General features: G+C 48.8%; 58 protein-coding genes and 1 pseudogene (1 of these 59 only partly in view). 21 read left to right on the top strand and 38 right to left on the bottom strand.

From position 1 onward, the window contains the following. Positions 1–235 precede the first annotated feature (235 nt). From HUK38_RS06915 to HUK38_RS06835, 16 genes and pseudogenes are all read right to left on the bottom strand, one after another. Entirely contained in the window at positions 236–475 is a 240-nt protein-coding gene (locus HUK38_RS06915; RefSeq protein WP_105073781.1) for a DUF2442 domain-containing protein, read from the bottom strand. Then, a complete protein-coding gene (locus HUK38_RS06910; protein WP_182583587.1) occupies positions 456–686 on the bottom strand; it encodes a DUF4160 domain-containing protein in 231 nt (76 codons plus the stop codon). Before HUK38_RS06910 ends, HUK38_RS06915 begins: the two co-directional genes overlap by 20 nt. A gap of 172 nt (positions 687–858) precedes the next feature. Beyond that, positions 859–1,821, bottom strand: a complete 963-nt coding sequence (locus HUK38_RS15100) for a hypothetical protein (protein ID WP_238787510.1) — start codon at positions 1,819–1,821, stop codon at positions 859–861. A gap of 440 nt (positions 1,822–2,261) precedes the next feature. Then, positions 2,262–2,504: a DUF2442 domain-containing protein gene (locus HUK38_RS06895; RefSeq protein WP_182583585.1), complete on the bottom strand. Its 243-nt coding sequence runs from the start codon at positions 2,502–2,504 to the stop codon at positions 2,262–2,264. A 344-nt stretch (positions 2,505–2,848) separates the two neighbouring features. Next, positions 2,849–2,998, bottom strand: a pseudogene (locus HUK38_RS15095) (DUF4160 domain-containing protein); the annotation flags it as partial. 411 nt (positions 2,999–3,409) lie between these two features. Further along, the gene (locus HUK38_RS06885; RefSeq protein ID WP_182583584.1) at positions 3,410–3,634 is read right to left on the bottom strand and encodes a type II toxin-antitoxin system HicB family antitoxin; all 225 of its coding nucleotides are present in this window, start codon (positions 3,632–3,634) and stop codon (positions 3,410–3,412) included. Continuing rightward, complete coding sequence (locus HUK38_RS06880; protein ID WP_182583583.1) at positions 3,606–3,863, bottom strand: type II toxin-antitoxin system HicA family toxin; 258 nt, start codon at positions 3,861–3,863, stop codon at positions 3,606–3,608. The genes HUK38_RS06885 and HUK38_RS06880 overlap by 29 nt, the downstream gene beginning before the upstream one ends. Positions 3,864–4,179: 316 nt before the next feature. Further along, complete coding sequence (locus HUK38_RS14895) at positions 4,180–4,404, bottom strand: type II toxin-antitoxin system HicB family antitoxin (RefSeq protein ID WP_202985519.1); 225 nt, start codon at positions 4,402–4,404, stop codon at positions 4,180–4,182. 207 nt (positions 4,405–4,611) lie between these two features. Beyond that, on the bottom strand, positions 4,612–4,860 hold the full coding sequence (locus tag HUK38_RS06870) for a DUF2442 domain-containing protein (RefSeq protein ID WP_182583582.1): 249 nt from the start codon (positions 4,858–4,860) through the stop codon (positions 4,612–4,614). A gap of 8 nt (positions 4,861–4,868) precedes the next feature. Continuing rightward, positions 4,869–5,138, bottom strand: coding sequence for a DUF4160 domain-containing protein (locus HUK38_RS06865; RefSeq protein WP_182583581.1), 270 nt, complete (start codon positions 5,136–5,138; stop codon positions 4,869–4,871). A gap of 351 nt (positions 5,139–5,489) precedes the next feature. Continuing rightward, positions 5,490–5,828, bottom strand: a complete 339-nt coding sequence (locus HUK38_RS06860) for a type II toxin-antitoxin system PemK/MazF family toxin (protein ID WP_182583580.1) — start codon at positions 5,826–5,828, stop codon at positions 5,490–5,492. Then, the gene (locus HUK38_RS06855) at positions 5,819–6,028 is read right to left on the bottom strand and encodes a hypothetical protein (protein ID WP_182583579.1); all 210 of its coding nucleotides are present in this window, start codon (positions 6,026–6,028) and stop codon (positions 5,819–5,821) included. The genes HUK38_RS06860 and HUK38_RS06855 overlap by 10 nt, the downstream gene beginning before the upstream one ends. 14 nt (positions 6,029–6,042) lie before the next feature. Beyond that, a complete protein-coding gene (locus tag HUK38_RS15090; RefSeq protein ID WP_238787509.1) occupies positions 6,043–6,225 on the bottom strand; it encodes a hypothetical protein in 183 nt (60 codons plus the stop codon). A gap of 433 nt (positions 6,226–6,658) precedes the next feature. After that, positions 6,659–6,889: a DUF2442 domain-containing protein gene (locus tag HUK38_RS06845; protein WP_182583572.1), complete on the bottom strand. Its 231-nt coding sequence runs from the start codon at positions 6,887–6,889 to the stop codon at positions 6,659–6,661. 12 nt (positions 6,890–6,901) lie between these two features. Further along, positions 6,902–7,123: a DUF4160 domain-containing protein gene (locus HUK38_RS06840; RefSeq protein WP_338065372.1), complete on the bottom strand. Its 222-nt coding sequence runs from the start codon at positions 7,121–7,123 to the stop codon at positions 6,902–6,904. A 228-nt stretch (positions 7,124–7,351) separates the two neighbouring features. After that, positions 7,352–7,492: a hypothetical protein gene (locus tag HUK38_RS06835; protein WP_182583577.1), complete on the bottom strand. Its 141-nt coding sequence runs from the start codon at positions 7,490–7,492 to the stop codon at positions 7,352–7,354. A 307-nt stretch (positions 7,493–7,799) separates the two neighbouring features. On the opposite strand from HUK38_RS06835, the gene HUK38_RS06830 reads away from it, so the two are divergent. Then, positions 7,800–8,636, top strand: coding sequence for a phage antirepressor N-terminal domain-containing protein (locus tag HUK38_RS06830; RefSeq protein WP_182583576.1), 837 nt, complete (start codon positions 7,800–7,802; stop codon positions 8,634–8,636). Positions 8,637–8,851: 215 nt separating this feature from the next. Here the strand turns inward: HUK38_RS06830 and HUK38_RS06825 are convergent, their stop codons facing one another. The 19 genes from HUK38_RS06825 to HUK38_RS06735 form a co-directional block, all read right to left on the bottom strand. Next, the gene (locus tag HUK38_RS06825) at positions 8,852–9,085 is read right to left on the bottom strand and encodes a BrnA antitoxin family protein (RefSeq protein WP_182583575.1); all 234 of its coding nucleotides are present in this window, start codon (positions 9,083–9,085) and stop codon (positions 8,852–8,854) included. Continuing rightward, the gene (locus HUK38_RS06820) at positions 9,069–9,344 is read right to left on the bottom strand and encodes a BrnT family toxin (protein WP_182583574.1); all 276 of its coding nucleotides are present in this window, start codon (positions 9,342–9,344) and stop codon (positions 9,069–9,071) included. The genes HUK38_RS06825 and HUK38_RS06820 overlap by 17 nt, the downstream gene beginning before the upstream one ends. Continuing rightward, positions 9,328–9,552 (bottom strand): hypothetical protein, encoded by a 225-nt coding sequence (locus HUK38_RS06815; protein WP_182583573.1) that lies wholly within the window; start codon positions 9,550–9,552, stop codon positions 9,328–9,330. Before HUK38_RS06815 ends, HUK38_RS06820 begins: the two co-directional genes overlap by 17 nt. Before the next feature lie 124 nt (positions 9,553–9,676). After that, positions 9,677–9,907 carry a DUF2442 domain-containing protein gene (locus HUK38_RS06810; protein ID WP_182583572.1) on the bottom strand — a complete coding sequence of 77 codons (231 nt, stop codon included), beginning with the start codon at positions 9,905–9,907 and terminating at the stop codon, positions 9,677–9,679. Positions 9,908–9,919: 12 nt separating this feature from the next. Further along, positions 9,920–10,189 (bottom strand): DUF4160 domain-containing protein, encoded by a 270-nt coding sequence (locus HUK38_RS06805; RefSeq protein WP_182583571.1) that lies wholly within the window; start codon positions 10,187–10,189, stop codon positions 9,920–9,922. A gap of 166 nt (positions 10,190–10,355) precedes the next feature. After that, on the bottom strand, positions 10,356–10,565 hold the full coding sequence (locus HUK38_RS06800; protein WP_182583570.1) for a type II toxin-antitoxin system HicB family antitoxin: 210 nt from the start codon (positions 10,563–10,565) through the stop codon (positions 10,356–10,358). Between the two features lie 3 nt (positions 10,566–10,568). Further along, complete coding sequence (locus HUK38_RS06795) at positions 10,569–10,733, bottom strand: addiction module toxin, HicA family (RefSeq protein WP_238787508.1); 165 nt, start codon at positions 10,731–10,733, stop codon at positions 10,569–10,571. Between the two features lie 106 nt (positions 10,734–10,839). Further along, the gene (locus HUK38_RS06790) at positions 10,840–11,070 is read right to left on the bottom strand and encodes a hypothetical protein (RefSeq protein WP_182583568.1); all 231 of its coding nucleotides are present in this window, start codon (positions 11,068–11,070) and stop codon (positions 10,840–10,842) included. Beyond that, complete coding sequence (locus HUK38_RS06785; RefSeq protein ID WP_182583567.1) at positions 11,045–11,326, bottom strand: BrnT family toxin; 282 nt, start codon at positions 11,324–11,326, stop codon at positions 11,045–11,047. The genes HUK38_RS06790 and HUK38_RS06785 overlap by 26 nt, the downstream gene beginning before the upstream one ends. 466 nt (positions 11,327–11,792) lie before the next feature. Beyond that, a complete protein-coding gene (locus tag HUK38_RS06780) occupies positions 11,793–12,020 on the bottom strand; it encodes a type II toxin-antitoxin system HicA family toxin (protein WP_182583566.1) in 228 nt (75 codons plus the stop codon). A gap of 4 nt (positions 12,021–12,024) precedes the next feature. Then, positions 12,025–12,231: a type II toxin-antitoxin system HicB family antitoxin gene (locus HUK38_RS06775; protein WP_182583565.1), complete on the bottom strand. Its 207-nt coding sequence runs from the start codon at positions 12,229–12,231 to the stop codon at positions 12,025–12,027. 151 nt (positions 12,232–12,382) lie between these two features. Further along, positions 12,383–12,763 carry a clan AA aspartic protease gene (locus HUK38_RS06770; RefSeq protein WP_182583564.1) on the bottom strand — a complete coding sequence of 127 codons (381 nt, stop codon included), beginning with the start codon at positions 12,761–12,763 and terminating at the stop codon, positions 12,383–12,385. A 124-nt stretch (positions 12,764–12,887) separates the two neighbouring features. Further along, positions 12,888–13,151: a hypothetical protein gene (locus tag HUK38_RS06765; RefSeq protein ID WP_182583563.1), complete on the bottom strand. Its 264-nt coding sequence runs from the start codon at positions 13,149–13,151 to the stop codon at positions 12,888–12,890. A 236-nt stretch (positions 13,152–13,387) separates the two neighbouring features. Beyond that, a complete protein-coding gene (locus tag HUK38_RS06760) occupies positions 13,388–17,650 on the bottom strand; it encodes a beta strand repeat-containing protein (RefSeq protein ID WP_182583562.1) in 4,263 nt (1,420 codons plus the stop codon). An 89-nt stretch (positions 17,651–17,739) separates the two neighbouring features. Then, on the bottom strand, positions 17,740–18,882 hold the full coding sequence (locus HUK38_RS06755) for a hypothetical protein (protein WP_182583561.1): 1,143 nt from the start codon (positions 18,880–18,882) through the stop codon (positions 17,740–17,742). A 424-nt stretch (positions 18,883–19,306) separates the two neighbouring features. After that, the gene (locus HUK38_RS06750; RefSeq protein WP_182583560.1) at positions 19,307–21,436 is read right to left on the bottom strand and encodes a cadherin repeat domain-containing protein; all 2,130 of its coding nucleotides are present in this window, start codon (positions 21,434–21,436) and stop codon (positions 19,307–19,309) included. 72 nt (positions 21,437–21,508) lie between these two features. After that, positions 21,509–22,609, bottom strand: coding sequence for a hypothetical protein (locus HUK38_RS06745; protein ID WP_182583559.1), 1,101 nt, complete (start codon positions 22,607–22,609; stop codon positions 21,509–21,511). 148 nt (positions 22,610–22,757) lie between these two features. Then, positions 22,758–27,725, bottom strand: a complete 4,968-nt coding sequence (locus HUK38_RS06740) for a beta strand repeat-containing protein (RefSeq protein WP_182583558.1) — start codon at positions 27,723–27,725, stop codon at positions 22,758–22,760. 443 nt (positions 27,726–28,168) lie between these two features. Further along, entirely contained in the window at positions 28,169–29,014 is an 846-nt protein-coding gene (locus tag HUK38_RS06735) for a replication initiation protein (protein WP_182583557.1), read from the bottom strand. Between the two features lie 704 nt (positions 29,015–29,718). Between HUK38_RS06735 and HUK38_RS06730 the strand changes: the two genes are divergently transcribed. After that, the gene (locus HUK38_RS06730; RefSeq protein ID WP_182583556.1) at positions 29,719–30,432 is read left to right on the top strand and encodes a hypothetical protein; all 714 of its coding nucleotides are present in this window, start codon (positions 29,719–29,721) and stop codon (positions 30,430–30,432) included. Between the two features lie 84 nt (positions 30,433–30,516). Here the strand turns inward: HUK38_RS06730 and HUK38_RS06725 are convergent, their stop codons facing one another. Then, entirely contained in the window at positions 30,517–31,302 is a 786-nt protein-coding gene (locus tag HUK38_RS06725; protein WP_182583555.1) for a spermidine synthase, read from the bottom strand. A 127-nt stretch (positions 31,303–31,429) separates the two neighbouring features. Continuing rightward, complete coding sequence (locus tag HUK38_RS06720; protein WP_182583554.1) at positions 31,430–32,287, bottom strand: lytic transglycosylase domain-containing protein; 858 nt, start codon at positions 32,285–32,287, stop codon at positions 31,430–31,432. A gap of 253 nt (positions 32,288–32,540) precedes the next feature. Between HUK38_RS06720 and HUK38_RS06715 the strand changes: the two genes are divergently transcribed. From HUK38_RS06715 to HUK38_RS06690, 6 genes are all read left to right on the top strand, one after another. Next, on the top strand, positions 32,541–33,530 hold the full coding sequence (locus tag HUK38_RS06715) for a D-2-hydroxyacid dehydrogenase (protein ID WP_238787507.1): 990 nt from the start codon (positions 32,541–32,543) through the stop codon (positions 33,528–33,530). Positions 33,531–33,606: 76 nt separating this feature from the next. Continuing rightward, complete coding sequence (locus tag HUK38_RS06710; protein ID WP_182583552.1) at positions 33,607–33,861, top strand: HypC/HybG/HupF family hydrogenase formation chaperone; 255 nt, start codon at positions 33,607–33,609, stop codon at positions 33,859–33,861. Further along, positions 33,858–34,994 carry a hydrogenase formation protein HypD gene (gene hypD, locus HUK38_RS06705; RefSeq protein WP_182583551.1) on the top strand — a complete coding sequence of 379 codons (1,137 nt, stop codon included), beginning with the start codon at positions 33,858–33,860 and terminating at the stop codon, positions 34,992–34,994. The genes HUK38_RS06710 and hypD overlap by 4 nt, the downstream gene beginning before the upstream one ends. 94 nt (positions 34,995–35,088) lie before the next feature. Further along, positions 35,089–37,044, top strand: a complete 1,956-nt coding sequence (locus HUK38_RS06700; protein WP_182583550.1) for a hypothetical protein — start codon at positions 35,089–35,091, stop codon at positions 37,042–37,044. A 44-nt stretch (positions 37,045–37,088) separates the two neighbouring features. Continuing rightward, positions 37,089–37,781 carry a glycine-rich domain-containing protein gene (locus HUK38_RS06695; protein WP_182583549.1) on the top strand — a complete coding sequence of 231 codons (693 nt, stop codon included), beginning with the start codon at positions 37,089–37,091 and terminating at the stop codon, positions 37,779–37,781. A 10-nt stretch (positions 37,782–37,791) separates the two neighbouring features. Continuing rightward, positions 37,792–38,292, top strand: a complete 501-nt coding sequence (locus HUK38_RS06690) for a type II toxin-antitoxin system RatA family toxin (protein ID WP_338065371.1) — start codon at positions 37,792–37,794, stop codon at positions 38,290–38,292. 36 nt (positions 38,293–38,328) lie between these two features. Here HUK38_RS06690 and HUK38_RS06685 read toward each other — a convergent pair whose 3' ends face one another. Continuing rightward, positions 38,329–38,793: an outer membrane protein assembly factor BamE gene (locus HUK38_RS06685; protein WP_238787506.1), complete on the bottom strand. Its 465-nt coding sequence runs from the start codon at positions 38,791–38,793 to the stop codon at positions 38,329–38,331. Between the two features lie 143 nt (positions 38,794–38,936). Here HUK38_RS06685 and fur point away from each other — a divergent pair, with 143 nt between their 5' ends. From fur to bchB, 13 genes are all read left to right on the top strand, one after another. Beyond that, complete coding sequence (fur, locus tag HUK38_RS06680; RefSeq protein ID WP_182583547.1) at positions 38,937–39,362, top strand: ferric iron uptake transcriptional regulator; 426 nt, start codon at positions 38,937–38,939, stop codon at positions 39,360–39,362. Between the two features lie 10 nt (positions 39,363–39,372). After that, positions 39,373–40,971, top strand: coding sequence for a class I adenylate-forming enzyme family protein (locus HUK38_RS06675; RefSeq protein WP_182583546.1), 1,599 nt, complete (start codon positions 39,373–39,375; stop codon positions 40,969–40,971). A gap of 128 nt (positions 40,972–41,099) precedes the next feature. Further along, the gene (locus HUK38_RS06670) at positions 41,100–41,249 is read left to right on the top strand and encodes a hypothetical protein (protein ID WP_182583545.1); all 150 of its coding nucleotides are present in this window, start codon (positions 41,100–41,102) and stop codon (positions 41,247–41,249) included. Positions 41,250–41,577: 328 nt separating this feature from the next. After that, the gene (locus tag HUK38_RS06665) at positions 41,578–41,817 is read left to right on the top strand and encodes a hypothetical protein (protein ID WP_182583544.1); all 240 of its coding nucleotides are present in this window, start codon (positions 41,578–41,580) and stop codon (positions 41,815–41,817) included. A gap of 39 nt (positions 41,818–41,856) precedes the next feature. Next, positions 41,857–42,114, top strand: coding sequence for a DUF4160 domain-containing protein (locus HUK38_RS06660; RefSeq protein ID WP_182583543.1), 258 nt, complete (start codon positions 41,857–41,859; stop codon positions 42,112–42,114). Positions 42,115–42,116: 2 nt separating this feature from the next. After that, positions 42,117–42,347, top strand: coding sequence for a DUF2442 domain-containing protein (locus HUK38_RS06655; RefSeq protein WP_182583542.1), 231 nt, complete (start codon positions 42,117–42,119; stop codon positions 42,345–42,347). Beyond that, positions 42,331–42,462, top strand: coding sequence for a hypothetical protein (locus tag HUK38_RS15360; RefSeq protein ID WP_275285006.1), 132 nt, complete (start codon positions 42,331–42,333; stop codon positions 42,460–42,462). Before HUK38_RS06655 ends, HUK38_RS15360 begins: the two co-directional genes overlap by 17 nt. A 24-nt stretch (positions 42,463–42,486) precedes the next feature. Beyond that, entirely contained in the window at positions 42,487–42,699 is a 213-nt protein-coding gene (locus HUK38_RS06650) for a type II toxin-antitoxin system HicB family antitoxin (RefSeq protein ID WP_182583541.1), read from the top strand. Then, a complete protein-coding gene (locus HUK38_RS06645) occupies positions 42,696–42,884 on the top strand; it encodes a type II toxin-antitoxin system HicA family toxin (protein WP_182583540.1) in 189 nt (62 codons plus the stop codon). The genes HUK38_RS06650 and HUK38_RS06645 overlap by 4 nt, the downstream gene beginning before the upstream one ends. A 101-nt stretch (positions 42,885–42,985) precedes the next feature. Then, entirely contained in the window at positions 42,986–43,192 is a 207-nt protein-coding gene (locus tag HUK38_RS06640) for a hypothetical protein (RefSeq protein ID WP_182583539.1), read from the top strand. A gap of 81 nt (positions 43,193–43,273) precedes the next feature. Further along, complete coding sequence (locus HUK38_RS06635) at positions 43,274–43,483, top strand: antitoxin family protein (RefSeq protein WP_182583538.1); 210 nt, start codon at positions 43,274–43,276, stop codon at positions 43,481–43,483. A gap of 166 nt (positions 43,484–43,649) precedes the next feature. Next, positions 43,650–44,531: an HNH endonuclease gene (locus HUK38_RS14890; RefSeq protein WP_202985518.1), complete on the top strand. Its 882-nt coding sequence runs from the start codon at positions 43,650–43,652 to the stop codon at positions 44,529–44,531. 69 nt (positions 44,532–44,600) lie between these two features. Then, on the top strand, positions 44,601–45,320 hold the start of the coding sequence (gene bchB, locus HUK38_RS06625; protein ID WP_182583537.1) for a ferredoxin:protochlorophyllide reductase (ATP-dependent) subunit B. The gene runs 855 nt beyond the window's last position; only the first 720 of its 1,575 coding nucleotides appear in the window; it begins with the start codon at positions 44,601–44,603; the stop codon falls past the right edge of the window.

Here is a 45,320-nt window from a genome sequence, read left to right as displayed (position 1 = left end):
TAATAGACGTTCAGCTTCAGTGGCATGATTGCGCAATTCTCGTGCTAATAGCTTATTTTCTTTACGATAAGGTAGCATTGAAAAAGCCCTATTTGATTAAATCCCCCCCAACCCCCCTTTGCAAAAAGGGGGGAGGGGGGATTTCTTCGGGGGAAATGTTGGGTTGTGTGCCGTTGGGGTTGGTCATTATTCACCAATCCCGCGCATGGCACACAACCCAACCGACGCAGCTAACCTACGCCGCCTGTTCTACTGAAATCTGCAGCATGGCTTCAATGCTGAGATGATAATCTAGTTCGTCCCATTCAATTCCAGTGGCATTGCAAATAAAACGATACCGATTGAGTGTTTTAATTGATGTTTGTTCAAGCTCCGGATACCAACACAACGGTGTTGAAATAATGCGTCCGTCAGCGAGTTCAACATGAAGATGTTGGTTGTCAAAGCGAACCGCTTTACCGGCTAAACCAGTCATTCCAAACCTCCAGAAATGTGTGCTGATGTTGTTTGACCAATGCCACCGCCATTTTCTCATCTTTTGGTTTAAGCGTTGAGGTGATCACTTGTGCGGTACGCATTTCAATTTTAGCCCATGTATCGCCTTTTAAAACATGAACATGGGGTGGCGGATGTTCATTGGCATAGAAAATAAATTTAAACCCATTTTGATTTAATAGTGTTGGCATTGCTTATCTGCTCACTCAATAACCTTGACTGAGTATAAACCCAATTCCTCCCCCAACAAAAAACCCGCCGCCCAATTCAAAATCAAGCAACGGGCATTTTCATTCAGTCAGGTTGAAGCGGTGGGTGAGCAGTTGGGTCGCCAAACAGCGGCAACCCAACCTTTGCTGCTATTTACCATTGATGTGGAATAAACTCGGTTGGGTTTTGAATTGATGCGGAATTGCCCGTCGCACGAATACTAAATAAGCCACGCTTTTCGAGCATTTGTTCAGCGCCCGCATCCGCAGTGAGCCATGCCATTGCACCATAAATCTGATTATGTGCATAACGCGGAATCCAACCTTTTAATTGATTGAGACGCTCAATAAAATCTTTAACATCCTGCGGTCTTAATGTCGTTTTCACTTCGACCACAACCACTTCAGCGCCATTATGCGCAATGATGTCGAATTCGTAATTGCCGCCGTCTGGAGATTTACCTTTGAGCCGCATCGTGGTATCGGCAATGAGAATACCGCGATTTTTTAATAAGGCAACTAAATCGCCTTCAACCAGCGATTCCATCAATTTGCCCCATTGACTGGTAAACAGTTTTTCCAGTTGATTGAGTTTGCGGTCGGTGTCCTGAAACTTGCGCTCCGTTTCTTTTTGCGCTTCGGCAACTTCCCGAAATAAGTTGAGAATCTCTTCATAGGTGACGGACATGATAAGCAGTCCCGGTGGTTGGTCTTTGCGTTGTTGATCGTTTATTAATGCGTATGACAATAATTGTGGTAGTTCTTCTTCACTGACAGTAATGACATTTTGTCCACCAAAACGGTGTTCAATCATCGCATCCATGTAACGCTGTTCTCGTACTGACAAATCATCATAACGATAATAGTTTGCTTTCTCTGCCGTGCAATCTTGAAACGCAACGTAATATGGCGAATGAGATGTTTTCAAAATAACTGGTTTCCAACGATTTGCCACTACACCTAATTGGTTGGCAAATTTTTCACAAGCTGCTTGAATGATGTGCCTTTCTTCTGGTAACACATCGTCACCATCATTAAAGGCATATTTGCTTAATAAGTCAAATAGGTTAAATTTGTTGCGGATTTTTATTTGCATGACTGGAGTCGTGTTGCTCATTCTGCACCTGTTCTATTGTTTGCAGTAGCAACTTCCCGAAATAGACCGAGAATTTCTTCATAAGTCATTGACATAGTGGATCACTCCAGTTGGTGGCGATTGTTGCGATGAGTATAAACCCAATTCCTCCACCCACAAAAAACCCGCCGCTCAATTCAACATCAAGCAACGGGCTTGTTTTGATTAAATCCCCCCACTCGCTCCGCTCGTGACCCCCTTTGTTAAAGGGGGGCTTTACTCTTACCCCCCTTTTCCAAAGGGGGGCTCACAAAAAACCCGCCGCCCGATTTTTCAATCAAGCGGCGGGCATTTTCTATTTGATTAAATCCCCCCACTCGTGACCCCCTTTGTTAAAGGGGGTTTTGATTTCCCCCCTTTGCAAAAGGGGGGTAGGGGGATTTAACGGGTCACGCCTCGCGGCACCACCCAACCTACGCAGCTCAAAGTGGAATAGAGCGTTCATACAGCGTTTCGGGCGCAATATCAATATCGCCCGGCCAAACGACCGTCCCGTAATCAATTGACGCACAAGCAAACAGCGATGATTGCTTCAATTGAATAAAGGGTTTTCTATCCATGTAAGCAGACATATCGAAGAGGCGACGCTCGCCATTTTCAAATTCGAGTTCGAGATGATAATTTGGTTTTACCTGAACACCGGTCACATCAAGTAGCGTATTCATAGCGTCTCATCACTGAAGGGGGGCGATCTTAAAGATTGCCATATAGTATTCAATAAATTGTGTTTTACTGAACATAGTTGAGGAATGCTCATCTACAGACAAGGACTTTGACAGTACAAAAATCCGTCGTTATCCTGAGACTGGGTAGCATGTATTTTATGGCGATAACCAAGCCCGTGCTGCTCAATCACGCTCTTTAACAAGTTCGAGTACGCGGTTGCCAGCACGAGTTGCTGGCGTAAAACTTGAAACGCATCAAAGAGTGACGCGCTGCAAATGCTGTTGCAGCCTTGGTAGATACACCCCAGTCTGCGGACTGGCAGTTAAGCGTTGCTTAGTAATGCTTAAGAAAAATGTATCGGTTCACCTTGAACAGCCAATTCCCAATCCGCCAATAATTCATCGCGGTGGATTTCCACCCAGGCTTGGACTAAGCGTAGTTGTTTCCGTGGAAACTCTCCAGCAAGCACACGTCCGTCTTCAATGGCGATGGACGCTTTGTTGCCTTAATAGCGGACATGAATATGTGGCAAATGATGACGGTCGTCATCTTCAAACAGGATGTTGACAAGAATCCCATAAAACATGCTAATCGTCGGCATTCATCAATTCCGTTGCGGCACTTGCTGTGACTTGAGTATAAACCAATCACCCATAAAAAACCCGCCGCCCGATTTTTCAATCAAGCGGCAGGCTTGCTTTGATTAAATCCCCCCAACCCCCCTTTGTCAAAGGGGGGCTTGACTCTTACCCCCCTTTGCAAAAAGGGGGGCTTGACTCTTACCCCCCTTTGCAAAAAGGGGGGCTTGACTCTTACCCCCCTTTGCAAAAAAGGGGGGGGTAGGGGGGATTTAACGGGTCACGCCTCGCGGCGCAACCCAACCTTTGCTGCTAACCAATGTGTTTTAAGCGGCAATTTGTTGGGGTTTCGCTGTGGCATCTGGATAGGGTCGGTTCATATTTTTACAGGCTTCTAACCAAGATGCCATCGCGTGTTCCATTTCTTTAGCCGCGTTTTGCGGTGTATCACCAAAGGCCGAGCAGCCCGGTAAATCAGGCGCAATGGCGATAAATCCTTCATCTTCATCACTCCAAAAAATTTCAATGAGGTATTGATAACGACGCTCCATATTTATTCACCATATTAATGAGTTGACGCGCTTGATAGGGTTTAATATAACCATCGTGGTTTTGAAAATTGAGTAGCAACGGTTCATTTTGATAACCATACGTTCGATGAGAACCTCTGCCGCCTTGAGCATGAAAGCCAAGCGCCTCTGCAATTCGACAAGCATCTTCAAAACGTACCGCTTTGGGATTTGCAAATAGCACATTAATGCGTTTGTCGTGTTTAGACATTGAATAATTTTTCTCACTTAAATTATTTCATTATCTAACAAAAAAACCCCCGCCGATCAATTCAACATCAATCGGCGGGGGTTGCCACATAGTATTCAATAAACTGTGTTTTGATTAGCATGATTGAGGAATGCTGAGTCCGTTAGCATATTTCTACAGAGAACGACTTTGACAGTGCAAAAATCCGTCGTTATCCTAAGACTAGGTAGCATGTATTTTATGGCGATAACCAAGCGCGTGCTACTCAATCACGCTCTTTAACAAGTTCGAGTATGCGGTTGCCAGCACAAGTTGCTGGCGTAAAACTTGAAACGCATCAAAGAGTTCGCGCTGTAAAAACATCTGTTTTTGCAGCCTTGGTAGATACACCCCAATCTTCGGATTGGCAGTTAAGCGTTACTGAGCATTGCTCACTAATGCTTAAGAAAAATGTATCGGCTTCTGCACGGGTATCGCCTTCACTAATACAACCGGGCAGTGCGGGGACAAATGCGGTGAATCCACCTTCATCACTTGCTTCAAGGATAATTTTCAGATTCATGGCGTGATCTGCGTCAATTGCTGTGACTTAATTATAAACCACTCCCCCAACAAAAACCCGCCGCCCGATTTTTCAATCAAGCGGCGGGCATTTTCTATTTGATTAAATCCCCCCACTCGCTGCGCTCGCGCCCCCCTTTTTCAAAGAGGGGATCGGGGGGATTTTCTCAAGTCAGGTTGCCAAACAGCGGCAACCCAACGAACGCTGCTACCCGGCGCATTGGATTAAGACAGAATCGTCATAAAGCGTCTCCGGAGCAATATCAATCTCGCCCGGCCAGACCACGGTGCCATAATCCACGCGAACGCGGTCAAATCGTCCGGGCAGTGTCAGGCAACTCCAAGGTTTCATCTGCAATAATGGACGCATATCAAAACGCCGCCACTCGCCGTTTTCAAATTCCAGCTCAAGATGAAAATCAGGACAAGGGTAAACCGTTTTTACATTGATCAACATGATGCACCTCACTGGAGTGGAGCAATACGAAAAGGCTCTTCGCCATTGACGGCCAATTCCCAATTCAACAGCAATTCTTCTTTGTGAATCTCAATCCAAGCCTGAATCATTTTTAATTGCTTACGCGGCAACGACCCATCGAAAACCACGCCATCATCAATTGTCAACGCCGCTTCTTCACCCTGATAACGCACATGGATATGTGGCAGATGATGACGACGATCATCGCGAAAATACATCAAAACCAATATCCCATAAAACATGCTAATCGTCGGCATTCGTCAACTCCGTTGCATCAATTGCTGTGATTTAAATTATAAACCACTCCCCAACAAAAAACCCGCCGCTCAATTCAACACCAAGCGGTGGGTATTATTAAACCACATCGGATTGTAGATTGTAGGTTGGGTTGCCCGCGCACCGCGTCCCGCCAATCCACCGCCATCAATCGGGCAACCCAACATTCCCCGTTTTTGATTAAATCCCCCCAACCCCCCTTTGCCAAAAGGGGGGGAATAAAAAACCCGCCGCCCGATTTTTCAATCAAGCGGCGGGCATTTTCATTCAGTCAGGTTGAAGCGGTGGGTGAGAAGTTGGGTTGCCAACAGCGGCAACTCAACCTTTGCTGCTCAATTGCATCCAAAGTAGCGACAAAAGACCTGTTGCAAGCGTTGCTGACTCTGCGGTGTGAGGCAGTCATATTGTTTGATCACAACCTGCTTGGAGATCACAAACGTTTTTCTAACCATGACCTTGGACGTTTTGGGCAACTGACCCTGCATAAAGTCGGCCTGTTCAATTAAGTATTCATCTTCGTGCAGTTGTTGAACTTGGCTGCTCACAGGAATACCAACAAAATCATCAAAGGGCAGGTTATTTTTGAAGACTAACACCGGACGCCGTTTGCTTTGTTTGGTGTCTGAAAAATAGAACTCACAGAGCACAAGGTCGCCGGTTTTCAAGTCCATACGTCATCCTCTGCTGTCCCTTGCCATTCTGCTATTTGACTTGCTGTGTGGTTGGCAAATAGGCAGATTTCGTTGCGTTCTGGTTGATCTTGTTCAATGAGTACGATCACCCGTACCTGCTGACGCTCGAGTTGTTTGAGTTCTTCAGGGATGGGCAGCCGTCCATTTTCGACAGCAGCACAGAATTCGATGGCTTGCATGGGAAATACCTCAGTCAATGGCTGGCGTGATTATCGCACAGCAGCCACTGGCACTCCGTAAAAAACAAAAAACCCGCCGCCCAATTCAAAATCAAGCGGCGGGTATTATTAAACCACATCGGATTGTAGATTGTAGGTTGGGTTGCCCGCGCACCGCGTCCCGCCAATCCACCGCCATCAATCGGGCAACCCAACATTCCCCGTTTTTGATTAAATCCCCCCAACCCCCCTTTGCCAAAGGGGGGGAATAAAAAAACCGCCCCCGATTGCGCGGCTGCGGTTGGTTCATGTCAATTCCAATTCAAGCAACGGTGAATTGAATTTTTCCCTTTTGATTAAATCCCCCCAACCCCCCTTTGTTAAAGGGGGGCTTTACTCTTACCCCCCTTTGCAAAAGGGGGGGAGGGGGGATTTCTTCGGGGGAAATGTTGGGTTGTGTGCCGTTCGGGTTTGGTCATTATTCACCAATCCCGCGCATGGCACACAACCGCTTGCTTTGATTAAATCCCCCCAACCCCCCTTTGCCAAAGGGGGGGGAATAAAAAACCCGCCGCCCAATTCTCCAATCAAGCGGCGGGCATTTTCATTCTCATCTCACCCAGTCAGGTCGCCAAACAGCAGCAACCCAACCTACGCGGCTAATAAATAAAGCGTATCAGGAGAAAGATCGATTTCATCGTTCCAAGTGATGACGCCATGAACAATGAATGCTTTCATAAATAAATTATCATCAGCGAGTGGCGCGAATGCGGGATATGAAAGATACGGCTTCATATCAAAAACGCGATGTTCGCCTGTTGCGAAATCAACTTCAAGACGAAAATCAGGTAATGGTTTGACCTGAATAGCATCTGGTGTCATTTCCAAATCTCCTTAACGTAATGGATCTATTTTAAATGGAGTTTGCCCGCTGGACGCTAAAAACCAATCTGCCATCAACTCATCCTGATGCAATTCAATCCATGCTTGCAACAATTTCATTTGGCGGTTCGGCAATTGACCTTCCAGTATCTCACCATTAGGAATTGCCAACACGATTTTATATTCATTGTATCTCACATGAATATGAGGCAGATGATGTTTTTGAGTATCCAATACATAGACACCAATATCCCATAAAACATGCTAATCGTCGGCATTCGTCAACTCCGTTGCGGCAATTGCTGTGACTTGAGTATAAACCAATCACGCACAAAAAACCCGCCGCCCGATTCTCCAATCAAGCGGCGGGCATTTTCATTCCTCTTACCCCCCTTTGCAAAAGGGGGGGAGGGGGGATTTCTTCGGGGGAAATGTCAGGTTGTGTGCCGTTCGGGTTGGTCATTATTCACCAATCCCGCGCATAGCACACAACCCAACCGACGCGGCTAGGTTTAATGGCATTTGCGGCGCAATTTCAATTAAAAAAGCCGTGCCAACGTCGCGCAATTCATTCAGTATTGTCTCATCATGCAGTCGGTTCATAGGATGATCTCTTTAATGAAATCAGGTGAACTGCCCAGTTGACATGACCGTTGCGTTGTGCTTACCTAGTGTCGCTGCCGTCTGGCAGTCGGGAATAATCACACCCGCATCGTACAACGACGCACAGCATCAACTCGCGTAACGGTGCATTTTTTATGCGCGTTATCGTCTAGTCAATGGTGGATTGTTTGAGGGAGCCGCAAGGTTCGCCGTTCCGTTGTACGGTTGTGATTACCTCACGCAGTCCGCCACCCTTCTGATAATCACCAGAGCGGCGGACTCCTGTTAATTAACAACGGAGTCAGTCATGTCAAGTTTAATTCCTGTTCCCTTCCGCGCTACGACTCTCTTTTTAATTGATGTTGACGGTACGCCGTATGTCCCGATGAAACCGGTCGTTGAGGGCATGGGGTTGGACTGGGCAGGCCAGTTCACTAAATTAAAAGAAAATCAAAGATTTACAGCCTGCATTGAGGAAATCTCAATGCAGCTACCTAGCGATATTCAGCGTCGCTCCGTATGCTGCCTCGCCCTGCGCAAACTCCCCGGCTGGTTAATGACCATTTACCCAAATAAAGTTAAACCCGAAATCCGCGACAACATCATTGCCTATCAAAACGAATGCGATGATGTGTTGTGGGAGTATTGGTCAAAAGGTCACGCCACTAATCCGCGTACAGAGCAAACGCCGGAGCCACCATCAACACCAACCATGACCAATTATGAATACGCCGCCAATCTGGTGCTGGTATTCATTCGTGCGGCGAAAGCGTTTGGATTGCGGGGCAATCAAGCGCGGCTATCTGCTAATCGTGCCATTCGGCATTTCACAGGTGTGAATTTATTAGAAGCGATGGGTCACATTTATCTTGAGGCACCCGATCAAGAAGTGTTATTAGCGGTCTCTGATCTGGCATTACGTTTGAATTGTACTGTACATTCAGTGAATCCCAAAATAACGAATGCTGGATTACAAACCGAGCAGCGTGATCATAAAGATAAACTGTATTATGAATTGACTGCGCTAGGGCATCGTTTTGGTGTGTATCTGGACACCAATAAAAAACACAGTGATGGAACGCCAATCAGACAGATCAAATGGCGTGCCAGTGTTATTGAGTGTTTGCAGAATAGCGAGCGTTAAGGCGTTTTCTATTTGATTAAATCCCGCCAATCCACCGCCGTCAATCGGGCAACCCAACATTCCCCGTTTTTGATTAAATCCCCCCAACCCCCCTTTGCCAAAGGGGGGGAATAAAAAACCCGCCGCCCAATTTTTCAATCAAGCAACGGGCATGTTCATTCAGTCAGGTTGAAGCGGTGGGTGAGAAGTTGGGTTGCCAACAGCGGCAACTCAACCTACGCGGCTCGTATCAGTATTTCATTGATCAGCGTTTTATAATGGCAGCCATTTATTTCGGCACGCAATTTGAGGGCAGCCAATACCTCATTTTCTAATAGCAACGTCACATAGGTTTTGCCAACCGTTTCTGCTTGTAACTGTGCTAATGCAGGCACTGCCGCGACGGGTTGTGCATCGGCAAAATCCATCTCGGCATAGCGTACAAAGAGAGGATCAGAATTGTTGCTCATAGCGCCTCCGTTGGGGTTGATTGGCTTTCCACGCCGAAATCAAGCGAATACGCTCGCCGCGTAATGTCCATACAACGACCAAAATACGCGATTTGGCACCCATGCCGAGTGTGATAAATCGCTGCTCTTGTTCGGTATCGCTATCTTCACGAGTCAGCGCATACGGATCAAATAATGCCTGACTTGCTTCTTCAAACGTCACTCCTTCATGGTTGATAGGATTCGCAGCGGCTTTTTCAGGATCAAATTCGATTTCCATACCAAATGATAGCCCAACTTACACCCATAAAAAACCCGCCGCCCGATTTTTCAATCAAGCGGCGGGCATTATTAAACCACATCGGATTGTAGGTTGGGTTGCCCGTCCACCACACCGTCACCAATCCACCGCCGTCAATCGGGCAACCCAACATTCCCCGCCCGCAATAAAAAAACCGCCCCCGATTGCGCGGCGGCGGTTGGTTCATGTCAATTCCAATTCAAGCAACGGTTAATTCAATTGAATTGGGTTGAATGGGCGGGAAATGTTGGGTTGTGTGCCGTTGGGTTTGGTCATTATTCACCAATCCCGCGCATGGCACACAACCCAACCTACGCGGCTAATAAATAAAGCGTATCAGGAGAAAGATCGATTTCATCGTTCCAAGTGATGACGCCATGAACAATGAATGCTTTCATAAATAAATTATCATCAGCGAGTGGCGCGAATGCGGGATATGAAAGATACGGCTTCATATCAAAAACGCGATGTTCGCCTGTTGCGAAATCAACTTCAAGACGAAAATCAGGTAATGGTTTGACCTGAATAGCATCTGGTGTCATTTCCAAATCTCCTTAACGTAATGGATCTATTTTAAATGGAGTTTGCCCGCTGGACGCTAAAAACCAATCTGCCATCAACTCATCCTGATGCAATTCAATCCATGCTTGCAACAATTTCATTTGGCGGTTCGGCAATTGACCTTCCAGTATCTCACCATTAGGAATTGCCAACACGATTTTATATTCATTGTATCTAACATGAATATGAGGCAGATGATGTTTTTGAGTATCCAATGTATACATAGACACCAATATCCCATAAAACATGCTAATCGTCGGCATTCGTCAACTCCGTTGCGTCAATTGCTGTGGCTTAATTATAAACCACTCCACCCATAAAAAACCCGCCGCCCGATTCAAAATCAAGCAACGGGCATTTTCATTCAGTCAGGTTGAAGCGGTGGGTGAGAAGTCAGGTCGCCAAACAGCGGCAACCCAACCTTTGCTGTTACGCAGCAACGCGATCTGGCACTTCGATGATGGTCATTATTGATTCTGCGTCAAATTCAATTGGTGTTGCCAACATGTCCTCAGCACCAATGCGCAACGATTGCAAACACGCTTCGCGTGTTTTCTCTTGCGCATTCACCCCCGGTAAATCAATTAAACGCCCAATCCACCAACCATCACTTTGTTTCAAAATTGCTCGGTAGTGCATTATTCACCTCACAAATGGTAATCCCAAATCTTTGCAGATTTGTCGTGCCAGTTCATCAACGATTTCACGATGTCGTGGGATTTGCGATTTCAACATGTCTTTGCCAACAATCGTATGACGACGCCCTTCACGAATCAGCGTAACCCCATGTTGTTGCAAATGACGCATTAACTCAGTTCGGCGCATGATAGTCAGTTTTATACATCATTAGCGATTGAAAGGATAAACAAAAACCCGCCGCCCGATTCTCCAATCAAGCAACGGGCATTTTCATTCAGTCAGGTTGAAGCGGTGGGTGAGCAGTTGGGTTGCCAACAGCGGCAACCCGACCGATACGGCTACGGCGAGCGAATTTGGCTGCATCCTGCATGGCGTTTGCTTCGTCGGTCGCCGCCTGTTTGGCAAGCTCGGCTTCGGTTGTGGCATCTACTCGCGCCGGGTCAATTCGTCCAGATGCCAGCGATGTTGGGATAGCAGGATCAATCTTGATGCGTACTGTTTTCATAATGCTTGACCTCTCGTTGGTTGGCTTTGCGTGCTGAGATGATGCGGGTGCTGTCATGTCTCATTGTATAAACCACCACAAATAGGCGCTGTTCAATTTTGCCCAGCAGTTGGTAGCGATCTTCGCCGTAATCGTACCTGGTATCAGCTTGGATCAGACGGTCTGGGTCAAAGAAAGCTCTGGCCGCATACGCAAAATCAAAACCGCGCTGAACAAAGCAGGCATCGCTTTTGGTGTCGTCCCATTCAAAATTCATTGTGCAATGTAGCACCTCTCAATAAAAAAACCGCCCCCAGTTTCCCGAGGGCGGTTGAAATCAAGCATCAAGCGTTGGCAGGAAGGTTGGGTTGCCAACAGCGGCAACCCAACCTACGCTGCTACACGGTTGATTGCGGTGGTAGTTGATTTAACATTTGCAGATTGTGTTCGTGCCAAATTTTTTGAGCGTCTACGTTGAGCTTAGACAACTCCAGATCAAAATTTGACTTCTGTTCAATAAGTGTTCAGTAAGTCTGAATAAATTCATTATTGTTCGGATTATTAAGTATGCAATGCTCTAAAAATTGCTTGCATTGTGAAAAAGCCCAATCATTCATCACAATCACTCCTCATTAAAAGAAACCTCGCCGCCCAATTCAAAATCAAGCGGCGGGCATTTTCATTCTCGTCTCACCCAGTCAGGTCGCCAAACAGCGGCAACCCAACCGACGCTGCTAAAGATTTTAAGCATTTAATAACCGCAAAAAATCATCCACAGTGATCCCAGCGTTGCGAATTAACGCACGTAGTGTACCAACTGATAATTCGTGATGTTGTGGAATTGAAAGGTTCACACGCATCATCCCTTTAGTCATCACAACATGACTGCCCACTTGTCCTACAACAGACCAACCTGCTTTCTGAAAAGCACTGACTGCCATTTTGCCAGAAACACCATTTAAGCGTCCCATCTTGTTACACCGCAACTAAAATGGGCGTTTTCGTCACGCATTGAGCGAGTGCTTTTTGATCTTCAGCCCATAACCATGCTTCGATTGCTTCTCTGATATTGCTCATTGCTTCCTGTTCGTCTTGTCCTTGTGAAACGCATCCAGGGAGGGCAGGACATTCGGCCACGACCCAACCATCTTCGGCGTGTTCGAGCAGAATATGAAACATCATGGTTTAGCTCCATTAGTTACCAAAAAATATGATTCTAATTTCAATGCAGCCATCAAAAACCCGCCGCCCAATTCTCCAATCCAGCGGCGGGCATTTTCATTCTCATCTCACCCCGTCAGGTCGCCAAACAGCGGCAACCCAACCTTTGCTGCTACTTCACCCGTGCATGAGGGATATTCGGGCTGGCGGGATTGACCACCACAGTTTGTCGGCTGGGCGATAACAGTAAGTCCATATCTTCCATTGGTACCGCGCCGAGTAACACTTCATCGCCCATCACGAGCGCCCCAACAAAGCACAGCCGATCTTCAAACATCACTTTAACGGGACCAACATAGGGGATTTTGATTGCACGTCCATCAGCAACGGTCACTTCGCGCACTGATTCCGTTTGCAAATCCAATTGCACCGCAACGTGCTCTGGGATGCACAACATCAATGCCCCCGTATCAACTAACGCTTTGACGACCAGCGGTTTAAGCTCTGGGCGACGCGGATTGCTCAAGCCAATTTCAGCAAACAGATGTCCCACGTTTTATTCTCCAATAGCACCACAAAAAACCCGCCGCCCAATTCAAAATCAAGCGGCGGGCATTTTCATTCAGTCAGGTTGAAGCGGTGGGTGAAAAGTTGGGTTGCCAACAGCGGCAACCCAACTACTCGTCAATAGGGATGTTCTGAACTATTTCCCGCAGTCTGACCAGATCATGTTCGACGCGCTTCCGCATATCCGGTGCGAGTCTGGCTGCTTCACCCACGAACAGTGTCATCCAGAGGCGGATAGCACCGTCGGCGCGCAATGCTGCCTCCTTTTTCTTGTAGCCATGAGTGGTATCGGCAGCAACGGCAGTACACTCTTGAACATATTCATCGAGCTTACAGGTAATTTCTTCGTAAGAGGTAGTTAGTGGAATCGGCATGAAGAGCCTCGCAAGTAGTGTGATGATTAAGTAGTTCGTAGGTTGGGTTACGCATGTAGCCCAGCATCCACCGCAAAACAAATCAATTGGTTATGGTTTTTTGGTTGCTCATTAAAAACAAAACCCGCCGCCCGATTCAAAATCAAGCGGCGGGCATTTTCATTCAGTCAGGTTGAAGCGGTGGGTGAGAAGTTGGGTTGCCAACAGCGGCAACCCAACCTACACGGATGCCAGATTTAAGCAATCATGTCGCCAGCCGCAATTCCCGCGTCGGTAATCCCAACCAAAACAACTACCTCGTCAGCAGTGCCACTTGAATCACGGTCAATGAACAAGTAGCCATTCGTTGCATCCCATTGGAAGTCATAACCAATAGTTGCAGTCGTTTCAGCAACGTTGGTGGCAGCCAAAGCAATGTTCGCAGCAGCTAGAGCCGCTGCGAAATCAGCAACTACTGCCACAGCTTCAGTGTAGTTTTCAGTGGTAGCAGCAGTGCCAGTAGCAACGCCAGCAACGCCCGTTTTCAACTGATCTGAAGTTGTTGCAAAGCCCGTAATTGCATCGGCGGTCGCAACAGTAATGCCGGTATCACCAGTAGCGAAGACCACAACATCCGCCGCCGCCGCCGACTCTGTCAGATTGATCGTGTCCGCACCCTCGCCGCCAGTAATGACATCTACCGCGTCGCCACCCACGATGGTGTCATTCCCACTACCACCGATGATCGTATCCAAACCAATCGTACCGGTCAGCACATCGTTTCCGGTGTCGCCAGTCACCGAGAACTTATCTGCCGCTGCCCAACCCAACCACGACCAGTTGCTCGTGTTGAGTACACCCGAACCGGCGACTGTCGTGATGTTCAGGGTTTGCACTTTCGTGGAAACATCGGTGATGGTCACGATGTCGGTCGCACCAGCCGCCCAAGTTAAGATGGTTGTAACATCAGCAGTAGTGTCAGCAAAGGTAATTGCCTCTACCCCTGACACTGTCGCCGTCGGTCCGTTGGCAGCAGCAGATGAAATATACAGCGTATCCGTCCCTAAACCGCCCGCAATTGTCACCAAGTCGGTATTGGCAGCAGCAATTGCTGTATAGCTGAACTTATCGTTGCCCGCCTCGCCGTTGAGGATCAGCTTGTCAACACCAGCGCCAGTAAGAACAACTTCATTTACACCAGCAGTAGTTCCTGAAACAAAGGTGATGTTGTCGTCACCCGTGCCCAGATTGAAGGTCTGCGTGAACACCGTTGCAGTGTCACCCATACTGGTCGTCGTCAACGTATCCGCGCCCGCTGCACCAGTAACGCTGGCATTGCCGGTATCGCCGATGGTTGTATTCAGAGTGCCGGCTACGCCGCCGAAGTTGTAAGTATCGGTGGTAGTATCCAAACCGCCCGTGATATTGACAGTTCCCAATGTCAAATTGGCTGCACCCGACGCCGTGAACGAACCCGCCACCGTTGACGCCACCGTCTGGGTGATGGTGCCGGTCGTGACATTCGTCCAATCGGCCGTCGTCAGCGTCAGGCTTTCGATCTGATTCGCGGCGATGTTGCCAGCCGTGTAAGTGCCGGTGTTCGCCGTACCGCCGTTATCCACCGCAATCGTCAACGTATCCGTCGCCACCGTCGTTGCACTCACTGGCGTATAAGCAAGCGTGCCGGTGGTCAAACTTGTGCTGGTGGTGAGCGCCGCACCATTGGGCTGATAGCTGCCGGACAGATGGATGGTGTTGGTCGTTGCCGCCGCATTGGTAAACGCCGCACTGGTCAAGCCAGTCGCCACGCCCAATTTAGTCGCACCAGTCACAGTTGCCAGACTCAGCGTTGAGTTCGCCGCACCTGCTACCACCGTTTCAAAGCCGGAAATCGTACCGGTTGGAATCGTGTTCAGCGTCAACACATCCGCTGTGCCGGTGCCGCCGGTAGCCGTCAACGTGCTGGAGTTTGTCGTCAGCTTCACTGCGCCCGAATTCGCACCTGCGTTGATGATGGTCACGGTGGTTGGCAACGCATTCGTGATCGTCAAGCCCTGATTACCGCTCACATTCAACGTTGTAAACGTCGAACCAGCATCCAAACCTTTCAGCGTTGACGCAGCGGTTTCGGTGGTCACATTGACCGTCACAAAACCATTGTTCACGACGTCATCGAGTGTCACGGTGCCGGTGCTGCCACCGCTGGTGACCAACTTCATGGAATCTGCGGTTGATGCCGTGCCCGCGTTATCAAACTTCACATTCAACAAACTAGAATTGTTGGAGACTTCTGCTGCTGCCGTCGCCACCGCATTAGTGATGGTGAAGGTATCGCTGTTGGTCGTCCCGTTGATTGTGCTGCCGCTGACCGCCAATTTCGCCGCGCCGCTCAAGCCCGACGCATCAATCGTCGCACCAGTAGCAGTAGCACTATCGTTGTTATCGATGTAGCGGAAATTGAAGTTTTCAATCAGCGTGGTAGTCAGACCGGCATAGGAGTCAGTCGTAGCGTTAGCAGTGTTACCCAGCACGATGGCATTCAGCGCATCGGATGCAGCCGCAGTACCAGAAATGGTATCGGAGACATGCCAAGTGCGATTGGTCGCCGGAGCAACGGTATCCAACACACCATTGACGATGGTTTTATTGAGCACGCTATCGGTGGCGAGTGTTGTCAGCGTACCGGTATCACCGAGTACCGTTTTGCTGGTGTCATTCACTGCCGTCGTGATTGTGCTGGGACGTCCGGCTGCAACGGTGGTACCGGCGGGCAGCGTGCCGAGCGTCATAATGATGTTTTCTGCGGTGGCTTCCGTCAGGCTATCGGCGGTCACTTTCAGCGTTAAGGAAGCGGAACTCGCGCCTGCTGCCATCACAAGATTGCCAGTCGCGGCGCTGCCGGTGTAATCCGTCCCGTTGGTTGCCTCACCGGTCAACGCATAAGGAATGGTCAAGGTTGAACCCGTCGCCACCGCCGAACCGCGTGTCACCGTATAAACCAGATCGCCGCCTTCATCGACCGTTGCCGCACCGGTCAGCGCGATTTCTGCTGCACCCAGAGCCTTACTGGTATCGTTAATGGTCGTCTCAACATACCCCGGGCTCACCACCGTCCCGAAACTCGGCGACCCCAGCGTCACCTTCATCGTCTCCAGCGACTCCGTCGCATTATCCGCCACCGTATTCAGAATCAGGCTACCCGTCTTACTGCCGGCCGCAATCGTAATCGTGCCACCCGTCGCCGTCCCGCCGGTATAATCCGTGCCAGTCGTCGCCGTTCCCGCCAGGGTATAGGGCACAGAAATACCACCCGTCGGCGCCGTCATATCCGACGTCACGGTATAGACAACACTCCCGCCCTCATCCACCGCCGACTTATCCTGCGTCAAAACCAGCGACGGCAACGCATCCGTAATCGTGCCAGTGGTCGTGGCCAACGCCGCATAACTGGTATCCAACAACTGCGCCTGATACGCCTCAGTGCCTTCCGTTGAACCATCCGCCACCACCGTCACGGTCGTCACTTTCGGGCCGGTATCACCCGCCTTAAACGTCACCGTCGCCGAACTGGGCGAAAAATCTGCCGCATCCGCTTGTTTCGTAATCGCACCCAACGTCGTGCCAGTCAGATTCAACGTCATCGTCGTATCGGTCGGCACCGTACTCGCCGGCGTAATCGTAAAGGTCAGCGTCTTACCTTCCTGCGTTGACGTCCCAGCAGTTGCATCCGACACCATCGTATAAGTGGTCGGGCCTGGATCTTGCAGCGCCGTCGTCACCGACGACGTCCCCAGCACCATACCCGTGCTAGGATTGGACAAGGTCAACGCCACCGTCTCACCGGTTTCGGTCAAACCATCAAACGGCACCGGCACCGTGATTTTGGCCGACGTCGCGCCAGCAGCAAACGTCAGCGTCGAACCCGCCGTCGTGACACCAGTCCCCGTGACCGTCACCGTGCCAAGATCAGTGCTAGACGCCCCACCACCCAACGCAGTGGCAAAATTCACCGTAGTCGCACTGCCTTGTGGCGCACTCAGCGACACCGTGTACTCAGCACTCCCGCCTTCAATCACACTCCCCGGCCCAGCAATGCTAAACGTCGGCAGCGTCGGTGGCAGCGTCGCCCCAGTCGTGACACCCGCATCAACCGTCGCCGGCGCCACCACACCCGCCGCCGCACTCGGCACATCCGTACCACCGAGCGTCATCACACCACCGGACAACTTCGCCACCACACTACCCGCCGTCGTGACAATCTGCGTCCCGTCAGCATCACCCTGCAACGGAATAGTGGCCACCAACGTCGTGCCGGAAAACACCTTCAACTGATTACCCGCTTGCTGATAGGTGAAGGTGCTAAAGTCACCCGCCAAATCAACGCGCTCGACGTTCTGATCCAACACCACACCGGTCACGCCGGTATTCACGATGACTTTTTCTGATCCGGTTGAACCGTACACTTTCGCGCCACTGGCCAACGTAAAGTTGTCACCTGGTTCTAAAAATACACTTGCCATACAAACCTCTCCACACGCAATGAATTTAGGTTAAAAATCAATCACTGTGTCTCAACGCACCCGCCGCCGAGACCACTGAAGAACATGACTTAGATGATCGTCCCGGCGCCAAAGACCGTGTTAAAATCCGCAACCGAATTCAGCAACATGTCTTCACCAGCCGCCAACCCTGTCAAATGAATAGTCGTCACATTACCCATTGACGCCCACACCACATCAACCGCGTTATCATTAAAGTCGCCATTGTTGACGGTCGGTGCGTTGCCGTCTGGGAAATCCAACGTATCACCTGCCGCAAAACCACTGATGTTATAAGTGTAGGTACCGCCGGCATTGATCTGGAACAGCATATCAGCGGCGGCCGCATCAAACGGCGTGGTGTTACCCCCCGCCACCCATTCCGCCGTCTGCCCACCCGCCGGCGTCAAACTCGTGTCATTCAACTGCGTCGTCACAGATAACGCACTCGCCGCCTGATAGCCCTGCGGCAAAATCAGATTGACCGAAATGGTCTCCGCCGTCGTACTTTCAGTCGTGGTATCCGCCTCCGCCGTCAAGGTCAAACTGCCTGACAAGTCGCCCGCCGCCACTGTGATACTGCCCGTGCCGGTACTGCCGGTATAATCCGCACCCGCCTCAGCCGTACCCAACAACACATACGGAATGGTCACATCAGCCGCGGCCGCCTCACTCAGCGTAGCGGTATAGGTCACACTGGTTGGATGTGCGCTGCCATCCTCATCAATCATGCCATCCGTTGGCGTTTGTGACAGCGTCACTGTTGGCACGGCCGGCGTTGAACTGCCCGTCTCAAACACGGAATCAGAGGTATCCGCCGCATCCAGTTGTGTCGGGTCTAATGCTGCCGCCGTTGCGTCAACCACTTGCGTACCCAGCACCACCCCAGTAGTACCGACCATCAAGCCAACACTGCCATCACCAAACTTCAGTGTTTGCTCAGTCGCCGTGGCTGGAATGCGAATCTCTTGTCCATTCGCCCCGGTCAAAATCAACGTACTACCACTGCGCATCACCGTGAAGGACGTCGAATCCGCCTGAATGTTGATGATATTTGCACCAGAGGCACCGGAGATTTCAACCGAGGCGCCGTTAGCAATATTGACAGTCTGATCACCGGCAGAATCAGTAATTCTGGCAGCAGCACCAGTTGGCATGGTCATTGCTGGGGTAGTGCCAGTGTAAGTGACATAGACGTTCGGATTAATAGCCATGTAGATTTCCTCTCTCAAGGGTGAAGTGTTGTGTTGCTACTGGAAACAGAGGGCGACGGGGCATTTGACGTAAGATACTAAAACATGCCGCACTTAAAATACAGTGACAGCGGTTGCATTAGTCACTCGACAAAACTCACATTCGCCTCGTCGGGTTATTTTAAAGACAAATAAGTGTTGCAGGAAGACAACAGGATGCGTATCTATTTTACACAAGTTGTCGCAACGAGTGTGCAAAATTCTGTTGTTGATAAATAGAGAGTTATCACCTTTAAGCAAGGTGACAACGGATACTAGAAGATAGGCGCGCTGTGTCGAAATTGCAACCGTACTCTAAATGCCACACCTGTCGCCTGGGCTGACCAAACGACAGATGCGAATGCGCATACCCACTCAGTGCGCGGCCGCAGTCAACTGGCTGGCACTACGCGAAAATCGTTGCACCGGTGTACGACTCCAGACTGGCAACGTCATAAATTGATCCCGCCGCAAGACCTGTCGCAACGCCCACCAAAGAGACTTGCGAAGATATGCCGTTGGAATTCTCAAAAAACATCTCAACGTCATCACCGTACTGATAAACATTGACCGACGACACTGAATATAGCTCCAGTGTGTCACCCCACCCCAGCCCGCTAATGGACGTCCAACTGCCTTCGTAGCTGTTGTCATCATAGGTGTCGTAGAAGTAATAATCTGCTGAACTAGCATCAAAATAAGCGGGTGAACTATAGTAATTACCACCTAATGCTTCCAAATCAATGTACTGCTGTGAACTGCCACCCCAAACATCGATAACCGCGCCGGAATACAACCCCAAAGTGTACTCATCGTAGATTGCGTTGGCAGGCAATCCGGCTGCTATGCCCGGCAGGGATACTTGAGAATATACACCGTAGGAATTCTCAAAATACACCTCAACGTCACTGCCGTACTGATAAACAATGACTGGCGACACTGAATACAACTCTAACGTGTCATCCCACCCCAGCCCGCTAATGGACGTCCAACTGCCTTCGTAGGCATTATCATCCCAAGTATCGGAAAGGTAAAAACTCCCGGCTGCTGCATCAAAATAAGCGGGTGAACTATAGTAATTACCGCCCAATGCCTCAAGGTCAATGTAACCGCTCCCTTGGGCAGTCACATCAACTGTCACGACACCGCTGCCCACGCCACCCGCATTATCCGTCGCCTGCACCGTCAAAGTGAAAGGATCATTTACGCCGCCATCAAGTAAATCGCCCGGATCAGCAACCGTCAAACTGCCCCAACTATCAATCGCAAAAGCCTTGGTGCCATTCAAATTAACATCCGTATTACCTTGCGTGATCGCATAATTCACGACCGTACCATCCGCATCGGTGGCCCAAACGTCGCCAATCCAATCACCAGTCCAGGCATCCTCTGAAACGGCAAAACTGGCCGGTGAAACAACCGGCAGTTGATTAGTGGGCGTGGTCGCCGCCGTCACCTTCACAGTGACCGTCCCCGTATCAGTCGCGCCACCATTATCCGTCGCCTGCACCGTCAGCGTGAACGGATCATTAGCGCCACCATCCACCAAATCCTGCGTATCAGCGACCGTCAGCGTCCCTTTGGTATCAATCGCAAACGCTTTCGTGCCATCCAAATCAACATCCACATTGCCCGTCAAAATCGCGTACCCAGCGATGCTGCCATCAGCATCCGTTGCTGCTACCTGACCAACGGCTGTGCCAACCGTCGCCCCCGCCGCAACGCTCAGAGTCTGGTTATTCAACACCGGCGCACTGTTGGTCGTTCCACCACTGCCAATCAGCGTAATATCACCAACCGACAGCGCGTTAAAACTGGTCAGATCGTACACCAGACTACCCGCTGGCACCACGCCCGCCAACGTCACCTGTGACACCGTCCCATTGCTATTGATAGTCACCACCGCATCAGTGCCGTTACTACTGATACCCAGCAAATTGGTTGCCGTCGTTAGTTGCAGCTTGTCATCTGCACCAAAATTCGTCACCCGCACCACATCCGGCGTGGTAGCAGTATCAGTCAGTAAATACGCACCGGTGCCAGCATCAAAACTTGCCGGCAACTGTTGAGTACCACCAAGCGCATCGAGACTTTTAGTGGTTTGATTAGAGGAAGAAAAAAATGATGCTGACGTATCCGCAGCGTTCAATGCTGTGGTAATGGCCGTTGCAGTGCCATCTACCGTTTGGGTACCAAACTTCACGGCACCCTCAATAACCAGCGTTGCACTGCCATCCGCAAACCGAATCGTTTGCACTGAGGTCGTGGCGGGCAATTCGATGCGTTGCCCTGTCGCCTCATCCGTCAACGTAACCGTACTGCCCGTGCGGGAAATCTTGAATGCACTAGATTCACCCTGGATATTAAAATCATTTGTTCCCTTGCAACTGGAAAGACTCAGGGAAGCGCCACTCGCAATATTAATTGTCTGCGCCCCGTCAGCATCAATAATGTTTGCCTGCATATCAGCCGGGAGCGTAAACGGCGGCGTAGATGTAGTAAAAGTAAAGTATACATTTGGATTAGACAGTGCCATGGTGCAACTCCTCGTTAAAAATAACGCACGAATATGATTTAGTTTAGATAGACAGATGCGCCCGACAGCACCCTAAACAAAGCTAATGTTACCCACAGGTAAGGCATCAAAACTATTAACGTCAAAAACCAAACTACTTGCTGTCGTCACTCCAATCAAATTCAATTGAGAAATCACGCCACTTTGATTAATAGTCATTGTCACGTTAGTCTCCCACGAACTGATCGACAATAAAGATTGGCTTGCACTCTCAAACTGGATAACGTCGTCCGCTCCAAAATTACTCACATCAACGAAATTTGGCGCCGCCGCCGTGTCCTTTAATGAAAACGCCCCGGACCCGGCATCGAAAGCGGCTGGCGCAGTCGCGGTACCTAAATTGTCAACATCCTTGGTGGTTGCTGGCGCGCTATTGCTGGCCAACAGAATATCGCCCACCGGCAAGGCATTAAAACTTTCTAAATTGTAAACAATGTCATTATTCGTTAATATCTCAGCCAATGTAATTTGCGAAACAATTCCATTATCATTAATAGTCACAATGGCATCAGTATTGCTGCTCTCAATGCTCAACAATTCAGCAGTGGCGGTTAATTTAAGCTGGTCATCCGCACCGAAATCAGTGACGCGCACAACATTGGGAACAGAAGCGGCATCAGTTAATAGATAAGCCCCATCCCCTGTATCAAAACTTGACGGCACCTGCTGAGTCCCGCCCAGTGTATCAAGATTCTTCGTGATTTGATTAGAGAAGAAGCTGGCTGATGAATCATCAGCATTCAATGATGCTGAAATTGCTAATGCTGTTTCGGTCAATGCTTGACTACCAAGTTTGACCGCACCACTACTAATCACCAGTTTAACGCTACCATCGCCAAACCGAATGGTTTGCTCAGAGGTCGTGGCCGGTATTTCAATTTGTTGACCACTATTATTATCCAACAACGTCACCGTCGCTCCCGAACGGGAAACCACAAATGCCGTCGAATCCGCTTGAATATTAAAGCTATTTGTTCCCTTGCTGCTACTCAGCGCGAGTGATGCCCCGTTAGCAATGTTAATTGACTGTCCACCATCAGCATCAATAATGATTGCCCGCATTTGCTCGGGCAACGTGAACGTGGGGGTTGTTGAAGTCAAGGTGCCGTATAGGTTCGGATTTAAAAGTGCCATAAGAACCTCGTCTCATTTCAAAGGAAGTGTGTCGGGATTATGCGAAGTAACCCCGCCAAAATAAGCGGCTTTGCCGTTTATCTTAGCAGGGTATTTTACTCACCACCAATCTCCGCTACCTGTCAGCAGCGGAAGGTGAAATGAAGGATCACAACGGGAAGGTGATGTCACCTACTGGAAGAAGATTAAACGACTCGACATCGAAAATGAGGTCATTAGGCGTTGCCACACCCAACAAGGTAATCTGAGAGACAGTACCATTGTTGTTAAGTATTAAGGTGACATCATTTCCGGCATTGGACACTGTCAACAGACTTTCACTCGTAATTTCATAATGTAGCTCATCGTCAGTTCCAAAATTACTCACGTCGACAAAATTTTGCGTTGCCGCAAGATCAGTCAATACCAGTGCACCTGTATCCGCGTCAAAGCTCGCCGGCGCCAGCTGTGTACCACCAATATCGTCCATACTTACTTCAGTGTCACCGCCACCACCGGCTGTGCTGGTATCGGTAATGGTCAGCGCCGCTGTATTACCGACCTGCGCACCAACACTGGTCAGCGTGATCGTCGCAGTTTCATTGCCCTCAGTTGCCACGTCCGCCATCGGCGTCAATGTCAAGGTCGCTGCATTGCTATTCACCATCACCGTACCAGTCAGCGGGATCGTCGTGTCCGCCGTCGTGATACCGGTACCAGTGATGGCATAATTCAACTGCGTCCCATCCACCACATTGGTCGTGGCTAAAGTAAAGAGTTGCGCAGTGCCTTCATTCACCGTCGCCGTCGCGGGTGTCAACGTATAGGTTGGATTCACGCCACCTGCTGTCACATTCACCGTCACCTGAGCAGTGTCACTCTTGCCAAGAGAATCTGTTGCGCGAATGAACAGGTTCGAGACACTGCCGGCAGCCAAGTCACTACCATCAGTTACGCTCAACTGCCCTGTGGCAGCATTGATCGTAAAGGGTGCAATCCCATTCTTATTAACGTCAATATTGCCAGCAGCCTCAATCCCATAAGTCACAACGCCTGCTTCGGGATCAACAGCAACAACATTCCCTACCACCGTACCTGCCGCCGCATTCGTAACGACAGTGAAAGGTCCGGGGGGATTGAAAACAGGGGCTTGATTGACAGCAGCAACTGCTTCCAAAGTGTCAAAGGTGAATGAGTCCGTTGTGGCATTGTAGGTCACACCCGTCGTCTTGGTGTTATCCACAATCACCTGCCAATCAGTATTGGCATCAAAAGCGCCATTGCCACTCAAGTCAATTCGCAATGCGCTATCAAACGTACCGTTATTGTTCAAGTCTTGGCCAGTGAGATAAGCAACATTGCTGTTGGCATCAATCGTGGTGGTTAATGCCACGTTTGCACTCGCCGCCCCCAGGTTAGTGGTGGCTGATTTCAGCACCGCTTCGACGCCCGCCGCCAAATTAATTTGGAGATCATTCGCCGCTTCAGCACCAGATACAGTAATGGTATTGCCGGCCTTCATGTCACCCGAGCCGAGCGTTGCCGTCGTGAACTGCAAGTTACTGGCTTGTCCGGAATCCAAAGTCACGTTATCGGAGCCACCGTTACCATAAAAGGTCAGCGCCGTTCCATTCTTGCTGGCGATAACGGTATCCGCATCAGCCGTCCCTTTGACTTCCAATTTGGCCGCCGAGCCATCACTGGCATCCAACGTCAAACCGTAAGTGCCCGGCGTTGTTCCCGTCAGCCCACTGCCATCCACCGATGTCAACGCGGTCGTGCTAACACCAGTTCCCAAATGGAATGACTGATCGCCGCTGATGGTGATGCTTGTTAGGCTTGGGGCAAGCAGTTCAGCAATCGAATTCCCTTCGCCCGCCGCTGGGGTACCGTCACTAGTAGAGGTGAAGGACAGTCTATCCACATCGGTAAAGTCGAGGGTACCGACGTCAATACCATCTTCGCCCGCGATATTTTTGAGTTGAAGCGTTGCCGTGTCAGAAGTACCACCAGGCAAGAATCCCTTACCCGTTAATGTAACATTATCAAGAACATCATCATCGGACAGCTCGAACTTGATATTGCTCGTGGCACCCGCATTGATGTTGTTGACCGTAAATGTCTGCCCGCCGACACCATTGCCGCCCGACAGGGTGACGCCAGTGAGTGCATTGCTGGCAATGATATTGTCAACATTGTAAACCTCATTAGTGCCTACGGTTGCGCGGACTTCTAACACTTCAAAGCCCTTGACGTTAGAGGCATTCACCACCGACATCATGTCGCCATCAGCGATGCGCAACGTATCAGTACCAGTGCCGCCTTCGAGATTGTCGCTACCTGTCAATCCTACAGCCTGCACATCCACACGATCGTTACCTGATCCACCGGTGAATTTGACATTCGCTGCATCATCAATCACCACCTGCACACCGCCAGAGTTGTTAGTCGCGTCGTAAGTAGAGACACGTTCCAACTCACTTGTGACAGTCAACTGCTTGTCACCAGTGAAGGTAATAGACGCCAAATTACTGAGATTGACCACCTCGGCAGCATCGTCATAGTCGGTATCAGCATTCAGGTCAGTCAACACCGCAAAATCATTGATCGTGCTGCTGGCCGTGCCCGTTGTAGCAATCTCATAGGTCGCAAAACCATCCGTGAGATCGAGTGTATCCAGTGCTACTCCCGACAGCGCAATTTTCGCAGTGCCGGTATTGACGCTATTTTGATAGGTGACTTTGAAGTCATCTGTCTCAACTGTCTCCACATCGCCGCCAACTACACTGATTGCAGCATTGTTGGCAACATTAGTGACAGTCAGGGTTTCACTGCTGTTGTTATTGGTCAGAGTAGTCATGCCGGCCACATTGACAGCATTGAACACTACATTCTTATCAACACTAGCATTCTGTAGCTTGAAAACCTCGACTTCACGCGAAGTGAGAATATAAGTGGCATCAAGATTGGGTGCGAATGTAAAACGCGCCGTATCCGTACCATCATTCCCATCAATCACATCAGCGGGGTTGACGCTCGTTTGATCGCCAATGAAAGTGTCATTACCACCAGCACCTTCCAACGCATCGGTTTGGCTAGTCAGTGACAACTCAAGCGGCTGTTCAGCATCATCGGCTGGATTGTTAGTCACGTTAATCACGACATTTTCAGTCGCCGAGTTACCTGCCACATCCGTTGCTTTAATCGCCAGCGTAAAGCTGTTCGGCGTCGTTTCATAATCATTGGCCGCGCCTGTTAAACCCGCCGCAGTCAAGGTGATATTACCCTTGCCGTCAATCGCAAAGAAGCCATCAGTATTACCTGATTCAATACCGAAACTGGCAATGCTGGAATCGGCATCAGTCGCCTGCACCTTATAGACGAGGTCAGTGACATCATCATTCGCGCCTTCGATGTAACTGATTGTCTGACCGGCGGTAATTACTGGCGCGGTGGTATCCACAACTACCGCTTGATTCGCAAAGGCTAATACGTCATTGCCAGCGACATCTTGCAGCGTGTTAGCGCCAGGCGTGTAAGCCAACTTAAATGTTTCACCCGCCGCCGCCGCACTCGCCAGCGTCAAGACCACTGCAGCACTTTCAACCATAACACCGACGACATTATTCACGCCGGCGCCGCCCGTTGCGGAAGTCACGGTCACTTGAAAATCGCCCGCAAGTGGTGAAGCGACAGTAGTATTAAGTGCCTCACCAAAATTGAGTGTGACCTTATTGCCCACAATGACAGCGGACGTGACTGCTGGCGGAGTATCGTCTAAGTCTTCCACTTCGAGCATGACGTCAACAGCGTCGGAGACGTTACCAGCCGCATCGGTGGCGGTCACTGTCACCTTAAAGCCATTCGGCGCAGTTTCAAAATCATTGGTCGGCGCAGATGTCGTTGCCGGCACCGTTTCAGTCGCCGCTGCCGCTGCTGCCGCACCTGCCGCCGTCAAACTCAACTTGCCTGTCGCATCAATCGCAAAATAATTGGCATAGTTGACAGGCGTCGCTGCCGGCGTGGTCGTATTTTCCACCGCAGACACAATGCTAAAGCCAGAAATTGCGACCCGGTCATCAGTTGCCACAACTGTGGCAATAGTGGCGCCCGCAACCTGGTTTTCGTTGTAATTAAAGGTCTGATCAGCTGCCACTACCGGCTTGATGTCATCCCCCGTCGAGGTATCAACCAACAAGGTTGTCACCGACCCGATCGTCGCTGCCGCGCCATCAGTCACGGTCACGGTGAACTGCTCGGTGAACTCCGCGCCATCACCAGTCTTGGCACCCACACTAAATGTACCGGTATTGGAACCAGCGGCGATGGTCACAGTGCCAGCGGTCGCGGTGGAAAAATCATCCGCAGTCGCCGGATTATCACCCGAGCCAGTCAACGAGTAGTTGAGCGTCACATCTTCTGTCACTGGCACATTTGATGTGATTGTATACTCAATCGTACCACCTTCAGACAGGGAGGTCGCCGCGCCCTCAACCGTGTAGGCCAGTGGTGTAATAGCGTTACTCGCAGCATCCACAGCTGCTTGAATTTCTTCTGGTGTGGTTTGAGACGTAATGCCACTGACCAAATTGGCCGCCGTCGCCAAAAACGCCTGCTGCTCAACCGGCGTCATTTCCGAATAGCCGCCCAGATCATTTTCAGTCTGGTAATCATAAAAATCAGAACACGCCGTCACCCAATTCTGGTACATCATCTGCGTAGTTTCAGTCGTGGCCGCACTCGCCCACATACCGTCAATCATCTGCATGACCAACGCACCCACACCGGCACTGTTGTAATCGGTAATGCCCGCCGCCGACATCGCCGCCTGCCAGTAAGCAAAGCCTTCCGCATCCGGCGCATCCACCATGAACACGTTCTGATACAACGCGGTCAAAAACGCATCACCCGTTAGCGGCGCGCCCGCTTCATCCTCGTACTTGGCTTGGACTAGTTCCTGATCGAAAAAGCCATTTACCAAATTGACATAAGGTTGATACGCATCTTCGGGCGTCGTCCAGGCTTCAACTTGTTGAACCCAATAATTCGCACCCTCAGCGTCGGCAGCAGCGCTCCAGACGCCAGCGTAGATTTCTAAAACTTTTTCCAAAGTACCGTAAGTAGTTGGTCGTGACATGACAGAAAAACTCCGTATGAGTGTTGTGACAAAAAAAACTAAAAGGTCAGCGTGAATGATTTAGGTAACAAGTCCTAGATTATCACGACTGATGATAAATTCTAAAGCGTAGGTCACACCAGAGGGCGCAACCGTATTGCAAATCACGACGCAACCGGCGCCGTTAGCGGGTAAATGCGGGATAAAAGGTGGCACATCAATTGGTCAACATACAGAACCGCCCACAGCGTTAAATGGCATCCTGCATGGGTCAATTTCAACGTTAGAATTGGCATGTACCTGTCGGTGTTGTTTTTTGCATATGTGGCAAGATCACCAACAATCGCCTGCAAGCCTAACCGCTTAAACGTGATTCGTCAACAGGATTGATGCAGCAACTCCCGTTTTTTTACCACATTGGCGCCGTTGCGGTCGTTGTTTTAATGCCACAGAAGGCGGAATGCTCAGACACTGGTACTCAGTAAGCGTTGCAAGCGCTCAGTCGCCGCCGCCCAAGATTCGCCGGGGCGCGCATGTTTCTCGATATAAGCACGAGTCAAGGTCGGTTTTGCGGGCGGTGTAGCCGGCGGCGCCGTGTGCGCGGCTGGCTGTTTCGCCTTCACCTTCGAGCGAATCAAAAACTTAAACGCCACAATCCGCCGCCCCGCTTTAATCTGCTCATACGCCACATGAATCGGCGTTTGCGCGTTAATATCTTTAATCGCCGGGTCAATAATCCATTTCTTCAGATCAGCAATGGCCGGATATTTATCATCCAAGATCAAAATATGCCGCAACTCTTCAACGTCAATTTCACGCTCGCCTTTACTGAGGTATTGCATCATCAGTTCATACAACCGAATGGAATAGGCCGAATCAAACTTACTAATATCGGCTAAAGCATAACGGGTGAATTCCTTTTGTAATTCGGAAATGTACGGCAGGATGTCTTTACTAAATCTCAAATAAATATCACCACCCTCTTCATAAGCGACAGTCTGCACCCAGCGCGTGACTAACGTCCGTTTATGCTTGCCGCCACCATTCGGCAATTGCGTAATCCAAATTTCCCGCCGACTCAAGCGTAGCGCCGCTTCTTTTAATTCCTCGTGAATACTATTTCTGTCAGTCTCTGCTAATGCCGCAATGTGCGCGGCTGTGACCTTATACATCACCGCATCCGTGATTGGCTCGCGTGGAGTCACCTGCGCAATACAGCCCAGCAAGATGCGCTGTTCGGCGACAGTGAGACGGTAGGTAGCACTGACGAGCGCGTTAGACTTCGTCACAATTTCGGGTTTATCAGTCATATAATTACAGTGTGATTGGTGAACAAGTGGCGCCGAGTATACTAAAAAATGAGAACTTAAACCTTCTCACATGTCATCCCGAATCCCTCCACATATCATCCCGAATCCCTCCACATATCATCCCGAATCCCTCCACATATCGTCCCGAATCCCTCCACATATCATCCCGAATCCCTCCACATATAGAGACATTTTCCACCGTCAAAATCAAACACTTACGCCGTCCGAAAATCTTAAAAGATAAAAATTTAAAAACTAAAAAGCGCAAACCACACGGTGGGCGCACAACCGACACCACACCCAACCGCCCCACCCATTCGTCAACCTCGTCTGTCCATGTATCGCCCTGAATTTGTCCACATATCATCCCGAATCTGTCCATGTATCGCCCTGAATCTGTCCACAGATCGAGATATTTTTACCTTAAAAATCAAAAAGTTACGCTGTTAAAGGCTTACCAACCCACCAAAACCTCAGCTACTCCAATCGGGCAAGCCAACATCCCCAGCATCAACAAAAAAACCGCCCCGATCTCACGGTAGCGGTTAATTGATTTCAATTCCAATTCAATCCAAGATCACGCAAATTGAATAAATAAGAGTGAATAGGCAAACACTACGTCACCCGGAATAACAAGCGATGCGGTGGAGTGTGTTGGATGTATACTCTACAGTGAATCCAATAACCAACACAGGAAACGCGACATGTCCACCACCTATGAAGAAATTCTCAATTTATTTCGAGAAACTGACCGCAAATTTCAGGAAACTGACCGCAAATTTCAAGAACTCGCGGCATCGCACAAAGAAACTGACCATACACTTCAAGAACTCGCGGCATCGCACAAAGAAACTGACCGTACACTTCAGGAACTCGCGGCATCGCACAAGGAAACTGACCGTATACTTCAGGAACTCGCGGCATCGCACAAAGAAACCGAACGCTTCCTGAACGAATCCGCCCAACGGATGGAAAAGAAAACGAAAGCGCTTGAAGAGCTTTTTGTCGGTCAATGGGGAAAATTGATGGAATCGCTGGTAGAAGGCGATTTGGTTGCGCTATTACGCCAGCGCGACATTCTCATTGCAGATACCAGCACCCGACTCAAGGGCCGCACCCCCAATGGTGGCAATTATGAATTCGACATCCTCGCGCACAATGGCGATGAAGTAGTGGTCGTCGAAGTCAAAACCACATTACGCCCAAAAGATGTCACTCATTTTATTGCCAAACTCGATTGCATAAAAGAATGGGTGCCGCGCTATGCAAATAATCGCATGTATGGCGCAGTCGCTTGGCTAACAGCGAATGCCGGCGCCGAAGAAATGGCAATCAAACGCGGCCTATTAAGTATTCGCGCCACCGGCAATTCAGCATCCATTCAAAACCCAATTGAATTTATGCCACGTCAATGGTAAGGCAATAGTGCCTGACTGGGGATTTAATCGTTCCCACGCACCAGCGCGGGAACAGCCGCGACCTTTTAACAACTCACTCAAACATTAAATATCCGCATAATCTTCAATACGGCAACCCAACGCTTTCAATAACAATGCACTCACCAAACCACCAATTAACCCCCCCATCAACCCCGCCGGCACATCATTGACAAAACTCAAAATCCGTTCTTTAGTCGGCAAATCAAGATTCGCCCCCGAACCAACCATAATCCACACACTAATCCCCACCACCGCCGCCGTTAAACCCGCCACCAACGGCGCCCCAAATAACGTGGCCAATCGCCCACGACTCATATCAATTAACCACGCCTGATTAAACTCAAATAACGTCCCAACCAACGCCACAATCCCCGCCGCAATCACCGCCGGCGCAATTGGTTGAGGCGATAATGACAACAGAATAGCCATCGCCAATCCAGCGCTCGTACCAGCTAATAAACCTGTTAATGTCACACCCAATGCCCGCGCATTATGATGCGGCCCCAACTTGAATAACGCCCCCGAAATAACCCCCATACCAACCGTTAAACCAGCCAACATCGGTAATTCCACCTGCTGCCCAGCACCCACCAAATAACCAATTGACGCCAATACCCCCGCCCCCGCCCCAACTAATGCCACCGTCATCGCACTGTACAACGCCGATGTCGTCATAGCCGCAATACAGGTGCCGACAATTAACGGCTGCCAACCCGTGAAATGAAACGCAATTAACACCTGTTGCACGGCAACAAAAATAGCGCCAAAAACTGCGCCCGCTAATCCCCAAACCACCAATGCCAAAGCCATTGTCGTGGCGCGATCTCGCGCTGATTCTTGCGCTGCCATAGGTTATCCCTCCTCAATTCAAGCTGCAAATAATGGTGATGTCATGATGAATGTCGTAAATGCCATAAACGCAATTAACTAAATCGGCACACATTCACCGCTGGCGGCATATTCAACCGAATGCCGTTTAATCATCTGCCAACCGCGACTCTAATACAAACATCGGCTGACTTTCAGGACCAACCCGGTGCATCGAGGGATCAAGCGCCTGTTTAGATAATGGACTCTCTAATGACAATGGGCGCAACCGTAATGATAATTTGGAAATATCCAGTCGTGTCACCTTGCGAATATTTGGCCGGCCAACCGCAAGCACCCCAGGCCCATCCATTGGCAATTGGGCGCGCATACTCAGCGCCGCAGTTGGCAATGAATTGAGTGCCAATCCCACTAATTTCTGCGCCTCGGGTGAATCAACTTTTAATCCTTTACTACGCAAATATTGCCGCAATACCCGCTGCGTGTATTGCTGGGTTTCAGGATAAGTCACGACACCATTCGAGCGTTCTAATGCCCCTTCACCCGCATTATACGCCATCACTGTTTGACCAATACTATACAATGATAACAACCGTTTTAAATGTCGCACACCAGTGCGGGCATTAATTGCCGGATCAAATAAAGCCTCAATCGAAGTCACGCCATAATCACCGGCCGTTTCCGGCATCACCTGCATTAACCCAATTGCCCCAGCCGGTGAAATTGCATTGGGATTATAATTCGATTCCGCCCGCACAATCGCATGAACTAAATCACGATCCACACCATAACGCAGCGCCGCCGCATCAATGATTTTCATTAATGTTTTACGCGGTGGCGTTGGGCGAATGATTGGTAAAGGCGCCGGCGTAGCCGCAGTTGTTTCCAATTGCGCCTGCGGCGTTGCTGACAATAAACTGACCGCCGGCGGTGCCGTCGCCACCTCAGCGGCCTGTAATGGTGCAATGATACTCATCAATAAAAAGAAGATTAAACGCTTTGACATTGGCAGCCTCATCAAGGTTGGTTAAAAAGTGAAATGCATTTGATAAAAATAAAGAATAGCTACATTGCAGATGACTGCAAAAAATAATGGTTATGCCGCCCCGCGAGCAGCTACAGTTAAAATACACCGAATCACCATACCCCGCCACACAATCATTATCGCATTAAATACCAGTGGGCAATTAATTTCATGGTTCACAGCGCGTTCAGTCTGTTAAACTAAGCGCCATTCAGCACCTAAATTGAGCAACGCCATGATGACAAGCACATCCCCCGTTTCAATCCCCATCACCAACGGCGTAATACTTGATTTAGCCAGTATTGACACCGGCGACCTCAGTTTAACAACATTAATGAACACCGGGCTACAGTGGACAACTTATTCACACACCGCCCCCGACGTTATTGCCGAGCGTATTGCCAATGCACAGGTTGTAGTCACTAATAAAGTGCCATTCAATCGCGCCGTATTAACCGCCGCCCCGCAATTAAAGTTAATTTGCATTGCCGCCACTGGCACCAATAACGTTGATCTTGCTGCTGCCCGCGAACTCGGCATCGCCGTCACCAATGTCCCCGGCTACGCCACGCCCGCCGTCGTGCAACACGTTTTCGCCGGAATTCTAGCCTTTGCCACCCAATTATGGTCTCAAAATCAATCAGTTACACGCGGTGACTGGTGCCGCAGCGACAGCTTTTGCCTACTCGACGGGCGCATTTATGAACTCGCCGGGCGCTGTATTGGCATTGTCGGTTACGGCGCCCTCGGTCGCAGTGTAGCGCAAGTTGCTGAAGCATTTGGGATGCGCGTATTAATTGCCGCTCGCACGGGCGAAATCATTCCGCCCGGACGACTTGCATTAACCGCCCTCCTGCCGCAAGTTGACATATTAACCTTGCATTGCCCATTAACCCCAACCACCCGCTGGTTAATTGGCACTCACGAATTAAAGTTAATGCGGCCAACTGCGCTATTAATCAATACAGCGCGAGGCGGCATTGTAGATGAATGTGCATTAGCCACCGCGCTACAGGAACACTGGATCGGTGGTGCTTTAATTGACGTTTTAACGGAAGAACCACCTCCGCTCACGCATCCATTACTCGCGCCAGATATTCCCAATTTAATTGTCACACCTCATGCGGCCTGGTCAAGCCACGAAGCCCGCCAGCGATTATTAAATGCCGTTGCTGACAACATCACGGCATTTATAAACGGCACCTCAGTCAATCGGGTTGTTTAAATAAACCGCCGTTAAATTGATCGGTTGATGATTGGCAAAGTTAATCAACATTACTCACGCTTTGGAAATAACCACCATGTGTCTTGCAATTCCGGTGCGCGTCACACAAGTCATCACCGATCCGCCCAGCGCCGCAGTGACTATTGCAGGTGTTAATCAAGTTATTTCACTCGCTTTATTAGATGATGATGTGGTTATTGGCGATTATGTTTTAGTGCATGTCGGGTACGCATTAGCCAAAATCAGCCCCGCCGATGCCGAAGAAACGCTGACGTTAATGCGTGATGCCGGACTCATTGCTATTCATCATAATACAGACTTGCCGCAGTGAAATACCTTGATGAATTCCGCGATGGTCAATTAGCGCGCCAATTAGCCGACCGCATTGCCGCCGAAGTCAATCCCAATCGCTATTACCGTTTAATGGAGTTTTGCGGCGGTCATACCCATGCAATTTTCCGCTATGGTATTCAAGATTTAATGCCGCCAAATGTGCACTTTATTCACGGTCCGGGCTGCCCCGTGTGTGTCTTGCCAATGGCACGAATAGATCAAGCTATTGCAATGGCGCAGCAGTATTCAATCACGCTGGCGACCTATGGTGATTTAATGCGGGTGCCCGCCAGTCATCGTCAAACTTTATTCAGTGCTAAAGCGGCGGGGGCGGATATTCGTATCATAACATCCACGCAAGACGCATTAACCTTTGCGCGGCAAACATCCACCCGTCCCGTCGTGTTATTTGCCATTGGTTTTGAAACCACCACGCCGCCAACCGCCGTTGCATTAATCACTGCCCAGCAAGAACGCCTGCATAATTTTTCAGTCTTTTGCAATCATGTTTTGACCCCGCCCGCATTACAAGCAATTCTCACTGACACCGCACATCAATCCGCATCAATTGATGGGATTTTAGGCCCATCGCATGTCAGCACCATTATTGGCAGCGCCGCCTATCAATTTGTTACCCAAGCATTTAATAAACCCATTGTCATTGCCGGCTTTGAACCGCTCGATGTCATGCAAAGTACCCTGATGTTAATTCGCCAAATCAATGATGGGCGCTGTGTATTAGAAAATCAATATCAGCGCGTGGTGACAACAGCGGGCAATTGTAAAGCGCAAGCGTTAATGAAGATGACATTAAAACTGCGCCCACAATTTGAATGGCGCGGGCTGGGTTGGTTGGCAAATAGTGCTTTACAAATAGCGGATGAATACGCCGAGTTTGATGCCGAACAGCGGTTTGCCGTGACGATTAAACCAAGTGAAGAACAGCGCGGTTGTCAATGTCCAAGTGTCTTGCGCGGGCAATTAGAACCGACGGATTGTCCATTATTCGGGCGGGTATGCAACCCAGAGAATCCATTAGGCGCGTGCATGGTATCATCCGAAGGCGCCTGTGCCGCCTATTGGAATTATGGCCGCCGCGCAAATATCAACCCATCCATTGCTGTTTTGTGAATAAGATTTTCAAGCGTTTCATTTTGATCTAGTGCGTATTGCATTGATTACAGTCAATGCACATTTTTTATTACTCTAACAACGGAGAATAACAATGACAGACTTGACCATCCCAGAAAACTACACCGAACTATATGATGAAAACGGCATTCTCATTGGCTATTCTGTGACTGATGGCAGTCAAGACACCTTGTATGATTTAGCGTGGAATATTACGGGCTATCGCATCATTAATAGCTATGATGATGGCGCTGGCTTTACGTTCAGCACAGTTAAAGAATACGATGCGGATTGGTTTTTAATACGTTCCACTTATAGCGATAGCACCGGTTATCAAAACGTTTTAGATCAAGAAAAACAAACTGATGAAGCTGGCAATCTCACCGGTTACTTTAAAACGGTCACAATAGACTATGCGAATGATGCACCGCTAATTATTAAAACCCTAACCTATGATGCAAATTGGCAATTGATCAATCATATTGAGTTTGATGGTTTTGTCACCTCAAGCTATAATGCTGGCGGCTATTTAATTAGTCAAGACGCTGATTTGAGTTTAATGACAACGGCATTAGATGAAAACGGCACGACGCTGTATACCTACACCAGCGCCGATGGGATGACGCACAACTATGATGCAACTGGCCATGCGATTAGTCATCATCTTATCGATACCTATGGCGATATAACTCAAGAATACTTTTACAATGGTGAGCAAAATCTTATTAAAAATATTTACCATGATAATCTCACAGGCTTTTGCACTACGACGGAATTACAGACATTAAAAGATGTCGAAGGCAATATCACTGGTGCTATTAAAACCAGGACAACTGATTATGCCGATGGTTTCCCGGTGGTCATAGAAACCATTGCTTTTAATGCCGATGGTATTAAATCAAATAAGGTTGTTTTTGATGGCATTGCAACTACAACCTATGATGCGGATGGCAATTTAATCAGCCAAGAAGCCGATACAACCCGCATGACGCCAACCATAGATGACGTGACTGCTGCAATTGTCGGTTATCATTATGCTAGTGCCAATGGCTTTACCCACCATTACGATCTGAATGGACAAGCGGTTTGGCATCATCAAGCAACCAGCTATGATGATGGACTGGGCTATAATTCCAGTAATACCAATGATTATCTGGGTGATTGGACATTAATCAGTGCTACAACCACTGATAGCAACGGCTATCATTTTAGTAAAACACGCGATACACTCACGAATGCCGATGGTTTAATAACCAATTATGTCGTGACAACTATTATGCAAAATGCAGGCAGTTCAATTATAGAAACCAATATCAATACTTATGATAGTGATTGGCAACTGATTGAGCGCATTCGTTCGGATGGTTATATCACTATGACCTACGATTCAATGGGTCAAATCACGAATGAAGTAGTAGATTTAACCGCTATGACCCCAACGCTCGATGACAGTGGGCAAATCATTGGCTACAGTTATACAACAACGGATCATACGCACTATTATGATGTGAATGCCCAATGCACTGGCCACCACTATTTTTATAGCTATACCAGTGAAGACGGCTACAGCTCAACCGATACTGCTGATTATGATGAGCAATGGCATTTGTTAGCAGACAGCTATAGTTATTTTAATCCAGATGGCACAGGTTCTGAATCGTCTGCTACCTACGATCACAGTGGACAAGTCATCGAATCAACCACTACCGTGTATAGCCTGCATAGCGACGGTGAAATAATGGCTACAACAACAGTGATTAACTACGCCGCGACAGTCACGATGGAAATAGATGGGTTTACGCCCGGAATTGAAACAATAGATTTAACCGACTTAATTGGTTGGGGCAATGTATTGTATGGTTTAGATTTTGATGGTTCAAGCCAGTTGTTTGATTTGCGCTATGATGCCGATCAACAACAGACCACCCTGACTATTGATGTTGATGGAGTGCGCGGTGGCAATGATGCCGTCAAGTTAGTGCTGCTGGGTGTTGATGCAACGTCAATCACCACGAATGATTTCACCTATGGCAGCTTCGTTCCGTATTAGTCACTCTGATTGCCAACTTTGCAGTTGTATTGCGTGAAAAAGCCATGATAGACATCAGCGCCATCGAGTTATTGGTTGTCTTATTTGTCCTGTATCTTGGTGGCCGCTGGTTAATTAAAACGTGGCTTAAACGCAGACGCGCTCGCTATGCTGCTTATATTCTCGCTTATCGGTTTCCCAGTGGCTTAATTGACCGTTTTGCAGCGCGTCATCCCAGCTTATCGCCGCAAGATCATCAACAAGTGGTCGCCGGCTTAAGACAATTTTTTTTAGCCTATTTGAATAGCGGCCGCCGTTTTGTTGCCATGCCATCGCAAGTGGTTGACGATTTATGGCACGAGTTCATTCTATACACCCGCTTATATCAATTGTTTTGCAACCGCGCTTTCGGGCGCTTTTTACATCACACCCCCGCCGTTGTATTAAGCCGTGAATACCGCAATAATGCGGGATTGCGGCGGGTGTGGTGGCACACCTGTCAATTAGAACAAATCAATCCGCGTCATCCTGATCGGTTGCCATTGTTATTTGCATTAGATCAATTATTGCGGATTGAACACGGGTTTTATTACACTGCGAATTGTCATGGCTTGCAACGTCACACTGGTGAAATTATTCATTGCGGCGCGGATATGGGTGATGCCAGTTTTGATGGCACGACGGACGGGTTTGATAGTGACAGCAATGACGGCGGCGGTAGTGATGGCTGCGGTGGCGGATGCGGAGGTGGCGATTAAGTGATTAAACGTGAATGAATCACACACTCATCAAGTACAGATTGGGGGACAGTATTCAACTATGCCAATTGTTAAAAAGAGCGCATTGGTGGCGCATTCAGATGCCGAAATGTTTCATTTAGTTGCTGATGTCGAAGGCTATCCAAAGTTTTTGCCCTGGTGTCATGCGGCAGCATTATTATCGCGCAATGATGAGCAATTATGCGGACGGATTGAAGTGGCGCGACTGGGGATTCATCAAGTCTTTTCAACCTGCAATCGAATTGAGCCGCCGCGCTATATGTCAATTGAACTGCAAGAAGGCCCATTTCGTAAATTAACAGGCGGCTGGACCTTTACCGCCCTGCGAGCGGATGCCTGTAAAGTGGAATTGCAATTAGAGTTTGAATTTACTGGACATTTAATTAACAGCGCATTTGGCAGCGTGTTTGGGCAAATTGCCAATTCATTGGTAGATGCGTTTTGTCAACGGGCGGATGCGATTTATAAAACGCCCGCTGCCCAGCGGTAATGTGCATTGGTTGAGTGAAGCCAGTCAATAGATTTATCAATTCACGGGCGGGCGCTCGACGCTTTTAAGGTTAATCACATCTAATACGCGCTGCACTAATCCACGTTGATCTTGCCAATCGGGAACGGTCATCACCAATTCACGCGGCTGCGTGGCCGCACGGGCGGCGCGCTCGGGATCGGGTTTCAGAGTGCCTTGTATTTTCACCAGCGCATCTTGTTCAAAAAAGAGTGTTAATTGCCGCAATTCCATTGGCTGATGACCGCGTTTAATGGTATAGGGATAATGCCAATGGTTGGGATGGAATAAATCGGCTAATAACGGTGTACCGAGTAAATAACGCACCTGGGCCTGGGTCATTCCAGGTTTTAATTGATCCACCATTTCTTCGGTGACGATATTTCCCTGTTGAACTGTCATCTTGTATACGAATGGTAAGTCTGACAGCAATGAATCTTGGTAATCAGTTGGCTGGGGCGTATTCGCACAACCGGCTGCCATGAACAGTGCGCATGATTCTATCAATATGAAAATTTTTTGCATTGCCGTGTCAACATCCAATAGAGTTAAAATCAATAAATTAGCCTGCGATGATAACGCAAATTGGCGGCGCGTGATATTCAATTCTTAATCTGGCGGCACCCATGACTAATACACACTCACATATTAAAGCGGTTGGGCTGAAGGTGACATTGCCGCGTGTCAAAATTCTCAACTTGCTCGCCACACAACCATCGCATCATTTGAGTGCTGAAGCTATTCATCAGGCGCTGCAACTCGCGGGTGATGACATTGGATTGGCGACGGTGTACCGTGTTTTGACGCAATTTGAGCAGGCCGGGCTGGTGCTGCGGCATCATTTCGACACCGGACAGTCGCTGTTTGAACTCAATCGCGGGCAGCATCATGATCACCTGATCTGTGTCGAATGTGGCACAGTGGTTGAATTTACCGACGAAGTGATCGAACAGCGTCAAGTCGCCATCGCCGCGCAACACGGATTTGAATTGCAAGGCCACGCACTGGTGTTGTACGGCAGCTGCATCGACTGCCGTCGCCAACAGCATTAGGGCGGCCGCGTTGGCAACGGCGCAGGTCAAGGCGTTCTGGCCGCCGGCGACGGTCTCCATGACAACGCCGGCAGTGCTGACTGCTAATTTTACTTTACATTACAACGACTTAGCCGAGCAAGTTGCGGCGCGTTGCCAGTTGTTACGCCAGCAGGGATTGCGCGCCGGACAGGTGGTATTGACGCCCGCTGGCACCGCAGATGTGGTTGTCATGCTACATGCGCTTGCTCGACTCAACGCCGTATTGTTGCCGATTAGTCACACTGTGGCGTCCGCGACTCGCGACCAGTGGCTGACCACCGCGGCGGTCGAATGGTGTTGGCAATCTGAGACACACCAATTAATTACCACCGGACTTAATCCACCCAGTACTAACGCGGCCGCGTGGTCAATTGATGATCCGCTCACCGCCGTCGTCAGCACCAGCGGCAGCAGCGGTGCGCCTAAATTGGCACTTTTTCGCCGCAGTAGCATTTTAGCCTCAGCCCGCGCCGTCAATGAACGGTTACATTTACACCACAGCGACCGCTGGCTGTGTTGTTTACCCATGCAACACGTCGGCGGCTTGGCGATCAGTTACCGCTGCGCTGTGGCCGGTGCAACAGTGGTATTACAGCCACAATTTGTTCCAACCGAGGTCAACGCGGCGTTACACGATCACGCCATCACCCACCTGTCGCTCGTGCCGATCATGCTGGCGCGGTTATTAGAATTAAACGCCGCGCCGCCCGCGAGTTTGCAAGCGGTGTTAATTGGTGGGCAAGCATTGGAGTATTCATTAGCACAGCGGGCATTAACCGCCGGTTGGCCATTGCATTTGAGTTATGGCATGACCGAGACTTTTTCATTATGTGCCAGTCAGGTATTAATAAAATCACCATTGCCTGATTTGTCCCCCGCGCCCGACTTGATCAAATCTTCCCTGCCTTCTTTGATTAAATCGCCTCTACCCCCCTTTATTAGAGGGGGGGAAGAAGTATTCCCCTCTTTGCAAAAGGGGGGTAGGGGGGATTTATCCAACCAGCAATTAAACAACAGCGATGATTTAATCACCACAAATGATTACCACCCATTGCCGTTGCTGAATTACGCTTGCCCGCCATGCAATCTCGATCAATCACCTCAACCATTACAAATTCACGGCGCTATTTTAATGGCCGGTTATGCCACGCCCGAGCGCCGGCCGGGGATTGGTCTTAATCAAGATGGCTGGTTTACGACGGCGGATGTGGCGTGTCAATTGCCAAATAACACGCTACAAATTCTCGGGCGGGCGGATGATTGCATCGTCATTGCGGGCATGAATATTTGGCCGGCGGCTATTGAACAACAGTTATTAAAAATCGCAGGTGTGATGGCGTGCGTCGTATTAGGAATACCCGCGCCAGACTGGGGTGGGCAATTATTCGCGTTCTATACGGGGAGCGCGGCACCAGATGAATTGATGCAATGGAGTCGTGCGCATTTACGACCGGTGCAGCGGCCGCGAGTATTTATTCAGCGTGACCAATTGCCATTATTACCGTCGGGGAAATGGGATCGGCAACAGTTATTCACCGAATGTCAGGCGATGATGGCACAAATTGAAAACGAGATTGTTAAAAGATGACTGAATTACCTGAATTATATCAATGCAACTATACACCACTGAATCAGGTTTTCGGCTGTACTCCGGCGTCTTGGTTATGTTTATAAAAAGCCTCGTTATTGATGTGATTCACGCCTTTAGAGCCGGTCGTGTTTAATCACAACGAACACCTCGTTACTTTGCGTTTGCCGCGACCAGCAATGCTGCCCGACTCTGCAATTAAAGGAGCAATGCGCGGGATGTTGTCCAGTGTGGATGATTTCGTTACTGCTAAACAACAAGAGATTGATCGAGAATAAAGCGGATGAATGGATACCTGCTTGATGCCTGTACCTTGATTGTATTGAGTGTGTTGCCGCTATCTGGCAATGCAACGCCACGCGATGTTTGATTTTGTTTGATTACATTCAATAAAGCGATTTTAGGTATTAACTCTGTGCCACGCAAAATTATAGAATTGCTGCGTGATCTTGAAAAAGCAGGCTTTTGTAATCGTGGTGGTAAAGGCAGTCACCGCAATTTTCAGCACCCTTCTGGAGTAAGCATGACACTCTCAGGTTAATTCGGTGATGATGCAAAAATTTATCAAGAGCGCAAAGTACAGCAAAAGATTAAAGAGACCAAACAATGAATGATAGTGCAAAATACTTAAAAAGTGTTGCTTGGTCAGATGAAGATCAATGTTTTATTGGTCAATGTCCGGGGGTGATTGGCCCGTGTTGTCACGGGAATGATGAAAAAGCAGTTTATGCAGAATTGTGTGACATCGTGAATGAATGGTTGGAGTTATGGCGAAGTGATGGCAGTCCGTTACCTGCGCCCACTTATGATAAAAGAGTTGTTGAAAAGTTGGTAGAATTTGCTTGATCTTCAATGTAAATTGACTTGCCGCTAAAGAAAAAACGAATGCCCGAAATTAGCCGGTTTCTTGGAATTATTATACGCATGTACATGCGTGAACATGCGCCGCCACATTTTCATGCAGAATATGGTGAGTACGAAATCACTGTTGAGATTGAAACGGGGATTGTCACAGGTAGATTTCCAAGAAGAGCATTGACTGTGGTGCTCGATTGGTATGTGTTACATCAGGGCGAATTGATGGCAAATTGGGAAGCCGCAGCACACAGAAAACCATTGTCTAAGATTGAACCACTGGAGTAAAAATGTTTATTCATGTCAATCATGCTGAATATATTGAAGAGTACAAAGTGCGCTTGTTTTTTAATGATGGCGCGACTGGCATCATCGATTTATCTTCAGAATTGTATGGTGAAATATTTGAACCGCTAAAAAACATTGCATTTTTTAAGTCTTTCAAATTAGAAGGACATACATTAGCGTGGAGTAATGGTGCGGATTTTGCGCCGGAATTTTTGCGTGAGCATATTGGTTGAACAGAGCGGTCAATTGATTTGCTGCCGATTGGCAATTCAACATTATGCGGCGGTTGGTTTTATTTGGTATTGGGTTGATTATGTCAATCCAATTTACGTTATTCAAAATACCTAAAAAATTATCAGGAACATGTCATTTATGTATGCGAATTACACTGCCGTCATTAAACAAAATGGTGATTGGTGGATTGGCTGGATTGAAGAAATACCCGGTGTTAATTGTCAAGAAAAAACCCGTGAAGCGTTATTAAACACGTTGCGTATTACGCTGCAAGAAGCGATTGAATTCAACCGAACGGATGCGATTGCTGCCGCCGGTGTAAATTACACCGAAGAACACATCGCTGTATGAAACGCAGCGCATTTGTAAAGTATTTGCGCTCGCAAAGGTGTGAACTTCTCCGTGAAGGTGGAAATCATTCATGGTGGTGGAATCCCGATCAAAACAAGCGTTCATCTATACCGCGACACACTGAAATTGATGATGTTCTGATGGTTAAAATCTGCAAAGACCTCGGCGTTAAACCAATTAAATGACAATGTTGTTGTAACACCACGCGGCGGTTGATTTTATTTGGTTTTGGGTTGATTGTATCAAGCTAATCTACATTGTTGTAATCATTTAGGGTAATGGTATTATGAATGTACATGCAGAATATATTTTAGACGAAAATTCAAACACGCGGTCTGTCATCATTCCGTACTCTGAATGGAGAGAAATAGTTGAAGAATTAGAAGAGCTTGATGATATTAAGGCTTATGACCAAGCGAGACATGAAGCCAATATTGAAGTGATAGATTTCGAGCAGGCTGTCACTGACATTAAGACAGGAAAAATCGTGTGATCTATGCGATCAAATTGTGTTGAATGAGTTGCATCAACGCAACCTAATTTGCGACTGCCGATATAAACAGTGAGGTCAGTGATGTATCAAGCAATTGAAGCAATTTGCCAAAACGGCGTGATTCAACCTTTAGAGCCGGTCGTGTTTAATCACAATGAATACCTCGTTATTTTGCGTTTGCCGCGACCAGCAATGCTGCCCGGCTCCGCAATTAAAGGGACAATGCGCGGGATGTTGTCAAGTGTGGATGATTTCATTGCCGCTAAACAGCAAGAAATTGATCGAGAATAACGCGGATGAATGGATACCTGCTTGATGCCTGTGCTTTGATTGCATTAGTGTGTTGTTGCTGATTAGCAATGCGACACCACGCGGCGGTTGATTTTGTTTGGTGTTGGGTTGATTATGTCAGATCGATCTGCGTTGTTAACATTAACTTCACTTGGGTGAAAAATCTATGGACATATTTGCTGTGCGATTGATTCCAGATTTGCGGCTTGGTACGCCATATTCTAGTTATCCAACTGAGGAGGAAAAAAGAAGAATATGCAACAATGCTGGAATAGACTGGTTTTATGAAGCGGTCAATTTTATGTCCGAATCCGGTTTAGTAAAGGGATATTTACCACCGAGTCCGTTGAATAAAGTGAAAGAATCAAAAGACTTTGTTTTGATTACAATAACGAGAAAAACGCATGGAAAGACAGGCAGAGCAATAGAAGGTGGAAACAAAATATTTGGTATTCAGGCGGGATGCGTATACGTTGGAGAAAAGCTTCGCCCCGATAGTAACATGTTAACTTACCATTACACTTGCCTCGAATCATTCTCATTGCCTTTTAACTTTCCATTGTCTGATGCAATAGAAAACATTGAGAACGATCGTCGGTGGGGGCAAAATAATTTCTACGAAGTCGAGAGGCTAGCTTTAGAAAAAGTTATAGCACTTGCTATAAAGCAAGGCTGTATTGAAAAAAACAATGCAGTTTTGCAAAGAATCTTGTCGTTACTCTCTGACGACGATATATTTAATAATGAAGTCGAAACAGTATTGAAAAATGGAGAGATAACAGAGCCAGAAGGAAATAGACAACCATCACAAATAGAAGTGCTGGTGAATCGGTTCAAACGTGATCCGAAAGTTGCAGCCTATGCTCTACGAGAGGCTGAGGGTGTATGCCACGATTGTAACAAAGATGCGCCATTCATATCCAAAAAGACGAACATGCCATTTCTTGAAGTGCATCACATCATTCCATTAAAAGAAGGCGGGGAAGACACAATAGATAATGTTGTAGCATTGTGCCCGAACTGTCACCGCAAGCGACACTATGGCTGATAATACTACCTAGCGGATAGGTTTCAGTCCTAGTTAATTAACAACGATCCGAAGTAATAGAAATTCACTATGGAACTCACCGTTTGGACGTATGAAGGCCCCCCGCACATCGGCGCGATGCGCATTGCCGCATCAATGGACGCGGTGCATTGCGTATTACACGCCCCCGTCGGCGACAGCTACGCCGATTTATTATTCACCATGATTACCCGTAGCGCCGAGCGCCCGCCGGTCAGTTATACAACTTTTCAAGCGCGGGATTTAGGTGGTGACACAGCCGAATTATTCAAAACGCGCTTGCAAGCGACCTATGATCGTTTTCAACCGCAGGTCATGTTAATTGGTGAAGCCTGCACGGCTGAATTATTACAAGATCAACCCGGTGCATTAGCGCAGGGTATGGGTTTACCCATTCCCGTCGTGCCGCTCGAATTACCGGCGTTTTCGCGTAAAGAGAATTGGGGCGCGAGTGAAACATTTCATACGCTCGTGCGGCATTTATTACGCGGTCATTCACCGGTGAATCATTCGCCATTCAACGGGCGCCAGCCGCTCGCCAATTTACTCGGCCCCACCGCGCTCGGTTTTCGCTGCCGTGACGACATCACCGAAGTGCGGCGGTTACTCGACAGTCTCGGCGTCGCGGTCAACGTGATCGCGCCCGCCGGTGCCACGCCCGCCGATTTGCTGCGCATTCCCAACGCCGATTTCAACATCTGCCTGTACCCCGAAGTCGCGCACAGCACCTGCGTGTGGCTCGAACGGATGTTTCGGCAGCCGTGGGTGCGC

The sequence above is a fragment of the Thiospirillum jenense genome (genome assembly GCF_014145225.1).
Taxonomy (GTDB): Bacteria; Pseudomonadota; Gammaproteobacteria; order Chromatiales; family Chromatiaceae; genus Thiospirillum; species Thiospirillum jenense.
This window is presented reverse-complemented; position numbering and strand designations above follow the sequence as displayed.

What these genes read in the sequence shown, in the direction of transcription:
- HUK38_RS06645 (WP_182583540.1), top strand. Translation starts at nt 42,696, where the DNA reads ATGAAACGCAGCGCATTTGTAAAGTATTTGCGCTCGCAAAGGTGTGAA.
- HUK38_RS14895 (WP_202985519.1), bottom strand. Translation starts at nt 4,404, where the DNA reads ATGAATCTGAAAATTATCCTTGAAGCAAGTGATGAAGGTGGATTCACC.
- HUK38_RS06660 (WP_182583543.1), top strand. Translation starts at nt 41,857, where the DNA reads ATGCCCGAAATTAGCCGGTTTCTTGGAATTATTATACGCATGTACATG.
- HUK38_RS06785 (WP_182583567.1), bottom strand. Translation starts at nt 11,326, where the DNA reads ATGAATTTTGAATGGGACGACACCAAAAGCGATGCCTGCTTTGTTCAG.
- HUK38_RS06710 (WP_182583552.1), top strand. Translation starts at nt 33,607, where the DNA reads ATGTGTCTTGCAATTCCGGTGCGCGTCACACAAGTCATCACCGATCCG.
- HUK38_RS06865 (WP_182583581.1), bottom strand. Translation starts at nt 5,138, where the DNA reads ATGCCGACGATTAGCATGTTTTATGGGATATTGGTTTTGATGTATTTT.
- HUK38_RS06800 (WP_182583570.1), bottom strand. Translation starts at nt 10,565, where the DNA reads ATGCACTACCGAGCAATTTTGAAACAAAGTGATGGTTGGTGGATTGGG.
- HUK38_RS06855 (WP_182583579.1), bottom strand. Translation starts at nt 6,028, where the DNA reads ATGCAAGCCATCGAATTCTGTGCTGCTGTCGAAAATGGACGGCTGCCC.
- HUK38_RS06780 (WP_182583566.1), bottom strand. Translation starts at nt 12,020, where the DNA reads ATGGGACGCTTAAATGGTGTTTCTGGCAAAATGGCAGTCAGTGCTTTT.
- HUK38_RS06790 (WP_182583568.1), bottom strand. Translation starts at nt 11,070, where the DNA reads ATGAAAACAGTACGCATCAAGATTGATCCTGCTATCCCAACATCGCTG.
- HUK38_RS06730 (WP_182583556.1), top strand. Translation starts at nt 29,719, where the DNA reads ATGTCCACCACCTATGAAGAAATTCTCAATTTATTTCGAGAAACTGAC.
- HUK38_RS06635 (WP_182583538.1), top strand. Translation starts at nt 43,274, where the DNA reads ATGTATCAAGCAATTGAAGCAATTTGCCAAAACGGCGTGATTCAACCT.
- HUK38_RS06720 (WP_182583554.1), bottom strand. Translation starts at nt 32,287, where the DNA reads ATGTCAAAGCGTTTAATCTTCTTTTTATTGATGAGTATCATTGCACCA.
- HUK38_RS06880 (WP_182583583.1), bottom strand. Translation starts at nt 3,863, where the DNA reads ATGTCTAAACACGACAAACGCATTAATGTGCTATTTGCAAATCCCAAA.
- HUK38_RS06685 (WP_238787506.1), bottom strand. Translation starts at nt 38,793, where the DNA reads ATGGCAGCCGGTTGTGCGAATACGCCCCAGCCAACTGATTACCAAGAT.
- HUK38_RS06735 (WP_182583557.1), bottom strand. Translation starts at nt 29,014, where the DNA reads ATGACTGATAAACCCGAAATTGTGACGAAGTCTAACGCGCTCGTCAGT.
- HUK38_RS06640 (WP_182583539.1), top strand. Translation starts at nt 42,986, where the DNA reads ATGAATGTACATGCAGAATATATTTTAGACGAAAATTCAAACACGCGG.
- HUK38_RS06715 (WP_238787507.1), top strand. Translation starts at nt 32,541, where the DNA reads ATGATGACAAGCACATCCCCCGTTTCAATCCCCATCACCAACGGCGTA.
- HUK38_RS06740 (WP_182583558.1), bottom strand. Translation starts at nt 27,725, where the DNA reads ATGTCACGACCAACTACTTACGGTACTTTGGAAAAAGTTTTAGAAATC.
- HUK38_RS06860 (WP_182583580.1), bottom strand. Translation starts at nt 5,828, where the DNA reads ATGGACTTGAAAACCGGCGACCTTGTGCTCTGTGAGTTCTATTTTTCA.
- HUK38_RS06775 (WP_182583565.1), bottom strand. Translation starts at nt 12,231, where the DNA reads ATGATGTTTCATATTCTGCTCGAACACGCCGAAGATGGTTGGGTCGTG.
- HUK38_RS06665 (WP_182583544.1), top strand. Translation starts at nt 41,578, where the DNA reads ATGAATGATAGTGCAAAATACTTAAAAAGTGTTGCTTGGTCAGATGAA.
- HUK38_RS06700 (WP_182583550.1), top strand. Translation starts at nt 35,089, where the DNA reads ATGACAGACTTGACCATCCCAGAAAACTACACCGAACTATATGATGAA.
- HUK38_RS06750 (WP_182583560.1), bottom strand. Translation starts at nt 21,436, where the DNA reads ATGGCACTGTCTAATCCAAATGTATACTTTACTTTTACTACATCTACG.
- HUK38_RS14890 (WP_202985518.1), top strand. Translation starts at nt 43,650, where the DNA reads ATGGACATATTTGCTGTGCGATTGATTCCAGATTTGCGGCTTGGTACG.
- HUK38_RS06765 (WP_182583563.1), bottom strand. Translation starts at nt 13,151, where the DNA reads ATGCCGATTCCACTAACTACCTCTTACGAAGAAATTACCTGTAAGCTC.
- HUK38_RS06820 (WP_182583574.1), bottom strand. Translation starts at nt 9,344, where the DNA reads ATGGAAATCGAATTTGATCCTGAAAAAGCCGCTGCGAATCCTATCAAC.
- HUK38_RS06815 (WP_182583573.1), bottom strand. Translation starts at nt 9,552, where the DNA reads ATGAACCAACCGCCGCCGCGCAATCGGGGGCGGTTTTTTTATTGCGGG.
- HUK38_RS06650 (WP_182583541.1), top strand. Translation starts at nt 42,487, where the DNA reads ATGTATGCGAATTACACTGCCGTCATTAAACAAAATGGTGATTGGTGG.
- HUK38_RS06870 (WP_182583582.1), bottom strand. Translation starts at nt 4,860, where the DNA reads ATGTTGATCAATGTAAAAACGGTTTACCCTTGTCCTGATTTTCATCTT.
- HUK38_RS06885 (WP_182583584.1), bottom strand. Translation starts at nt 3,634, where the DNA reads ATGGAGCGTCGTTATCAATACCTCATTGAAATTTTTTGGAGTGATGAA.
- HUK38_RS15100 (WP_238787510.1), bottom strand. Translation starts at nt 1,821, where the DNA reads ATGAGCAACACGACTCCAGTCATGCAAATAAAAATCCGCAACAAATTT.
- HUK38_RS06805 (WP_182583571.1), bottom strand. Translation starts at nt 10,189, where the DNA reads ATGCCGACGATTAGCATGTTTTATGGGATATTGGTGTCTATGTATACA.
- HUK38_RS06795 (WP_238787508.1), bottom strand. Translation starts at nt 10,733, where the DNA reads ATGCGTCATTTGCAACAACATGGGGTTACGCTGATTCGTGAAGGGCGT.
- HUK38_RS15090 (WP_238787509.1), bottom strand. Translation starts at nt 6,225, where the DNA reads ATGTTGGGTTGCCCGATTGATGGCGGTGGATTGGCGGGACGCGGTGCG.
- HUK38_RS06695 (WP_182583549.1), top strand. Translation starts at nt 37,089, where the DNA reads ATGATAGACATCAGCGCCATCGAGTTATTGGTTGTCTTATTTGTCCTG.
- HUK38_RS06895 (WP_182583585.1), bottom strand. Translation starts at nt 2,504, where the DNA reads ATGAATACGCTACTTGATGTGACCGGTGTTCAGGTAAAACCAAATTAT.
- HUK38_RS06725 (WP_182583555.1), bottom strand. Translation starts at nt 31,302, where the DNA reads ATGGCAGCGCAAGAATCAGCGCGAGATCGCGCCACGACAATGGCTTTG.
- HUK38_RS06655 (WP_182583542.1), top strand. Translation starts at nt 42,117, where the DNA reads ATGTTTATTCATGTCAATCATGCTGAATATATTGAAGAGTACAAAGTG.
- HUK38_RS06745 (WP_182583559.1), bottom strand. Translation starts at nt 22,609, where the DNA reads ATGGCACTTTTAAATCCGAACCTATACGGCACCTTGACTTCAACAACC.
- HUK38_RS06910 (WP_182583587.1), bottom strand. Translation starts at nt 686, where the DNA reads ATGCCAACACTATTAAATCAAAATGGGTTTAAATTTATTTTCTATGCC.
- HUK38_RS06760 (WP_182583562.1), bottom strand. Translation starts at nt 17,650, where the DNA reads ATGGCAAGTGTATTTTTAGAACCAGGTGACAACTTTACGTTGGCCAGT.
- HUK38_RS06810 (WP_182583572.1), bottom strand. Translation starts at nt 9,907, where the DNA reads ATGACACCAGATGCTATTCAGGTCAAACCATTACCTGATTTTCGTCTT.
- HUK38_RS06835 (WP_182583577.1), bottom strand. Translation starts at nt 7,492, where the DNA reads ATGAACCGACTGCATGATGAGACAATACTGAATGAATTGCGCGACGTT.
- HUK38_RS06915 (WP_105073781.1), bottom strand. Translation starts at nt 475, where the DNA reads ATGACTGGTTTAGCCGGTAAAGCGGTTCGCTTTGACAACCAACATCTT.
- HUK38_RS06755 (WP_182583561.1), bottom strand. Translation starts at nt 18,882, where the DNA reads ATGGCTATTAATCCGAACGTCTATGTCACTTACACTGGCACTACCCCA.
- fur (WP_182583547.1), top strand. Translation starts at nt 38,937, where the DNA reads ATGACTAATACACACTCACATATTAAAGCGGTTGGGCTGAAGGTGACA.
- HUK38_RS06845 (WP_182583572.1), bottom strand. Translation starts at nt 6,889, where the DNA reads ATGACACCAGATGCTATTCAGGTCAAACCATTACCTGATTTTCGTCTT.
- HUK38_RS06825 (WP_182583575.1), bottom strand. Translation starts at nt 9,085, where the DNA reads ATGAGCAACAATTCTGATCCTCTCTTTGTACGCTATGCCGAGATGGAT.
- HUK38_RS06830 (WP_182583576.1), top strand. Translation starts at nt 7,800, where the DNA reads ATGTCAAGTTTAATTCCTGTTCCCTTCCGCGCTACGACTCTCTTTTTA.